General features: G+C 64.1%; 55 protein-coding genes and 3 tRNA genes (1 of these 58 only partly in view). 30 read left to right on the top strand and 28 right to left on the bottom strand.

The genetic code is table 11. The annotated features are described in order from the left end of the window. Positions 1–33: 33 nt before the first annotated feature. Positions 34–990: a TRAP transporter substrate-binding protein gene (locus AC066Y_RS04915; RefSeq protein ID WP_478272989.1), complete on the bottom strand. Its 957-nt coding sequence runs from the start codon at positions 988–990 to the stop codon at positions 34–36. A gap of 256 nt (positions 991–1,246) precedes the next feature. On the opposite strand from AC066Y_RS04915, the gene AC066Y_RS04910 reads away from it, so the two are divergent. The 5 genes from AC066Y_RS04910 to AC066Y_RS04890 all read left to right on the top strand — a co-directional run bounded on the left by AC066Y_RS04910 (position 1,247) and on the right by AC066Y_RS04890 (position 3,724). Continuing rightward, a complete protein-coding gene (locus AC066Y_RS04910) occupies positions 1,247–1,450 on the top strand; it encodes a hypothetical protein (RefSeq protein WP_478272889.1) in 204 nt (67 codons plus the stop codon). Between the two features lie 52 nt (positions 1,451–1,502). Further along, positions 1,503–1,718, top strand: coding sequence for a hypothetical protein (locus AC066Y_RS04905; protein WP_478272888.1), 216 nt, complete (start codon positions 1,503–1,505; stop codon positions 1,716–1,718). Between the two features lie 131 nt (positions 1,719–1,849). Continuing rightward, complete coding sequence (locus AC066Y_RS04900; RefSeq protein ID WP_478272887.1) at positions 1,850–2,050, top strand: hypothetical protein; 201 nt, start codon at positions 1,850–1,852, stop codon at positions 2,048–2,050. 38 nt (positions 2,051–2,088) lie between these two features. Then, complete coding sequence (locus AC066Y_RS04895) at positions 2,089–2,256, top strand: hypothetical protein (RefSeq protein ID WP_244549469.1); 168 nt, start codon at positions 2,089–2,091, stop codon at positions 2,254–2,256. Between the two features lie 166 nt (positions 2,257–2,422). Continuing rightward, positions 2,423–3,724 (top strand): hypothetical protein, encoded by a 1,302-nt coding sequence (locus AC066Y_RS04890; protein WP_478272886.1) that lies wholly within the window; start codon positions 2,423–2,425, stop codon positions 3,722–3,724. Between the two features lie 86 nt (positions 3,725–3,810). Here the strand turns inward: AC066Y_RS04890 and AC066Y_RS04885 are convergent, their stop codons facing one another. Further along, positions 3,811–4,689, bottom strand: a complete 879-nt coding sequence (locus tag AC066Y_RS04885) for a class I SAM-dependent methyltransferase (protein WP_478272885.1) — start codon at positions 4,687–4,689, stop codon at positions 3,811–3,813. Positions 4,690–5,052: 363 nt separating this feature from the next. On the opposite strand from AC066Y_RS04885, the gene AC066Y_RS04880 reads away from it, so the two are divergent. Beyond that, entirely contained in the window at positions 5,053–5,307 is a 255-nt protein-coding gene (locus AC066Y_RS04880) for a hypothetical protein (protein WP_478272884.1), read from the top strand. 30 nt (positions 5,308–5,337) lie between these two features. Here AC066Y_RS04880 and AC066Y_RS04875 read toward each other — a convergent pair. After that, positions 5,338–5,414: transfer RNA gene (locus AC066Y_RS04875), tRNA-Asp, on the bottom strand. Between the two features lie 308 nt (positions 5,415–5,722). On the opposite strand from AC066Y_RS04875, the gene AC066Y_RS04870 reads away from it, so the two are divergent. Next, complete coding sequence (locus AC066Y_RS04870) at positions 5,723–6,046, top strand: HU family DNA-binding protein (RefSeq protein WP_224924859.1); 324 nt, start codon at positions 5,723–5,725, stop codon at positions 6,044–6,046. 164 nt (positions 6,047–6,210) lie between these two features. Then, positions 6,211–7,467 carry a peptidase T gene (pepT, locus tag AC066Y_RS04865; protein WP_478272883.1) on the top strand — a complete coding sequence of 419 codons (1,257 nt, stop codon included), beginning with the start codon at positions 6,211–6,213 and terminating at the stop codon, positions 7,465–7,467. On the opposite strand, the gene AC066Y_RS04860 is transcribed toward pepT, so the two are convergent. From AC066Y_RS04860 to AC066Y_RS04850, 3 genes are read right to left on the bottom strand one after another with little or no spacing between them, the layout of a single operon-like run. Beyond that, entirely contained in the window at positions 7,468–8,319 is an 852-nt protein-coding gene (locus AC066Y_RS04860; RefSeq protein ID WP_478272882.1) for a class I SAM-dependent methyltransferase, read from the bottom strand. It abuts the gene before it with no gap. A 33-nt stretch (positions 8,320–8,352) separates the two neighbouring features. Then, entirely contained in the window at positions 8,353–8,658 is a 306-nt protein-coding gene (locus tag AC066Y_RS04855) for a YciI family protein (protein ID WP_456722872.1), read from the bottom strand. 22 nt (positions 8,659–8,680) lie between these two features. After that, complete coding sequence (locus AC066Y_RS04850; RefSeq protein ID WP_092114663.1) at positions 8,681–8,977, bottom strand: hypothetical protein; 297 nt, start codon at positions 8,975–8,977, stop codon at positions 8,681–8,683. 248 nt (positions 8,978–9,225) lie between these two features. On the opposite strand from AC066Y_RS04850, the gene AC066Y_RS04845 reads away from it, so the two are divergent. Then, a complete protein-coding gene (locus tag AC066Y_RS04845; RefSeq protein ID WP_425304801.1) occupies positions 9,226–9,474 on the top strand; it encodes a PRC-barrel domain containing protein in 249 nt (82 codons plus the stop codon). Positions 9,475–9,586: 112 nt separating this feature from the next. Here AC066Y_RS04845 and AC066Y_RS04840 read toward each other — a convergent pair. Both AC066Y_RS04840 and AC066Y_RS04835 read right to left on the bottom strand, forming a co-directional pair. After that, a tRNA-Val gene (locus AC066Y_RS04840) sits at positions 9,587–9,661 on the bottom strand. A 55-nt stretch (positions 9,662–9,716) separates the two neighbouring features. Beyond that, a complete protein-coding gene (locus AC066Y_RS04835) occupies positions 9,717–10,121 on the bottom strand; it encodes a GFA family protein (protein ID WP_478272881.1) in 405 nt (134 codons plus the stop codon). 208 nt (positions 10,122–10,329) lie between these two features. Between AC066Y_RS04835 and AC066Y_RS04830 the strand changes: the two genes are divergently transcribed. Together AC066Y_RS04830 and AC066Y_RS04825 are read left to right on the top strand one after the other, a co-directional pair. Continuing rightward, positions 10,330–10,998: a GntR family transcriptional regulator gene (locus tag AC066Y_RS04830; protein WP_478272880.1), complete on the top strand. Its 669-nt coding sequence runs from the start codon at positions 10,330–10,332 to the stop codon at positions 10,996–10,998. 1 nt (position 10,999) lies between these two features. Continuing rightward, positions 11,000–12,223: an MFS transporter gene (locus tag AC066Y_RS04825; protein WP_478272879.1), complete on the top strand. Its 1,224-nt coding sequence runs from the start codon at positions 11,000–11,002 to the stop codon at positions 12,221–12,223. A gap of 69 nt (positions 12,224–12,292) precedes the next feature. Here AC066Y_RS04825 and lon read toward each other — a convergent pair whose 3' ends face one another. The 5 genes from lon to AC066Y_RS04800 all read right to left on the bottom strand — a co-directional run bounded on the left by lon (position 12,293) and on the right by AC066Y_RS04800 (position 19,219). After that, entirely contained in the window at positions 12,293–14,722 is a 2,430-nt protein-coding gene (gene lon / locus AC066Y_RS04820) for an endopeptidase La (protein WP_478272878.1), read from the bottom strand. Between the two features lie 319 nt (positions 14,723–15,041). After that, a complete protein-coding gene (clpX, locus tag AC066Y_RS04815) occupies positions 15,042–16,316 on the bottom strand; it encodes an ATP-dependent Clp protease ATP-binding subunit ClpX (RefSeq protein ID WP_024583449.1) in 1,275 nt (424 codons plus the stop codon). A gap of 454 nt (positions 16,317–16,770) precedes the next feature. Next, on the bottom strand, positions 16,771–17,406 hold the full coding sequence (locus AC066Y_RS04810; protein WP_092114669.1) for an ATP-dependent Clp protease proteolytic subunit: 636 nt from the start codon (positions 17,404–17,406) through the stop codon (positions 16,771–16,773). 205 nt (positions 17,407–17,611) lie between these two features. Beyond that, positions 17,612–18,970: a trigger factor gene (tig, locus tag AC066Y_RS04805; RefSeq protein ID WP_478272877.1), complete on the bottom strand. Its 1,359-nt coding sequence runs from the start codon at positions 18,968–18,970 to the stop codon at positions 17,612–17,614. Positions 18,971–19,134: 164 nt separating this feature from the next. Next, a tRNA-Leu gene (locus AC066Y_RS04800) sits at positions 19,135–19,219 on the bottom strand. A gap of 135 nt (positions 19,220–19,354) precedes the next feature. On the opposite strand from AC066Y_RS04800, the gene AC066Y_RS04795 reads away from it, so the two are divergent. From AC066Y_RS04795 to AC066Y_RS04780, 4 genes are all read left to right on the top strand, one after another. After that, positions 19,355–20,686 (top strand): multicopper oxidase family protein, encoded by a 1,332-nt coding sequence (locus AC066Y_RS04795; RefSeq protein ID WP_478272988.1) that lies wholly within the window; start codon positions 19,355–19,357, stop codon positions 20,684–20,686. Between the two features lie 32 nt (positions 20,687–20,718). Continuing rightward, positions 20,719–21,804 carry an enolase C-terminal domain-like protein gene (locus AC066Y_RS04790; RefSeq protein WP_478272876.1) on the top strand — a complete coding sequence of 362 codons (1,086 nt, stop codon included), beginning with the start codon at positions 20,719–20,721 and terminating at the stop codon, positions 21,802–21,804. A gap of 232 nt (positions 21,805–22,036) precedes the next feature. Then, a complete protein-coding gene (locus AC066Y_RS04785; protein ID WP_478272875.1) occupies positions 22,037–22,780 on the top strand; it encodes a hypothetical protein in 744 nt (247 codons plus the stop codon). A gap of 103 nt (positions 22,781–22,883) precedes the next feature. Next, positions 22,884–23,594, top strand: a complete 711-nt coding sequence (locus tag AC066Y_RS04780; RefSeq protein WP_478272874.1) for a hypothetical protein — start codon at positions 22,884–22,886, stop codon at positions 23,592–23,594. A gap of 33 nt (positions 23,595–23,627) precedes the next feature. On the opposite strand, the gene AC066Y_RS04775 is transcribed toward AC066Y_RS04780, so the two are convergent. Further along, a complete protein-coding gene (locus tag AC066Y_RS04775; protein WP_478272873.1) occupies positions 23,628–24,455 on the bottom strand; it encodes a tetratricopeptide repeat protein in 828 nt (275 codons plus the stop codon). A gap of 105 nt (positions 24,456–24,560) precedes the next feature. On the opposite strand from AC066Y_RS04775, the gene AC066Y_RS04770 reads away from it, so the two are divergent. Then, positions 24,561–24,824, top strand: coding sequence for a hypothetical protein (locus AC066Y_RS04770; RefSeq protein WP_478272872.1), 264 nt, complete (start codon positions 24,561–24,563; stop codon positions 24,822–24,824). Between the two features lie 20 nt (positions 24,825–24,844). Here the strand turns inward: AC066Y_RS04770 and AC066Y_RS04765 are convergent, their stop codons facing one another. Continuing rightward, complete coding sequence (locus AC066Y_RS04765; protein ID WP_478272871.1) at positions 24,845–25,810, bottom strand: LysR family transcriptional regulator; 966 nt, start codon at positions 25,808–25,810, stop codon at positions 24,845–24,847. A 101-nt stretch (positions 25,811–25,911) separates the two neighbouring features. Here AC066Y_RS04765 and AC066Y_RS04760 point away from each other — a divergent pair, with 101 nt between their 5' ends. Beyond that, positions 25,912–26,739, top strand: a complete 828-nt coding sequence (locus tag AC066Y_RS04760; protein WP_478272870.1) for an oxidoreductase — start codon at positions 25,912–25,914, stop codon at positions 26,737–26,739. Positions 26,740–26,844: 105 nt separating this feature from the next. Here AC066Y_RS04760 and AC066Y_RS04755 read toward each other — a convergent pair whose 3' ends face one another. The 3 genes from AC066Y_RS04755 to AC066Y_RS04745 form a co-directional block, all read right to left on the bottom strand. Further along, entirely contained in the window at positions 26,845–28,440 is a 1,596-nt protein-coding gene (locus AC066Y_RS04755) for a B12-binding domain-containing radical SAM protein (RefSeq protein ID WP_478272869.1), read from the bottom strand. A 168-nt stretch (positions 28,441–28,608) separates the two neighbouring features. Beyond that, on the bottom strand, positions 28,609–29,073 hold the full coding sequence (locus AC066Y_RS04750; protein WP_478272868.1) for a GNAT family N-acetyltransferase: 465 nt from the start codon (positions 29,071–29,073) through the stop codon (positions 28,609–28,611). Continuing rightward, on the bottom strand, positions 29,048–30,547 hold the full coding sequence (locus AC066Y_RS04745; protein ID WP_478272867.1) for an NAD(P)H-hydrate dehydratase: 1,500 nt from the start codon (positions 30,545–30,547) through the stop codon (positions 29,048–29,050). The genes AC066Y_RS04750 and AC066Y_RS04745 overlap by 26 nt, the downstream gene beginning before the upstream one ends. A gap of 354 nt (positions 30,548–30,901) precedes the next feature. Between AC066Y_RS04745 and AC066Y_RS04740 the strand changes: the two genes are divergently transcribed. Both AC066Y_RS04740 and glnA read left to right on the top strand, forming a co-directional pair. Further along, the gene (locus AC066Y_RS04740; RefSeq protein ID WP_011441447.1) at positions 30,902–31,240 is read left to right on the top strand and encodes a P-II family nitrogen regulator; all 339 of its coding nucleotides are present in this window, start codon (positions 30,902–30,904) and stop codon (positions 31,238–31,240) included. 151 nt (positions 31,241–31,391) lie between these two features. Beyond that, the gene (gene glnA, locus AC066Y_RS04735) at positions 31,392–32,801 is read left to right on the top strand and encodes a type I glutamate--ammonia ligase (RefSeq protein WP_478272866.1); all 1,410 of its coding nucleotides are present in this window, start codon (positions 31,392–31,394) and stop codon (positions 32,799–32,801) included. Positions 32,802–33,188: 387 nt separating this feature from the next. On the opposite strand, the gene AC066Y_RS04730 is transcribed toward glnA, so the two are convergent. Next, positions 33,189–33,830 (bottom strand): TetR/AcrR family transcriptional regulator, encoded by a 642-nt coding sequence (locus tag AC066Y_RS04730; RefSeq protein ID WP_478272865.1) that lies wholly within the window; start codon positions 33,828–33,830, stop codon positions 33,189–33,191. Positions 33,831–33,989: 159 nt separating this feature from the next. On the opposite strand from AC066Y_RS04730, the gene AC066Y_RS04725 reads away from it, so the two are divergent. From AC066Y_RS04725 to AC066Y_RS04690, 8 genes are all read left to right on the top strand, one after another. Then, entirely contained in the window at positions 33,990–35,357 is a 1,368-nt protein-coding gene (locus AC066Y_RS04725; RefSeq protein ID WP_478272864.1) for an aminotransferase class III-fold pyridoxal phosphate-dependent enzyme, read from the top strand. Between the two features lie 41 nt (positions 35,358–35,398). Continuing rightward, positions 35,399–36,508 (top strand): class II histone deacetylase, encoded by a 1,110-nt coding sequence (locus tag AC066Y_RS04720; RefSeq protein ID WP_478272863.1) that lies wholly within the window; start codon positions 35,399–35,401, stop codon positions 36,506–36,508. A gap of 140 nt (positions 36,509–36,648) precedes the next feature. After that, the gene (locus tag AC066Y_RS04715) at positions 36,649–37,944 is read left to right on the top strand and encodes an ABC transporter substrate-binding protein (RefSeq protein WP_478272862.1); all 1,296 of its coding nucleotides are present in this window, start codon (positions 36,649–36,651) and stop codon (positions 37,942–37,944) included. A gap of 11 nt (positions 37,945–37,955) precedes the next feature. Next, positions 37,956–38,771 carry an ABC transporter ATP-binding protein gene (locus AC066Y_RS04710; RefSeq protein ID WP_478272861.1) on the top strand — a complete coding sequence of 272 codons (816 nt, stop codon included), beginning with the start codon at positions 37,956–37,958 and terminating at the stop codon, positions 38,769–38,771. After that, positions 38,764–39,492 (top strand): ABC transporter ATP-binding protein, encoded by a 729-nt coding sequence (locus AC066Y_RS04705; RefSeq protein ID WP_478272860.1) that lies wholly within the window; start codon positions 38,764–38,766, stop codon positions 39,490–39,492. Before AC066Y_RS04710 ends, AC066Y_RS04705 begins: the two co-directional genes overlap by 8 nt. 4 nt (positions 39,493–39,496) lie before the next feature. After that, positions 39,497–40,381: a branched-chain amino acid ABC transporter permease gene (locus tag AC066Y_RS04700; RefSeq protein ID WP_478272859.1), complete on the top strand. Its 885-nt coding sequence runs from the start codon at positions 39,497–39,499 to the stop codon at positions 40,379–40,381. A 7-nt stretch (positions 40,382–40,388) separates the two neighbouring features. Then, a complete protein-coding gene (locus AC066Y_RS04695; protein ID WP_478272858.1) occupies positions 40,389–41,426 on the top strand; it encodes a branched-chain amino acid ABC transporter permease in 1,038 nt (345 codons plus the stop codon). 15 nt (positions 41,427–41,441) lie between these two features. Beyond that, a complete protein-coding gene (locus AC066Y_RS04690) occupies positions 41,442–43,037 on the top strand; it encodes a GMC family oxidoreductase (protein WP_478272857.1) in 1,596 nt (531 codons plus the stop codon). Between the two features lie 74 nt (positions 43,038–43,111). Here the strand turns inward: AC066Y_RS04690 and AC066Y_RS04685 are convergent, their stop codons facing one another. Continuing rightward, positions 43,112–43,375: a tautomerase family protein gene (locus tag AC066Y_RS04685; protein WP_478272856.1), complete on the bottom strand. Its 264-nt coding sequence runs from the start codon at positions 43,373–43,375 to the stop codon at positions 43,112–43,114. A 152-nt stretch (positions 43,376–43,527) separates the two neighbouring features. Here AC066Y_RS04685 and AC066Y_RS04680 point away from each other — a divergent pair, with 152 nt between their 5' ends. After that, entirely contained in the window at positions 43,528–44,505 is a 978-nt protein-coding gene (locus AC066Y_RS04680) for a GlxA family transcriptional regulator (protein WP_478272855.1), read from the top strand. A 185-nt stretch (positions 44,506–44,690) separates the two neighbouring features. Then, positions 44,691–45,920 carry an ABC transporter substrate-binding protein gene (locus AC066Y_RS04675; RefSeq protein WP_478272854.1) on the top strand — a complete coding sequence of 410 codons (1,230 nt, stop codon included), beginning with the start codon at positions 44,691–44,693 and terminating at the stop codon, positions 45,918–45,920. Between the two features lie 43 nt (positions 45,921–45,963). On the opposite strand, the gene AC066Y_RS04670 is transcribed toward AC066Y_RS04675, so the two are convergent. The 5 genes from AC066Y_RS04670 to AC066Y_RS04650 all read right to left on the bottom strand — a co-directional run bounded on the left by AC066Y_RS04670 (position 45,964) and on the right by AC066Y_RS04650 (position 52,742). Next, positions 45,964–46,860: a haloalkane dehalogenase gene (locus tag AC066Y_RS04670; RefSeq protein ID WP_478272853.1), complete on the bottom strand. Its 897-nt coding sequence runs from the start codon at positions 46,858–46,860 to the stop codon at positions 45,964–45,966. Between the two features lie 57 nt (positions 46,861–46,917). Continuing rightward, complete coding sequence (locus AC066Y_RS04665; protein WP_478272852.1) at positions 46,918–47,985, bottom strand: ABC transporter substrate-binding protein; 1,068 nt, start codon at positions 47,983–47,985, stop codon at positions 46,918–46,920. A 90-nt stretch (positions 47,986–48,075) separates the two neighbouring features. Beyond that, positions 48,076–49,134, bottom strand: coding sequence for a dipeptidase (locus AC066Y_RS04660; RefSeq protein ID WP_478272851.1), 1,059 nt, complete (start codon positions 49,132–49,134; stop codon positions 48,076–48,078). 150 nt (positions 49,135–49,284) lie between these two features. Further along, positions 49,285–51,558 carry a hybrid sensor histidine kinase/response regulator gene (locus AC066Y_RS04655; RefSeq protein WP_478272850.1) on the bottom strand — a complete coding sequence of 758 codons (2,274 nt, stop codon included), beginning with the start codon at positions 51,556–51,558 and terminating at the stop codon, positions 49,285–49,287. A 413-nt stretch (positions 51,559–51,971) separates the two neighbouring features. Beyond that, the gene (locus AC066Y_RS04650) at positions 51,972–52,742 is read right to left on the bottom strand and encodes a gamma-glutamyl-gamma-aminobutyrate hydrolase family protein (RefSeq protein ID WP_456722848.1); all 771 of its coding nucleotides are present in this window, start codon (positions 52,740–52,742) and stop codon (positions 51,972–51,974) included. A 276-nt stretch (positions 52,743–53,018) separates the two neighbouring features. Between AC066Y_RS04650 and AC066Y_RS04645 the strand changes: the two genes are divergently transcribed. Further along, positions 53,019–54,188 carry an AI-2E family transporter gene (locus AC066Y_RS04645; RefSeq protein WP_478272849.1) on the top strand — a complete coding sequence of 390 codons (1,170 nt, stop codon included), beginning with the start codon at positions 53,019–53,021 and terminating at the stop codon, positions 54,186–54,188. Here AC066Y_RS04645 and AC066Y_RS04640 read toward each other — a convergent pair. From AC066Y_RS04640 to rpsI, 3 genes are all read right to left on the bottom strand, one after another. After that, positions 54,181–54,417, bottom strand: coding sequence for a hypothetical protein (locus AC066Y_RS04640; protein WP_478272848.1), 237 nt, complete (start codon positions 54,415–54,417; stop codon positions 54,181–54,183). The genes AC066Y_RS04645 and AC066Y_RS04640 overlap by 8 nt on opposite strands. Before the next feature lie 44 nt (positions 54,418–54,461). After that, positions 54,462–55,679 carry a GGDEF domain-containing protein gene (locus tag AC066Y_RS04635; RefSeq protein ID WP_478272847.1) on the bottom strand — a complete coding sequence of 406 codons (1,218 nt, stop codon included), beginning with the start codon at positions 55,677–55,679 and terminating at the stop codon, positions 54,462–54,464. 246 nt (positions 55,680–55,925) lie between these two features. After that, a protein-coding gene (gene rpsI / locus AC066Y_RS04630) for a 30S ribosomal protein S9 (RefSeq protein ID WP_092114692.1) crosses the window boundary here: on the bottom strand, positions 55,926–55,932 show its final stretch. It continues 470 nt past the right edge of the window; the window shows 7 of its 477 coding nt (coding positions 471–477); its start codon lies beyond the right edge, outside the window; the stop codon is at positions 55,926–55,928.

Raw genomic sequence — 55,932 nt, 5'->3', positions numbered from 1 at the left:
GCCGCTGCGTTACTGGTGGCGATCTGCGCGGCGTCAGGTCAGCTCGCCGGTGTATTTCTCCAGCGCCGCCCAGGCGTCCGCGCCATAGGTCTTCTGCCATTGTGTGTAGAAGCCGGCCTTCACCAGCGCGGCTCTGAACTGCACGGGATCGGGCGTGTTGAAGGTCATGCCCTTCCCGGTCAGCTCGGCCTGCAACGAGCGGTCCATCTCGACCAGATCGGCGCGCTCCCTCACTGCCGCCGCATCGAATGCCGCATTGACGAGTTCGAGCAGATCGGGCGGCAGGGCCGCCATCGCGCGCCGGTTGCCGAGGATCCAGTAGCCGCTCCAGCAATGGTTCGACAGCGCGCAGTATTTCTGCACCTCGTACAACTTTCCGGTCGAGACCTGCGCCAGCGGATTCTCCTGCCCTTCGACGATGTGGGTCTGCAGCGCCGAATAGAGTTCACTGTAGGAGATGCTCGACGGCAGCGCGCCAAGTCCTGAGAACAGCGACGTCAGCAATGCCGTCACCGGCACGCGAATTTTGAAACCCTTGAGATCGTCGACGCTGTTGAGCTGCCGGCTCGACGACGAGGTGATCTGGCGGAAGCCGTTGTCCCAGACCTTCTTCAGCGGCACGACGCCGGTCCTGGCGATCGCATCGCGGACGATATCGCCGACCCCGCCGTCCATCGCCGCCCAGACCTGATCGTAGGACTGGAACGCAAAACCGATGCTGGGAAGGCCCGACAGCGGCACCAGCGTCGACAAGGTCATGCTCGGTGCCGCCAATAGCTCGATACCGCCGGCGCGGACCTGCGACAGCATCTCCGGATCACCGCCGAGCTGGCTGTTGGCGAACACCGAGATGTTGACCCGGCCGGACGATTGCGTGCCGACCAGCCTCGCCGCCTCGGCCAAACGGATTGTTAGCGGATGGGTTTCCGGAGTGTTGACGCCGAGCTTGAAGTCGAACTCGACCGCGGCAAGAGACGGCTTACCAAACATCGCGGCGGCAAGTGCCACGGCGCCAGTTCCCAGCATCCGGCGGCGGGTCATATTCCCTGTTTTCATTATTGTTTTTCTCCCAAGCGCAGTCCGCGCCTATGGCCAGTTTCAGCCCTCTCCCTGTGTGACGCAAGGCACGGTGAAACCAATCCGTCCGTGGCACGAAACCATTTCCGGGAACTCACGAAACGATCCGGAAACAGATGGGGCTTACCAGTAGCTGCCATAGACGGCGCATAGACGCCCGGAGGCGACCATGAACCACTCGATCCATTCAGCCGATCGCGCGACCCACCTCAAGATTGTGGTGGTTGCTCTCGTTGCGGCCATCGGGGTTGCGGCTTTCGGCATTTCGGCCCGGAACAACGCGGAATTCACCCAGACCGCCCAGACCAACCAGGTCATCAAGGCCGGCAAGCCCGTCGCGATCACCTCCTCGGGCGCCTCAACGGTCCGCTAAGACGAATTCAGGCTTCGACAGACAAAGCGGCCGCCTTCGGGCGGCTTTTTTGTTGGGTTTGATCGTCTCGCACTCCGATCAGAGCGGTGTGGCCTTCACCACGTTCGGTTACAGCGATTGCAGGACCACACAGATCGCGCACGCGAGATCGCTGGTGCTGGTGCTCGACCTCGACGGCACCCTGATCAAGGACGAGCTGTTCGATCTGAGCTTGTTCGCGATCCTGCGCCGCAATCCGCTGCTGATTGTGCATGCGCGGTCTGGCTGACGCGCGACCGCGCAGCCGCGGCGAAATCTTAACCGCCTCCTAACGCGGTCGTTCGATTGCAATCCGCTCCGCGACCCCAGTTTTAAAAATTGTTCCGTTAGGGTCGGCGTCAACAGAGGCGCAGGCCCACAATGAATTTGCAGCAGCAAGTAATTTCGACCGGCTTCAAGATCATCTGCACGGATTGCGGCAGCCTGGCGATCAAGGTCGCCGATCCCGCGCATGCGACCGGCGACACCATCATCGAATGCCGCCGCTGCAACGCCGTGCGCGGCACGGTGGCGGATCTGCACACCCTGGCGCGGCGCGGCCGCGACCTGTTCGAATTCTAACCCCGGCGCCGCCGATGCTGTCAGACCCGAACGCGACCATGCAGAGCGACATTCCCCTGGACACGGTCTGGTCGATCCTCGAGGCCGCCAACGAACTGGGCGATACCCACACGGTTGACGCCTGCCGCCGTATCATCGACGCGAATTTGCGCGGCGAGGCCCCGGGACAATCCGACCTCAACGCGGTCGCCGCATTCTTTGCCTGATCAAGGCGGCGCGTTCCGCGTTTGTGAATTCAATGCGGCGCCGCGGTGACAGATCGCCCGGCGGAAACAGAACAATACAGACCGAGACGTCGCTTAACCTTGCTTGACTTGATTGGCCCGAGGTCGATCGGCTAGCTGTCGCCCAGCTTTCGATTCGGACGGGCCGATGCAATTGACGCGCGACGACCTGACTGTCGGGGTCACGATCCCTGGATTCCTCGTCCTCAGCACCGCCTCGATGATCGCCTGCGGGCACGCGTTCCCGGCGATGCACGTCTGGCGCTCCGGCATCACTGCCGAGGCGATCCTCGGCACCGCCGTCATGGCCGTCTTCATCCCGGCGTTCGTCGCGGGCCGCTTCAGCTTCGGTTATCTGGTGAGCTTCGCGCTGCTGTCAGCGGTGTTCGGCTTCGTCTGGCTCAGCTTCTTCACCGCGTTCGATTATCCGCATGCCATCGCCCGCTGGGCCATGATCGCCGCGCTAGCGGCCGCGATGATCCCCCTGATGTTCCAGAATATGCCGGTTTGGCGGCCCGGCCTGTCCGAAACGGCGATCAAACGCATTACGCTGCTGCTGCTGGCGTCGTCCCTGGCCGTGCTGGTCGCCGACATCTCGTACGGCGCCAATCTCGGCAATCCCTATGGCGCAGCCCGCAACGCCGTCACGCGGCCGGCGCTGTTGAATTATCTCACCGGGATCATGATCGGCGCGGTCCTGCCTTATCTGTTCGCGCATTTCGCGTCGCGCAGGCAATGGGTGCAGGCCGCTTGCGTGTTGCTGTTTGCGCTTTGCTTCTATCCGGTCGTCAACAACAAGACCGTGCTGCTGTTGCCGATCTGGCTGCCGTTTCTGTTCTGGCTGTTCGGCTGGTTCACCCCGCGGCTGGCCACGGTGCTCGCATTCCTCATTCCCATGATCATTGGGCTCACGGCGTTCGCCGTGCTCGGCGCCGACAGGGACTACGTCGTGTTCAGCGCCATCAATCTGCGTTTCCTCGCAATCCCGTCGCTCGCCCTTGATCAATATGCCGACTTCTTCGCGCACCGCGACCTGACCCGCTTCTGCCAGATATCGATCGTGCGACAGGTGACCACCTGCCCGTACGGCGAGCTCGGCCCGGCGCTCGGAGCGATCTATCGGGACGGCAACTTCAACGCCTCCTTCCTCGCCACCGAGGGCATCGCGTCGGTCGGTCTTGCGCTCGCGCCGATTTCGGCACTCGTATGCGGCCTGATCCTGTCGGTGGGGTCGACGGTCTCGCGGCACCTGTCGCCGCGCTTCATCGCAGTGTCGTCGGGCATCGCGGTTCAGGCCATCATGAACGTGCCGCTCACGACAAGCCTGATGTCGAACGGGATCGCGCTGCTGTTCCTGCTGTGGTGGCTGACGCCCGAATGGCGAGCGGAAGCTTCGCAGCATCAGCAACAGTCAACGCGACCCGTCGATGCCGTCGGTGTCGCGGCCTGATTTTTCTACGCCCTGCCCGCGGCACGACGCTGCGGCCTGAGCGATCGGCAGCCGCGACCAAGCGACGCCGATGCGCCCCTGTGGCCTCACTTCTTTCGGAGAACGATGATGCTCTGATACGGTGAGATCCCGTTCATGCCGACGTCAACGAGATCAAACCGGTCGGTCCAGTGCGTCTCGATGTACCGCTTGCTGATGATCGTCTCGCCGTAGGTCATTTCGCCATCGACCGGATAGCTTTGCGGATAGAAGTAGAATCCCTCCCGCGCCACAGTCTCGGCGATCTTTTGCTGATCCCAGCCGGGCAATTTGGCAATCGGCTCATAGAATGCGTATGCCGGCGGCCGAACGGTCAGAAGAAAGAGACCGCGATTCTCCAGAGAATCGTGAACCGCGGTCAGGCATGTGTCGCTTGCGGCAGGCGAGAGGTGCGTCCAGATCGATAGTGCGTAAGCGACATCGAATTTCTGGTTGAACGGGAGACGTCTCGGCAGGCTGTCCGACAACACGATGTCGGCGTGCGGGTTGGAGCGTTGCGCGACCTGGATGATGCCCTTGTGCGGATCGCACCCATGCAGATTGCGCAGTGGCACATCCTTCATGAAGTACCGGAGCACACTGCCCCAGCCGCAGCCATAGTCCAGCACTTCGCATTCATCAAACGGCTTATCCAGATGCCGCCTGAGCTTATCGTGCAAAAGACGATAGGTTTCGATGACGGCGGCGCCGAGCTCCATCCCGGAACGACCGCTCCAGTTTTTCTGGGTCCCGGCATCAGGCGGATCGGGAATGGCGGCCTTGATCGCCTTGAAGCCATCATACTCCTTCCAGAGCAGCACATTCCACAGATACGGATCGTCGATCCATTTGAGTGCGTCGTATACGGACCCTCCCCTTCGGCAGGCAGCGTCAGCTCTTTCCAGTTCGTCGTTGTAGTATTCGTTCAGCCACGAACTCCAGTTCATCGGCACGCCTCCGTGTTAGGTTCGCTGGATCAGCCCTCGCCCACGCTCGCGTCGTTTGAATGTCCTGAACTGTCTTCGCTTACTCCGGCAACTTTAAGACCCATCGAACGCGTGCGAGTTCCGCAAGCTGGTGGAACCGCTGATGTCGTTCCTGCGCCATGGACGAGCGATCGCCGTTCACCAGGAGTGATAGCGACAGACCTCAACCGCAGAACTTGGATCTGTTCCGTCAGCTTCCATCGCGCCGCCAGCGACAAGACGCTGAAACGAAGCCGACGCAAACCGTCGCAGAACCCGTGTCGGCAACGTCGACCGCAATGTGGTCACATCGGATGACACACGCGCAGGCGCGGGAAACAGTTGATGACCACTGTCGAGGGTGACGCCGGCGGCGGTTCCGTCGAGGACCAGTCCAACAAAATGGCCAACACGGTGGACACCAACAAGCGGCTGCGGCGCACCTATAATCCGGTCAATGTCGTCAGCGTGCGACGCTTCGACGAAGCGCGCGTGGTCGGCGCGAAGAAGCTCGAGGCAGCCGAACAAAGGGCGGCCGAAAGTGTCACACTGGCGTCCCTTGTGACACTTTTGAAAAGCGGCACCGGTCAGGGGAACTGAGGTAAGGCTTTGATTTTGCGCTTGAATTGATGGCGCGAGAGACGGGACTCGAACCCGCGGCCTCCGCCGTGACAGGGCGGCGCTCTAACCAACTGAGCTACTCCCGCGGATGCCGATCATCGGATTGATCCGCGCAGGACCGAGGGCATAAAGGCCCGCATCCGGATAGTCAAGCACGTTGCAGAGCCCTGCACAGCGCGGGCATTTTCGCGCTGGAGGCGCGAGTTGTCGCCTGTTTTCAGGGGAAACGGCGTAGTCAGCAAAGCCCCGAATCAAATAAGGCCTGATACGTCTGGGTTTCCTGTGGCCGGGCCCGGCGCTGCCCGTTCCCCAGAACCGGCGGTTTCAGGACTTTTCCGGACGCACTTTCCCGACGCGAACGGCGCGCCATTCGCGTGAAAGCAGCAATCCAGCCATTCAGCAACGAGGAGGGCCACACATGGCGAAGAAAGCAGCGACCCCGGCGACGATCACGCTGAAGCACCTGGCGGCGGCCATCGCCGAAGAGCAGGAGCTGTCCAAGAAGCAGGCCGAGGCGATCCTGACCGACATGGTCACCCGGATCACCAAGCACCTCAAAAAGGGCGAGCGGATTCGCATCGTCGGCCTCGGCATCCTCCAGGTTCGCAAGCGCGCCGCCCGCATGGGCCGCAACCCGGCGACCGGCGAGCAGATCCACATCAAGGCAAGCAAGAAGGTCGCCTTCCGCGCCGCCAAGGAGCTGAAGGAAGCCGTCTAAGGCTTTGACCTTCCCGGTTTGATACCAAGGCGCCATTCCGGCTCGTGACGCGGCCCCGGAGTGGCGCTTTTCTGTTGTAGAGTTGTCTCTCGATGCGCTTTGCTTGCGCGAACCAACTTCGCCTGAGCGTCTTATTCCCGTTCTCCTACCCTCGCGCGGTCTTCATGCTGGCACCGGCTCTCGACTTCAAGCACACCGTCACCGAGCGCTTCTTGCGCTATGTCGTGATCGACACCCAGTCCGATCCGGATTCACCGACCACGCCCTCCACCGAGAAGCAGAAGAACCTCGGCCGCCTGCTGGTCGCCGAGCTGCAGGCGATGGGCATATCCGATGCGCACCTCGATCCACACGGATACGTCTATGCGACGATTCCGGCCAACACCGACAAGACGGTGCCGGTGATCTGCTTCTGCTCGCACATGGACACCTCACCCGACTGCACCGGCAAGAACGTCAAGCCGCAGGTCGTGAAGAATTACCGCGGCGGCGACATCGTGCTCCCGGCCGATGCCTCGCAGGTGATCCGCGCCGCCGAGCACGAAGCGCTGGCCGACCAGATCGGCAACGACATCATCACGACCGACGGCACCACCCTGCTCGGCGCCGACAACAAGGCCGGCCTCGCCGAGATCATGGACGCCGCGCATTTCCTGGTCACCAATCCGCAGGTGAAGCACGGCACCATCAAGATCCTGTTCACGCCGGACGAGGAGATCGGCCGCGGCGTCGACAAGGTCGACATCAAGAAGCTCGGGGCCGATTTCGGCTACACCATGGACGGTGAGACCGCGGGCCACATCGAGGACGAGACCTTCTCCGCCGACGGCGCCAGCATCATCATCGAAGGCGTCGCGACCCATCCGGGCTTCGCCAAGGGCAAGATGGAGCATGCGATCAAGATCGCGGCCGCGATCGTCGATCGGCTGCCGAAGGACACCTGCTCGCCCGAGACCACCGAAGGCAAGGAAGGCTTTCTGCATCCGGTCGCAATCTCTGGGGCGCTGGAGAATGCGCGGATCGACTTCATCGTCCGCGATTTCACCGAGCAAGGCCTGAAGCAGAAGGAAGCGCTGCTCGAGAAGATCGTGCAGGACGTCATGAAGGGATATCCGCGCTCGACCTACCGCATGGAGGTCAAGCAGCAATACCGCAACATGAAGGAGGTGATCGATCGTCACCCCCAGATCGTCGCCTATGCGATCGAGGCGATCGAGCGCGCGGGGCTATCGCCGGTGAAGACCTCGATCCGCGGCGGCACGGATGGCTCGCGGCTTTCGTTCATGGGCCTGCCCTGCCCGAACATCTTCGCTGGCGAGCACGCATTCCATTCGCGGCTCGAATGGGTGAGCCGCCAGGACATGGAGAAGGCCGTGCAGACCATCGTGCACCTGGCGATGATCTGGGAAGAGCGGGCCTAATCAGGCCCGCGCGGTCACGATCCAGATCGCGCCGGGCAGCAGCACCGCATCGCCCTTCGCAAACGGCGTCAACGCCTCGCGGATCGAGGTGACGGCGGCGGCCCGTAGGTCATCCGGTTGTCCTTCCAGTGCGCGGCTGGCGGGCCCGATCTCGAGCGCGCTCTGGACAGCGGCGTCGATTCCGCGCCCGATCGCGACGTCGAACTCAAGCCGGCAGGGCTCCATCGCGATACCGGAAAAGCCGGCCTCGCCGAGGATCCGGTTCACGCGCGCTTCGGACGCAAACGAAAACGGACCGGGGTCTTCGGGACTAAGCTGCGGCAGCTTCGGCACGTGCTTGTAGACGGCCTGCAACGGCGCCATGAAGAACGGATTCTCGCGCGGCTCCTGCCAGCAGGCGAAGGCGAGCCGGCCCGACGGCTTCAGCGCCTTGTGCAGATTGGCGAACGACACCACCGGATCGGCAAAGAACATCACGCCGAAGCGCGACGCCAACAGATCGAAGCTTGCGGGATCGAACGGATAGACCGTGGCGTCGGCAAGCGCATAGGTGACCGGCGGATCCTTCGGCGTGCTTTGCCGTGCCCGCTCCAGCATCGGTCCGGAGACGTCGACGCCGAACACATGGCCTGACGGCCCCACCTTGGTCGCAAACCCATTCGTCGAGGCGCCGCTGCCGCAGCCGACATCGACGATGCGCTCGCCGGCCTTCGGCGCGGCGCGATCGATCAAGAGGTCGAGCACCGGCTGCAGCACGATATCCTGCGCGGCCTGCCTCGAGGCCCAGCGCTGACCGCCCGGCCCGTTCCAATATGCAATCTGATCGGCGTTTTGTGGATGGCCTGCGTTCATGCGATCCAAACCTGTTGAGGAGTTGCGCCGATCCTAGCAAGTCTCGCGCGTGGCCGCGCGCAACATCGGCGTGACCTGATAGGTGAATCCGGCATTGGCCTTGCTGACGGGATCGTTGGCGACGATCTCCTGCGGATCGGCATCGTCGGGAAGTTGCAGCACGCCCAGTCCCCAGACGCCGGCGGGATCGGCCACCGGCCCGAAGATCAGCGCCTTGCCGGCCTGCAGCAATTCGCCGCAATAGGCGACATGCGCCTGCATGATGGCGGCTTCCTGCTGCGTCATGTCCTGCGGAAAGGTCGGGCGCGGTCCGGTCAATTTGCAGACGTAGTACTTCATCAACCTGCTCCGCGCTCGGGGATTATTTGGCGGCAGCGCTCGTGGGCTTGGCCTGCTTCGGCGCTGGGGTCGTCTTGGCGGCATTGGCCTTCGGCGCGGCCTGCCCGTCATTGCTGCGCGCAATGCCCCAAGGGTCGGTGGGCTTCTGGTCCGGCACGCCGCTGAGCGCGCGCTGGTAGGCGCGCTGCTGCCGCGCCTCGTTGGCCACATCCGATGGCGACTTCTCGATCTCTTCGCGATAGCGCTGAACATGGTCCTGCTGCGCCCATGCCGGTCCGGCAATCATGGTGAGAAGAAAAATCGCGGCGAGTTTGCGCATGCATCAAGTTCCCGGTTAGGCGCAGAGAATAGCATCGCAGCAGCGTCGGTGCCAAACCTGAGCGGTATCGCGCCAACAGGAACCGATCCCGCCCAGCGGCGAGAGCGTGACTTTCGGCACCTTTCGCGCCATCGGATATCGAATGACATTCGGCACACCAGCGCGGAGCAAGCGCGGTCCCGGCCACCCCATAGACTACCCCAAGGCCGGGATCGCGCCCTCTCCGCGCGCTCACGGAGGGCCGAACAATGGCCTCACTACGCAGGGCCCATCAACCAGAGGCCGCTTTGCAACTCGTGAAACACCGCGCCACCGTCATCTTGCGCGAGCATGTGCAAGTGGAGGCTGAGCTTGTCGGAAGGGCTGCGGTTCTCACCGATGGGACGGCAGGGACCGTCGAGAGCGTGGCGCTGGACGAGTCGCACGGGTTACGCATCTCGATCAAAGGGCACATCGGGAAGTGGCCGATCTCGACAATCAGGATGCTCCAACCATAGGGCTGGATCCGGCCCCCTTACCACATCGGGCCAGTGCCGGTGAAAATCTCCCAATCATCGCCCGCTGGTCCCGGCAGCCGGGTCGCTCTGCGGGCTTCAGAGGGCTTGCGAATGGTGGGCGGTGAGAGGATCGAACTCCCGACCAATGGTGTGTAAAACCAGTGCTCTACCGCTGAGCTAACCGCCCTTACCAGCGCGCCTCTTTAGCCTCGCCCGCCCCTCAGGCGCAAGGTCGCAGAGCCTCAATCCATCGGCCGCGCCGGCAATGCCTTGAGATCATTGATCCAGGGCGCGACGGAGCGGCACCAGACCTGGCGTCGCGGGGTCAATTCGGCGCGCTGGCGAATGCTGCCCCAGCGGATACCCCAATCGTCGGGACCGCCGTCCTCGCCGCTCGTGAACAAGGGGGAACCACAGTCGCCGCAAAAATGCTGGAAGCGGATTCGGCCGTTGTCGCCTCGCTTGCCGTATTGTTTCGGCGCACCTGCGGTCAGCCGGACCTGCTCGGCGGCGCAGACCGCTGTGGCGCGATAGGGCGAGCCGGTCAGCATCTGGCAGTCAGTGCAATGGCAGATCGACACCTGTTCGGGATCGATCTCGGCCTCATAGCTCACGGCCCCGCAATGGCATTGCCCGTCAATCCGCATCTGCATTCTCCCAATTCGGCGTTGTCCAATAAAGGCCGTCCCCGAGCTGGCGTTCCCTGCGGGGCGCCGGGTGGCACGGCTCCGCACGCGGCCGGCCCGGTGCCCCGATGGCGCAATGCTGGTATCCCAAAACGGGATTGTTTGGGATACCAATCCGGGATACGTCGATAGGGTCCCGAAAACTCTACGCCCGCACCGGTGGACCGCCATGTCGCAGATGCTTCAGATCCACGACCAGCTCCGGGAGATGATCCTCTCTCTCGACCTTGGCCCCGGCGAGCGGCTGACGGAGCGCTGGCTCGAGAGCCGGTTCGAGGGATCACGCACGCCAATCCGCGCCGCGCTGGTGCGGCTCGAAGGCGAAGAGCTGGTCCGCCGCGACGGTCGCAACTGGATCGTCGCACCAATCGACCTCGGTGAGCTGGAGGCGCTGGCCGAGTTCAGGATTCCCCTGGAGACGACGGCTGTCCGCCTCGCCTGCACGCGGGCGAGCCCGGCCGACATCGCCGGCGTCGAAGCGATGCTGGATGCCTGCCAGTCCGGCGCGCCGCGCGAGGAATGGCACCGTGTCGGCACCGATTTCCATGTCGAGATCGCGCGCCTCTCCGGCAATCCCTTCATCGTCAAGGCGATCGCCGGAGCGATGACGCGGCTGTCGCGGGCGCGCTGGCTCGAAGTGTGGACTGAACCGTCGCGCGAGCAGGCCTGGCGCGAGCATCGGCGCATTCTCGGCTTCATCGAGGCCAACGATCCTGATTCTGCCGTGCGCGAGGCCGCCGCTCACATCACCGACACCCGCGATCGGCTGCTCCGTTCGCTCAACGAGGATCGCCGCGGCCTGCGGGCGCGCGGCTTCGCCGTGATCGGGCTGCGCTGACATGAACATGGAGATCGATCGCGAGGCGGCGCTCGACGCCGGCCCCTGGAAACGCAACCTGATCGTCTGTGTGCTCGGCTCCTTCACCACCATCGTGGGGATGACGCTGCTGCTGCCGTTCCTGCCGCTCTATGTCGAGCAGCTCGGCGTGACCGACCATGCCGCCATCGTGCAATGGTCGGGCGTAGCCTATGGCGCAACCTTCTTCAGCGCGGCGCTGACGGCGCCGCTATGGGGACGGCTCGCCGACCGCTATGGCCGCAAGCTGATGCTGATCCGCGCGAGCCTCGGCATGGCGGTTGCCATGTCGCTGATCGGCATGGCGCACAACGTCTATGAGCTGGTCGGCCTACGGCTGTTGACCGGCCTGCTCGGCGGCTACGCCTCGGGCTCGACCGTGCTGGTCGCGTCGCAGACGCCGAAGGCGCGGTCCGGCTGGGCGATCGGCGTGCTGTCGGCCGGCATCATGGCCGGCAGCCTGGTTGGCCCCTTGATCGGCGGCGTGCTGCCGGGCCTGATCGGCATCCGCGCGACCTTCTTCCTGATCGGCGGCGTCATCTTCATCACCTTCCTCGGCACGACCTTCCTGATCCGCGAGGAGGCGCGTCCGAAGACGGCGAAAGGCGCCAAGGCGCGCGGCGGCTGGTCGCTGGTTCCGGACAAGCGTCCTGTGATCGCGATGTGGGGCACCGGCCTGCTCTTGATGATCGCCAACATGTCGATCGAGCCGATCATCACGGTCTATGTCGCGCAGCTGGTCGAGGCGCCGCAGGTGACGTTCGTCGCAGGCCTCGTGATGTCGGCGGCGGCGTTCGGCAGCCTGCTGTCGTCGTCGCATCTCGGGAAGCTCGCCGATCGCGTCGGCCATTGGCGGATCATCACCATCTGCCTGGCCGCCTCGGCGCTGCTGCTGATCCCGCAGGCCTTCGTGGTCAGCGGCTGGCAGCTGATCCTGCTCCGCTTCCTGATGGGGCTCGCGCTCGGCGGCCTGTTGCCCTGCATCGCAAGCGTGATCCGGCACAACGTGCCTGACACGGCCACCGGCAGCATGCTGGGCTATTCGATTTCGGCGCAATATGCCGGCCAGGTGATCGGCCCGCTCGCCGGCGGATTCATCGGTGGCCATATCGGCATGCGCGCGGTGTTCCTCGGCACCAGCGTACTGATGGCACTCGGGGCGATCGGCAATTTCGTCGTCGAGAAGAAAGAGCAATCCGGACGATAAAGGCGCACGAAGCGCCAAACAAAAACGGCGCCCGAAGGCGCCGTTTCATTATTTCGACCGGAGCTCGCTTCAGTGCGCCGTCAGGCCGCCGGACGCCTCATCCGAAGCGTCGGGCTTGACGTCGACCTTGCTGGTCTCCTCTTCCCAGACGATCGGCACAGGCACCCGGGTCAGCGCCTTGGCGACGACCTCATCCAGCCGCGAGACCGGGATGATCTCCATGCCGCCCTTGATCGCATCGGAAATCTCCGTGAGATCCTTGGCGTTGTCCTCGGGGATCAGCACCGTCTTGATGCCACCGCGCGCGGCAGCCAGCAGCTTCTCCTTCAGACCGCCGATCGGCAGCACGCGGCCGCGCAGCGTGATCTCGCCGGTCATCGCGACATCGTGGCGCACCGGAATGCCGGTCATGACCGAGATGATCGCGGTGGCCATCGCCACGCCGGCGGACGGACCGTCCTTCGGCGTTGCGCCCTCCGGCACGTGAACGTGGATGTCGCGGCGGTCGAACATCGGCGGTTCGATGCCGTAGACGATCGCGCGCGAGCGGACGTAAGACGCCGCCGCCGAGATCGACTCCTTCATCACGTCGCGCAGATTGCCCGTGACGGTCATCTTGCCCTTGCCGGGCATCATGACGCCTTCGATGGTCAACAGCTCGCCGCCGACATCGGTCCACGCCAGACCGGTGACGATACCGACCTGATCCTCGTCGTCGATCTCGCCGAAGCGATACTTCGGCACGCCGAGGAACTCTTCGATGTTCGCCTCGGTGACCTTCACCGACTTCTTCTTGGAGATCATCAGCTCCTTCACCGCCTTGCGGGCGAGTGTGGAGAGCTCGCGCTCCAGGTTACGCACGCCCGCTTCGCGGGTGTAGCGGCGGATCATCAAGAGCAAGGCCGCGTCATCGATCGACCATTCCTTGGAGTCCAGACCGTGCTTGGAGAGCGCGCTCGGGATCAGATGCTTGCGCGCGATCTCGACCTTCTCGTTCTCGGTGTAGCCGGCGATCCGGATGATCTCCATGCGGTCCATCAGCGGGCCCGGAATATTCAGCGTATTCGCGGTCGTGATGAACATCACGTTGGACAGGTCGTAGTCGACCTCCAGGTAATGGTCGTTGAAGGTCGAGTTCTGCTCGGGGTCCAGGACCTCAAGCAGCGCCGACGACGGATCGCCGCGGAAATCGGCGCCCATCTTGTCGATCTCGTCCAGCAGGAACAGCGGGTTCGAGGTCTTCGCCTTCCGCATCGACTGGATGATCTTGCCGGGCATCGAGCCGATATAGGTGCGGCGGTGACCGCGGATCTCGGCCTCGTCACGCACGCCGCCGAGCGACACGCGCACGAACTCACGGCCGGTCGCCTTCGCGATCGACTTGCCGAGCGAGGTCTTGCCGACGCCGGGAGGCCCGACCAGGCACAGAATCGGTCCGGTCAGCTTGTTGGCGCGCGACTGCACCGCGAGATACTCGACGATACGGTCCTTGACCTTCTCGAGCCCGTAGTGATCGGAGTCCAGCACCGCCTGCGCGGCCTCGAGGTCCTTCTTGACCTTGGACTTCTTGCCCCACGGGATCGACAGCAGCCAATCCAGGTAGTTGCGCACGACGGTCGCTTCCGCGGACATCGGCGACATCTGGCGCAGCTTCTTCAGCTCGTGCTGGGCCTTCTCGCGCGCTTCCTTGGAAAGCTTGGTCTTGGAGATCTTCTCCTCCAGATCGGCCAGCTCGTCGCGACCTTCGTCGTCGCCGAGCTCCTTCTGGATCGCCTTCATCTGCTCGTTCAGGTAATACTCGCGCTGGGTCTTCTCCATCTGGCGCTTGACGCGCGAGCGGATGCGCTTCTCGACCTGCAACACCGAGATCTCGCTCTCCATCAGGCCCAGCACCTTCTCCAGGCGCTGGGTGACGGACAACGTCTCCAGGATCGCCTGCCGATCGGCAATCTTGACCGCGAGATGCGAGGCAACGGTGTCGCCGAGCTTGGCGAAATCGTTGATCGCTTGAACCACGCCGACGACTTCGGCGGAGATCTTCTTGTTCAGCTTCACATAGCTTTCGAAGTCGGACACGACCGAACGCGCCAAGGCCTCGGCTTCGACCGAGTTGGCGTCAGTGTCGGCGAGCGCGACCGCGGTCGCCTCGTAGTACTCGCTGCGGTCGGAATACTTCTCGACACGCGCGCGTTCGAGGCCCTCGACCAGTACCTTGACGGTGCCGTCGGGCAGTTTTAGGAGCTGCAGCACGCTGGCGAGCGTACCGGTCTCGTAAATTGAATCGGGAGCCGGATCGTCATCGGACGCGTTCTTCTGCGTCGCGAGCATGATCAACGCGTCGTTCTTCATCACCTCTTCGAGCGCGCGGATCGATTTCTCGCGGCCGACGAAGAGCGGCACAATCATGTGCGGGAAGACGACGATGTCGCGGAGCGGCAGCACCGGATAGGAATGGCTTTCGCCGTGGACGATCGTTGGCCGGGGTTTTGAAGTCATCATGGCCTTATCCTTTTGTTTTGCCCCCTTGCTCGCAGTCCGCCTGCTTGCGCAACCGCCACAAGGTGCCTTGGTGATACGGAATCAGATTGCCGTCAGCAGCCGCATATTCCGCATCGTAAAGCGACGAATCTCAACGCATGAGATCCCTCACCGATAGCATTAGGTGGCTATCAGGCAGGGGGGTGTCAAGTCTGAGAAGTGCCGGGAAATGTAGGCTAAACAGGCATTTACTGCGACGCGAAAATGGCCTGCCGCTGCGCCGCAACGGCCGCCGGATCGCCCGGCAGCCGCATGAATTGCGACGACAGAAAGTTGCGCCTTAGGCGCTCGCGCTGCTCTCGACGGCGCGATCGGAACGATCCGCGTAGATGTAGAGCGGACGCGCCGTGCCCTCGACGACCTCGCGCGAGATTACGACTTCCTCGACACCTTCGAGGCCCGGGAGGTCGAACATGGTCTCGAGCAGGATGCTCTCCAGGATCGACCGCAGGCCGCGTGCGCCGGTCTTGCGTTCGATCGCCTTGCGGGCGACCGCGCCAAGCGCCTCGTCGGCGAAGGTCAGCTCGATGTTCTCCATCTCGAACAGCCGCTGGTACTGTTTCACCAGCGCGTTCTTCGGATCGGTCAGGATCTTCTTCAGCGAGGCCTCGTCGAGGTCCTCCAGCGTCGCCACGACGGGCAGACGGCCGACGAATTCCGGGATCAGGCCATACTTCAGCAGATCCTCCGGCTCGACGTGACGGAAGATCTCGCCGGTACGGCGATCCTCCGGCGCCAGCACCTGCGCCGCGAAGCCGATCGAGGTCGAACGACCGCGCGCGGAGATGATCTTCTCGAGGCCCGAGAACGCACCGCCGCAGATGAACAGGATGTTGGTGGTATCCACCTGCAGGAACTCCTGCTGCGGATGCTTGCGGCCGCCCTGCGGCGGGACCGAGGCCACCGTACCTTCCATGATCTTCAGCAGCGCCTGCTGGACGCCCTCGCCCGACACGTCGCGGGTGATCGAGGGATTGTCCGACTTGCGGCTGATCTTGTCGATTTCGTCGATATAGACGATGCCGCGCTGCGCGCGTTCGACATTGTAGTCTGCGGCCTGCAGCAGCTTCAGGATGATGTTCTCGACGTCCTCGCCGACATAGCCGGCTTCGGTCAGCGTCGTCGCGTCAGCCATGGTGAACGGCACGTCGAGGATGCGGGCCAGCGTCTGCGCGAGCAGCGTCTTGCCCGAACCGGTCGGACCGATCAGCAGGATGTTCGACTTCGCCAGCTCGACGTCGTTGTGCTTGGTCTGATGGTTAAGCCGCTTGTAGTGATTGTGGACGGCGACCGAGAGCACCTTCTTGGCATGGCTCTGACCGATCACGTAGTCGTCCAGTACCTTGCAGATTTCCTTCGGTGTCGGGATGCCGTCGCGCGACTTCACCAGCGAGGACTTGTTCTCCTCGCGAATGATGTCCATGCAGAGTTCGACACACTCGTCACAAATGAAGACAGTCGGTCCGGCAATCAGCTTGCGAACTTCATGCTGGCTCTTGCCGCAGAACGAGCAATATAGCGTGTTCTTGGCGTCGCTCGTGCCGACCTTACTCATTCATTATCTCCGTCCGCCGTTCGACCTCGTTTGCCAGATCGACCCAATCCGGCACAAAACCGGAGTATTGGGTAGATAGAGCAAATTCCGTACCAAAAAAGACCCTACGCAATACTGACCGTGTGGATCACGGTTTATTCGAATCTCCGCGATCATAGCCGATGCATTACAGCCAACCATGCTGGCACCCGACTATCAAGAATTCGCTAATCGGGGGGCAGGCTCAAGACCGTGACAATACCGTGATTTTCCACGATCGCACGTGGAATACGCTTCGAAATCCACGGAACGTTGCGGGATTACCACGCCGAGCCATGAGCACGAAAGCGGAACTTTCTGCCCCCGCATATGCGCTTGCGAGGTACTCCGCCGTCCTGCTTTGCCGACTATGTGAGGCGCCAATGTGGAGATCACACCGACGCCTCGGGTCGCCTGTCCAGATCAGGCAGCCTTGTTAGGCCGCCTTGGCCGCCGACGGGTCTTCCGGCCGCTTGTCGATGACCTTGTCGACGAGACCGAACGCCTTGGCGTCCTCGGCGGTGAGGAACTTGTCGCGCTCGAGCGCGTCCTCGATCGCCTTGTAGGTCTGGCCGGTGTGCTTCACGTAGATCTCGTTGAGGCGCTTCTTGAGATTCAGGATCTCCTGCGCGTGCAGCATGATGTCGGTCGCCTGGCCCTGGAAGCCGCCGGACGGCTGGTGCACCATGATGCGGGAGTTCGGCAGCGTGAAGCGCATGTCCTTCTCGCCGGCTGCGAGCAGCAGCGAGCCCATCGAGGCCGCCTGCCCCGTGCATAGCGTCGACACCGGCGGACGGATGAACTGCATCGTGTCGTAGATCGCAAGGCCCGACGTCACCACGCCACCCGGCGAGTTGATGTACATCGAGATTTCCTTTTTCGGATTCTCGGCCTCGAGGAACAACAGCTGCGCGACGGTCAGCGTCGCCATGCCGTCTTCCACCGGACCGGTGACGAAGATGATGCGCTCTTTCAGCAGGCGCGAGAAAATGTCGTAGGCGCGTTCGCCGCGATTGGTCTGCTCGACGACCATCGGCACGAGGTTCATGTAGGTTTCAACGGGATCGCGCATGAAAGAACCCAAGGGTTAGGGGTGATGCAGAACGTTAAGGCTTAACCCAGATATAGGCCAATTTCCGGCCGACAAGACCGGCACTGGCTGTACTAGCCACCTGGGCAGGACGCAGAAGTTCAAGCCGATTCGCGTCCGCGCGCCTAGCGAGGGGAACCTCGCCAGGCCTGCTTTCGCGGTTCATCATTAACGCGAGGTGCCGCAATTAAGCGGCAGTTTGCTCGGCGTCTTCATCCTTGAACAGCTCATCCTTGGAGACCTTCTTCTCGGTCACGTTGGCGAGCTCCAGGACGAAGTCGACGACCTTGTCCTCGTAGATCGGAGCGCGGAGCTGGGCCAGCGCCTGGGCGTTGCTGCGGTAGTAATCCCAGACTTCCTTCTCGCGGCCCGGCATCTGGCGCGCGCGCTCGATCACGGCGCGCGAGACCTCGTCGTCGGTCACGGTGATCTTGTTCTTCTCGCCGATCTCCGAGAGCACGAGGCCGAGGCGGACGCGGCGGTCGGCGATCTTCTGGTACTCTTCCTTGGCCGCATCCTCGGTGGTGTTCTCGTCGGCGAAGGTCTTGCCGGAGGAATCCATCTCGGCCTTGATCGAGTTCCACATCAGGTTGAACTCTTCGGCGACAAGCGACGGCGGCGCCTCGAATTTGTGGCTCTCGTCGAGCCGGTCGAGCAGCGCGCGCTTGACCTTCTGGCGGGTCGCACCGGCGAACTCGGCGGTCAGGCGCTCGCGCGCGGCTTCCTTCAGCTTGTCGAGCGACTCGAGGCCGAGCGTCTTGGCGAACTCGTCGTCGATCGTAGTCTCACCGGGCGCCTCGATCAGCGTCGCGGTGGTCTCGAACTCGGCCGGCTGTCCGGCGAGCTTGTCGTTGAGGTAGTTCTTCGGGAAACCAACCTTCAGCGTGCGGGTCTCGCCCGTGCCGATGCCGATCAGCTGCTCCTCGAAGCCCGGAATGAACTGGCCGGTGCCGATCACGACCTGGATACCCTCGCCGGTGCCGCCCTCGAAGGCTTCACCGTTGATGGTGCCCTTGAAGCTGATGGTGACGCGGTCGCCCTTCTCCGCCGCACCCTCGGTCTTTGCGCTGTACGGGCGGCTGCCTTCGGCGATGCGCTTGATGGCATCGTCGACGTCGGCGTCGGAAACATCGACCACCGGCTTCTCGACCGAGAACGACTTGAAATCGGCGAGCTGGATCTGCGGCACGACCTCGATCGCGACGGTGTAGGTCAGGTCGGTCTTGCCCGACAGCAATTCCTCGACCTGGTCCTTCTCGGTCGGCATCGTGATCTTCGGCTCGCCGGCGAGGCGGAAGCCGCGATCTTCGAAAATCTGCCGGTTGGTGTCGCTGATGGTCTGGTCGATGGTCTCGGCCATGACAGAGCGGCCGTAGATCTTCTTCAGGTGCGCCACCGGCACCTTGCCGGGACGGAAGCCGTTGAGACGGACCTTGTCCTTGAGGTCGACCAGCCTGGCGCCCGCCTTGGCATCGAGATCGGATGCCGGAACGCTGATCTTGAATTCGTGCTTCAGTCCCTCGTTGAGGGTCTCGGTGACCTGCATGGTATCAATCTTCTTCCGCTTTTGCCGCGGCCCGAGCGGCCGTGGCAGTGTCAATCTGTTCGACGGTGAGCCTTGCGGCCTAACGTCTGTGGGTTCGGCGAACCCTCGTCCCCTTCGGGGCCCAAGGTTCTCCAAGGAATCGTCATGCAAACGCTGTAAGCGCTTGGTGCGGGCGGAGGGACTCGAACCCCCACAACTTTCGTCACTGGAACCTAAATCCAGCGCGTCTACCAGTTCCGCCACGCCCGCGCGAAAAGCATCCAGTCCGGCCGCGATGCCGCGGGCGGCCGGGCTTATAACATGCGCCCACCGGTTCGCAGCAAAAAAATGGCCGCTGGAGAGCCCGCCCTGCGACCGATCGCGACTGGACAGGTACACTTGAAAATGGTCCGCATCGGCCGGATGGCAAGCCCCCTAGCAAGTCCCGAATTTTCCCTCACCCGGCGCGACCTGATCGCCGGCCTGGGCGCCGCAGCGCTTTGCCCCGCTTGGCCGACCGCCGGCTCGGCGCAGGGCCGGACGGCGGTTGCGCTGCAGGCCAAGATTGACCGCATCTTGCTCCGTCCCGACGGACCGGAGACCCCGGTCTGGTCGCTCGGCAGCAGCGATCTCCGCTTCAAGCGGGGCGAGGTCCTCGACGTGACGTTCGGCAACGAGCTGCCGGTTGCGGCCGCGCTCGATTGCCGCGGGCTCGATGGCGTCCCGGCCGCGGAGCCGCTGGCCTCGCGGGCGCCCCTTGCCACGGGGGCAAAGGATACGTTTCAGCTGCCGCTTCGGCATGCCGGCACCTTCCTGTGCGAGCCGCTGTTCGGGGACAGCACGGCGCCGGCACGGCCGCGCCCGCTGATCGTGACCGGCACCTCGCCGGTCGCGGTCGATCGCGACGAGGTCTTGCTGATCGAGGAGTGGCGTCTGCAGCCCGATGGAACCGCGATCCCGCCTGGGAACGATCCCAAAGATTCGATACAAATTCATACAATTAACGGCAAAACCTCATACGACATCTCGGCACCGGCCAATGCCCGCCTCAGACTCCGCTTTATCAATGGCAGCCAACGCAGTGTGCTGGCGGTCAAGCTGGACAACCTCGACGTCCGGGTGATGGCGATCGACGGCCAGCCGGCCGAACCGTTCCCGGCCCGCAACGGCGCGCTGGTCCTGGCTCCCGGAAGCCGCACGGACGTCTTCGTCGATGCGGCCGGTTCGGGCGGAACGAGCTTCCCGATCCTGCTGCACGACGGCAAGCAAGCCCGTCCCGTCGGCAAGCTCGCCGTCTCGAACGAGCCGCCGATCCGAACGGCGCCGTTCCCGCCGGCGCCACCGCTGCCGGGCAACGACATGCCGGCCCAGCTCGACCTCAAGAGCGCGATGCGATTCGATCTGGCGCTCGGCGCGCCCACCGAGTGGGTCCGCCCGGCCGATTTCAAGCCGTCAGCGGCTCCGGCCTTTCAGGCCAGGGCAGGCCGAACCGTCGCGCTGGCCCTGACCAACCAGGCCACGATCGCCAGCGTCTTTCACCTGCACGGCCATCACTTCCGTCTGCTCGACCGGCTCGACGACGGCTGGAAGCCGTTCTGGCTCGACACGCTCGCGGTCGAACCGGGCCAGACCCAGCGCATCGCCTTCCTCGCCGAATATCCGGGCCGCTATCTGATCGAGCAGGTCGCGACCGATTGGGCCGCGCCGCGGCTCTTGCGATGGTACAGTGTCCAATAACAAGAAGTGGAAACCGCCTTAAGGAAACACCGATGAGCCAGACAGTTGCAGCGATTCGCGGAGTGAAGGCACGAAGCGTCGTGGTGCCGCTCAAGCGTCCTGTGAAGACGGCGTTTGGCGTGATCGATACCGGTCCGCTGGTGCTGATCGATGTCGAAACCGATCAAGGCGTTACCGGCCGAACCTACATCTTCGCCTACAGCAAGCTCACACTTAACCCTCTCTGCTATCTGATCGAAGAGATCGGTCGCGAGCTGATCGGCAGGCCGATCGCCCCGTTCGATCTGATGAAGGCGATGGACGCCAAGTTCCGGCTGCTCGGCGCGCAGGGTCTGGTCGGGATGGCCGTGTCCGGTCTCGACATGGCCTATTGGGATGTGCTCGGCCAACTCACCGGTCGGCCGCTGGTCGAGCTGCTCGGCGGCTCGGCGAAGCCGATCAAGGCCTATGACAGCTACGGCGCGGTCGATCCCGTTGCGGACGAGCGCACGCTGCGCCGCTCGCTCGACCAAGGCTTCAAGGGCATCAAGATCAAGGGCGGCGACGGCGATGCCGCCAATGACGAGCGCGTCGTGAAGGGCGTGCGCGCCCTGCTCGGCCCCAACGTCGCGCTGATGATCGATTTCAACCAGTCGCTCGATCCGGCGGAAGCCACCCGTCGCATCGCCCGGCTTGCGCCCTACGACCTGCACTGGATCGAGGAGCCGGTGCCGCAGGAGAGCCTGTCCGGCCACGCCAAGGTCCGCGAGACCTCGCCGACACCGATCCAGGCCGGCGAGAACTGGTGGTTCCCGCGCGGCTTCGCCGAGGCGATCGCGGCCGGCGCATCCGACTTCATCATGCCCGACGTGATGAAGGTGGGTGGCGTCACCGGCTGGATGCAGGTCGCGGGACAGGCCGATGCGGCGTCGATCCCGATGTCGAGCCATCTGTTCGCGGAAGTCAGCGCGCATCTGCTCGCGGTGACGCCGACCGCGCACTGGCTCGAGTTCCTCGACTTCGCAGGCGCGATCCTCGCAAGGCCCGCCGAGATCATAGACGGCGCGGTGACCGCCCGCGGTCCCGGGCTCGGCATCGAATGGAACGAGCCGGCGGTGGCGAAGTATCTCGTGAGCTAGCGGCTCGCCGGGTCAAGAGAGGAGCCTAAAGGTCGTGCCAGTTTCTCCGCGCATTCTGACAACCTCTTTTGGCGATTTTCCGTCGTTACCGGGCCTTGTGCTGGCCTGTTTCATCGGCTCATGCTTGGCCGGACCAGCGTTCGGTAAAGATCGCGACGACGACAGCGGCGCTCCGAACCCAGCAGGGGCTCCGCCAAATATCTATCTCGATTTGCGGACAAGCTACGCAACGGTGCCGGCCGGCGCTCTGCCGGTCGGTTTCGGCAGCCCGGCTCTGTTTAGCGCGCTGCAGTCGCTTGCGCTCGCGAACGGCAGCTCGCTTCCGACCAGCGTCTCCTTGCCGTCCCGGCAATCCCTCGCCGTCGATCTTCCATTGACGGTAGATGTCACCGAGGCGGTCTCGCTGTATGCCGGCATTTCCGGCACCACGACCTATGGCCCCGCGCAGGGGTGGACGCCCTTCGACGTCACCAGCTGGAACGTCGGCTTTCAGGCGGACCTCTACAGCCAGAACGGCGGCTCAATCCCGACCATCACCTGGCAATCGACAATCACCCAGGCGATCCCGAACGGGCCGACTGGGACGACGACCTTCAACAACATTCTCGAGTTCGACTATGCCTTCGACAAGGACGGAACGCGCGGAATGCTGGCGGGCATCCAGGACACCCGCGTCGAGGTAGCGACCGATCTCGCACGGATCCATCCAAATATCATCGGCTATGTCGGCGGCTATTATCAGTGGCCGAGCAACTGGAAATTCACCGGCCGGGTCGGAGTACAGCATTTCGGCGGCGCGCAGCTCCTGAATTTCACGCCAATCCAGTCCTTCACCGAGCCCATCCTCCGACTTGACCTCGACCGGATGGATGACAACGACAATCGACTGTTCGGGGTCACGGCCCAAATCATCTGGGTGCCGAAGCCATCCTATCAGCTGACGCTGAGAACGCCGCTCTATCTTGTGCGCAATTGATGGAGCCTGCCGACCGCTCTTGCAATCTGCCGATCTTGCGCCTGATCGTGAGCTTCACCTTTGCAACGCATTCATGTAGGTCATCACGACATCGGAGCGCCCAATGTCCACCAACAGCAAACTGACGCTCAAATTTCGCTGTCCGAAGGAGCTTGAGGGACTAATTCCGGCCCCCATCCCGGCGGCGCAGGGCGTTCCCGATTGGCTCAAGACAATGCCTGCGACGGCCTTCTCTTCGATCAACCTGCACGATGAGGACACCATCAAGCGCTGCCCGCCCTTCGTGGACGCGATGACCTGCGGGTTCCTGCTGCCACTGGTCTGCGATCTCAGAGTCGAGAACGGCGAAATCTCCTGGGATCACGACCTGCCGCCGGGAGGCACACCCGAATTTCCGCGTTCGCCGATCGGCTTTCACGATCCGGGTCAGGTCAGCGGCACGCCATTGTTCGAAGCGGGCCGCTTCTTTCTCAAATTCCACAATCTGTGGACCGTCGAGGCGCCCGAAGGCTACGCGACCTACTTCACCCATCCCGTCAACCGCTTCGACCTGCCGTTCACCACGCTCAGCGGCCTGGTCAATTCGGACCTCTATACCGACAATTGGGTGCATTTCCCGGCATACTGGCACGACCGGAATTTCAGAGGCGTCCTCCCCAAGGGGACTCCGATCGCGCAATGCATTCCGGTCAAGCGAGACGACTGGACTGCGCAGGCATCCTCCTTCACCGCGGAAGAAGCCAAGCGCGTCGGCCAGTTCCGGAATGAGCTCAGGCGGCAGCCCAACCTCTACCGGAGAAACTTCAGGGCGTGAGGCGCGACGAGATCTCGTCCAGTGCGTCCGGCCTCACTCCCCGCCGAGGAATTTCGCAACGTCGCGCTGGGAGAAGAAGAAGCGACCATGCGATGCCGCGGCCATGACGAATGCCGCGCGACCCAGCAGCTGGGGCTGACCACGAATGATGGAGCGCAGCGCCGCTTCGGCGGCGTCGCGCTCACCCTGCTCGAACAAGGATGTGGCGAGGTAGGCGCGGGTCGAGCGATCGTCCGGATAGAGCGCGAGTACGCGGCGGAAAGCGTCCGCGGCTGCGGCGTAGTCGCCATGAAGGATCAGGACCCGCCCGAGCTGGTTAAGAATGTCCGGGCGTCCCGGCGCAGCATCACGTGCGGCGGTCAGGACACTCGCAGCCCGCGCGAAGTCATTGGTATCATGCAACAGCCGCCCGAGATCGAGCCTCAGATCGACGCTGCCGGGGGCAAGCGCGAGGCCGGCCTCGACCGTGCTGATCGCCTCGTCGTATTGACCGGCCTTGGCAAGCTGCCCGGCGAGTTCCTGAAAGGAAGGGAGATATGGTGGGCGGCGTGCCGCCGTGCGCCGAAGCTGTGCGAGGCCGTCCGTGGTGCGCCCTGCACCGCACAACAATGCGCCAAGCAAGGTCTCGACCTCGCCATCGTCGCCGCGGCGTGCAAGCCGCTCGAGCGGTGCAATCGCCTCGCCTCCCCGCTTTTGCCCCATCAGGGCATGCGCCAGGAGAAGCGCCGCGTGTCTGTCCTTGCGGTTTGATTTCAGGATGCTTGTCGCGATCTGCTCTGCCTCAGCAAACTGCCGCGCCCGCAACGCGGATGCGCCTTGTTGCAGCGCCTGAGCGAGGAAACTGTTCTGCCTGTCACTCACGAGGGAGATTCACGGGATGCAAAGGGATGTCATGCGGCTTTAACCCGCCTCTTCCCACGCGTCTACCAAAAGTCTCGTGACGCAGGCACAGTGGATCGCGCTCGGATGGGATGGGTCGCCGTCGTGCTGCAAGATCACGTGTGCCGGATCAACTATGGTTCGCCGGGGCCGATGCGCCCTCAGAAGATGCTCATCAGCCCCAACCGTGGCAAGTATTGGGCTGATAATGAGACCAGCACCGCCTACAGCCCGAACAAGGGCTTTCCCGGTGGCGACTATTTCGAGACGCGATTTTCCTCCGAGCTGATGAACAGCTCGCCGGCTTCAGCGCTCCTCAAGGCAAGCGTCGAGGTGGTGCCGCATCTGTAGATGGCCGATGTGGAGACGGCTCACGTGCGCTTGCGATGACTACCCGATCGCTTGGCGGGGGGTGAGTGGACCTCCCTGCCCCTGGCGGTCACCTTGGTCTCCTCCCGCACCATGTCGACGAAAGCACGAAGCCCGGCTGTCATGTGCCGGTGCCTCGGATAGTAGAGACGCAAGCCGGGAAATGGCGGCGTCCAGTCGTCCAGCACGGCGCGCAGGGCTCCAGCGGCGAGATGCCCTGTTACCCAAAAATCGCTGACGAACGCCAGTCCAAGGCCGTCGAGCGCGGCTTCAACCATCAGACTGTCATTGTCGAGGGTCAGCCTGCCCCGGACATCCACCACCATCTGCTCGCCGCCGCGCTTCTCGAACTCCCAGTGATACCGCTTGCCGCTGGGCATCCGCCTGCGAATGCATTCATGGGCGAGCAGATCGAGCGGAGACCGCGGCACCGAACAGCGCGCGAAATAATCGGGCGCGCCGACGACAATGAAGCGCGTGTCCGGGCCGCAGGGGATCGCGACCATATCCTGCGGCACGGCTTCGGCGAGCCGGATGCCGGCGTCGAAACCTTCCGCGACGATATCGATGGGACGTCCCTCCAGGGTCAGCTCGACGTTCATGTCGGGATAGCGCCGCAGAAACTTTGCGACGACCGGGCGGAGGATCTGGTGCGCGGCGCGCTCCTTCAGGTTGATACGCAGCGTTCCCGCGGGCGTGTCGCGAAACTCGTTCACATCCTCCATCGCGCCGGCAATCTCGCGCAGCGCGGGACTGACCCTGGCAAGGAAACGCTCTCCCGCCTCCGAAAGCGCGACGCTGCGCGTCGTCCGATTGATGAGGCGCACGCCCAACCGCTTTTCCAGCGCGGCGATCGCATGGCTCAACGCCGAGGGCGAAATGCCGAGTTCAGTCGCGGCCGCGCGAAAGCTGCGATGCGTTGAAATCGCGACGACGGCGTTCAGCTCGAAAAGGCCAGCATGCTGCATTGTTCGATTATCTGCATCAGGTCATGCCACTCTATGCCGATTATTGCAGCAATCAAGTCGCCTATATCGAGTCCGCAATCTCGATCTGAAGGACATCTCCTATGGCAAAGACTTTCCTCATCACGGGCGTTTCGTCCGGCTTCGGCCGCGCGTTGGCCGAGGCAGCGTTGGGCGACGGCCACACCGTCGCCGGCACCGTGCGCAACGAGAATGACAAGCGGACATTCGAAGCGCTCGGCGCCAGCGTGCACGCCATGGTTCTTGACGTCACCGACACCGAGGCCATCGCGCCCGCGGTCGCCGACGTCGAGCGCAGGATCGGCGCGATCGACGTTCTCGTGAACAATGCCGGCTACGGCCACGAGGGCATTCTGGAGGAATCATCGATCGACGATCTGCGACGCCAGTTCGAGGTCAACGTCTTCGGCGCGGTGGCGATGATCCAGGCGGTGCTGCCCTTCATGCGCAAGCGGCGCGCCGGGCACATCCTCAACATCACGTCGATGGGCGGGATCATCACGATGCCCGGCCTCAGCTACTACCACGGCAGCAAGTTCGCGCTGGAAGGGATATCGGAATCCCTCGGCAAGGAGGTCAAGGATTTGGGCATCAAGGTCACCGCGGTCGAGCCGGGCGGCTTTCGCACCGACTGGGCCGGACGATCGATGGTACGGGCGGAGCGGTCGATCGGAGATTATGACGCTGTCATCAATCCAATCCGCAAACGTCGCATGGAACTGAGTGGCTGGCAGGTCGGCGATCCCCAAAAGGCCGCGCAGGCGATGTTGAAACTCGCCCTGTCGGCCGATCCGCCGACGCATCTCCTGCTCGGCAGCGATGCCGTGCAGCTGGTCGATGAAAAAATGAAACTGCTGCAGGCCGAATTCGATGCCTGGAAGAGCGTTTCGCTCTCCACCGACGTTGCCTGAGCCGCGCCAGCCGCTCAAACAAGAAGCCAGAGCTTCGGTCCAGATTCAATCAGAACCGAAGCCCTGGCAGACTTTGCCGTCCATCAAACTGCAGACTTGATGAACTCATTGCACAAGCGCCGTGGCCCTCACCGGAGGCGTACCGTCCAATTCTGCAATCCGGCGGTCAATCTCACCGATCACGTGCTTCGAGAACGGCCCGAAATGCAGGTACAGCGCCATCAGCATCACGATGTAGCGCAGTGCGCCTGGGTTGGACTTGGCGACCTCGACGAAGGTCTTCCAGAACGGCTCGCGAACCTCCGGCAGGGTCCGCATGATCCTGTGCACGCCCTCGATGCCGCCAAGCTTCGTACGCACGTCGCCATCGGGCAGATCGCGGCGCCGGTGGGACCGGTCGAGCATGACGGAAAGCCGCGACAGCCGTCCTGCGTATGCTGTCGGGCTGTAGACGTGCCCGAGCACAGCCTTGTAATCCGTAAGGATGTCACGAAGCGGACGCTTGGTGTCGAAATTGCAGCCGAGCGTGCATTGGTCGCCCGCCTGTTCGACCTTCATGAGATCATGGCCTTCGTGCAGGCGGCCTTCCTGGGCTAGCCGCCGCGTCAGCTGTGTGCCAGGCAGCGCATAGAGCAGTCCGACCATGCAGACTGGAATGCTCGCCTCCTCGATGAAGTCGATCATCGCCTGCGCCATCGAGAGTTTCTCGGTATCGAACCCGACGATGAAACCCGCGGTGACGAACATGCCATAGTCGTAAATCTTGTGAACGCTCTCGGCGATGTTGCGCCTGGTGTTCTGCTTTTTCTTCATCTGCACGAGGGTCTCTGGATCCGGGCTCTCAATGCCGACGAAAATTCCGAAGAAGTTCGCGTCCTTCATCGCCTGCAACAGCTCGCTGTCATCAGCGATATTGATCGAGGCTTCGGTCGAGAACTCGAACGGATAGTCTCGCTCTTCCAGCCAGGCCTTGAGCCGCGGCAGCAAGATGCGGAGGTTTTTCTTGTTGCCGATGAAATTGTCGTCGACGAAATCGACATGCCCACGATAACCATGATCGTAGAGCGCTTGCAGCTCAGCGAGAATCTGATCGGGAGTCTTGGTGCGCGGCACGCGCCCGTACAGCTCGATAATATCGCAGAACTCGCAGGTGAACGGGCAGCCGCGCGAATATTGCACGCCAATAAAGAGATAATGATCGAACTTGATCAGATCGTAGCGGGGCATCGGGCTTAGCGTGACGTCGATCTTGAATTTCTCGGCGACGAACACGCCCTTGCGCTCGCCGCGTTCCCAGGCGGCGATGAATTCCTCGATGATGTGTTCGGCCTCGCCGATCACCTGGAAGTCCGCATCCGCGTAAAGGTGCGGGCTCGAGGAGACGTCAGGCCCACCGACACATACCGGCTTGCCGTGCCGGTGGGCGAGATCGATCAGGTGGAGAAAATCAGGCTGCTGGTTGAGCATACCGCCGATCATGACGAGATCGGCCCAGTCAAGGTCCGCGTCGGTCGAAGGCTCGGTGTTACGGTTGACGAGCCGAATCTCCCAATGCTTCGGCAGCATGGCGGCGACGGTGATCAGTCCGAGCGGCGCCGCCGGATACTTCGCGCCGACGAGTTCGCAAGCTTCCGTATAGTTCCAGAACGAGTCTGGAACGAACTTCGGATAGATCATTAGAACGCGGCAGGGACTCGTCATGGTGCTCCGGTCCGTACCACGCGGCTTCGAGGCTCGAGGGTACTTTCGCTCGTCGATACAGGCATTAAGTGCTCAAATGGTGGCCGATTGCCACACGATCTTTCGCCCAGCCGTGAACCCCGTCCTGTTCCCCGGATCCGCCTGGGGTCAGTCAATCCGATCAATATGTCATCCGCCGGCCCTGCGCGCCCAGAGATAGCACACGTCCGGCTCCCTCTCCTCGTTGCGGCTGCCGTCGGTTTCCTGGACCGCGGCAAAACCGCGCGCCTCGTAGAAGCGGCGCGCCCGCGCATTGCGCCGGAACGTCCAGAGTTGCAGCCGGTCCGCACCCTGCTGCGCGATCTCGAGCAGCGCGCCGCCAATGCCGCGGCCCTGTGCGGCCGGCAGCACATAGAGCTGCTCGATCCAGTCGTCGTGGAATGCGATGACGCCGCTCATCGCCTCGCCGTCGAACGCACCCCACAGCTTGCAGGTCACAAACATTCGCTCGCGATAGAACCAGCGATCTTCATCCGGCGTGTGCAGGCCCGCGAGCCACGGCAACGCTTCGTCGAACGCCGCGCGGTGCACGCGGGCGGCGGCATCCATGTCGGCAAGCTGGAGCCGCCTAATATTCAATCCCGAACTCGTCATAGAGCCGGCGGAACACGGAAGGCAGCACTTCGGTGAGATCCTCCGCGATCAGGCCGGGCCCCGCCTCGCTGGCGCCTTCGCCGTGCAACCACACGCCGATGCTGGCGGCCTCGAATGCCGCGACGCCCTGCGCCAGGAAGCCGGCGATGATGCCGGCCAGCACGTCGCCGGCGCCGGCGGTGGCAAGCCAAGGCGGCGCGTTGGCTGCGATGGTCGCGCGCCCATCGGGAGATGCGACCACCGTGTCGGCGCCCTTCAGCAGCACCACCGCGCCAGAACGCTCGGCCGCCGCGCGGACGCGCTCGAGCTTCGAGCGGCCGGGATGCTTGTTGGAGATGTCGCTGAACAGCCGCGGAAACTCGCCCTCATGCGGGGTGAGCACCACCCCAAGACCGTCGGAGGCCCTGATCGCCTCGAACAGCCGGTCCGGCGAACCGGCAAAGCTGGTCAGCGCGTCAGCGTCGAGCACCAGATGCCGCTGCGCCGACAGCGCGGTGTGAACGAAGTCGCGGGTGCGCGCGCTGACGCCCGCACCAGGGCCGATCACGCAGGCATTGAGGCGCTTGTCGTCGAGCAGTTCGGCGAACTGGATCGGATTGTCGACCGCGCGCACCATCACCGCAGTCAGCGCCGCCGCGTTGACGGCGAGCGCATCGCGCGGCGAGACCAGGGTGACGAGGCCGGCGCCTGCGCGCAGCGCCGCGCGCGCGGCGAGCCGCGCCGCCCCGGTCGAGGCGATATCGCCGGAGACCACGACGGCGTGGCCCCTCGCGTATTTGTGGCCGTCGATCCGGGGCACCGGGAACGACCAGCGCCAAGCCTGCGGCAGATTCTCGGTGGTCAGCGGCTTGATCTCGTCGAGCACCTGCGCCGCGATGCCGATGTCGGCGACGCGCACCCGGCCGCAATACATCCGGCCCGGCAGCAACAGGTGCGCAGGCTTCTTGCGGAAGAAGGTGACGGTCTCGGTCGCCTGCACGGCCGCGCCCATGACGGCGCCCGACGTGCCGTTGATGCCGCTCGGCAGGTCGACCGCCAGCACCCGCGCACCGTTGGCGTTGATGGCCGCGATCATCTCCAGCGGGTCACCCTTGACCGGGCGATTGAGCCCGGCGCCGAACAGCGCGTCGATGATCAGCGCCGGCTTGCCGAGTGCCTGCGGGTTGAACGGCAGCACCGGATATTTCCAGCCCCTTGCCGCCAGCGCCGCGTCGCCCTGCAAGCTGTCGCGCTCGCAGAGCAGGATCACCGACACCTCCCGTCCGCGCGCGGCGAGCTCGGCGGCGGCGACAAAGCCGTCGCCGCCATTGTTGCCGCGGCCGGCGACCACGACGATCGGCCCCTCCTCGACCAGGTCCATCGCGGCTTCAGCGACGGCCTGGCCGGCGCTCATCATCAGCGCGAAGCCCGGCGTACCGGCTGCGATGGTCAGCCGGTCGGCGCGCTCCATCTCGGTGGTGGTCAGAACGTCCATGCCGAATCCTCAATCGCTTCGCCTTTTCGAGAGGCAATTCCTGTGACGTTCGCAGGGTTTCTACTGGCCGACTGCATACGGATTGATCTATTTGCCTATTTGTTGGGCTTGGATATCATAGACCATGTGGTTCGATATCAGCCGACTGCCTGTTAAAAGGCTGATAACATTCCGAAATCGGGGACCTTAACAACTTGGCATAGACCCTGCTTTTGAGGAAGCCGCGCACAATGCCGCTCGATGCGACCATTGCGCGTGTTTCCGGCCACCCGCCGGAAGGCTTAAGACCAACCAGACTGCGCCCCACGCGCATCGAACTCGACCCTGCAATCTGCAATGCCCGGGAGGCGCTCAGTGAAGAAGATTGAAGCCATCATCAAGCCCTTCAAGCTCGACGAGGTGAAGGAAGCGCTCCAGGAAGTCGGACTGCAAGGCATCACCGTGACCGAGGCCAAGGGATTTGGCCGCCAGAAGGGCCATGCCGAGCTCTATCGCGGTGCGGAATACATCGTCGACTTCCTGCCCAAGGTGAAGATCGAGATCGTGATCGGCGACGACCTGGTCGAGAAGGCGATTGACGCGATCCGCCGCGCGGCCCAGACCGGGCGGATCGGCGACGGCAAGATCTTCGTCTCCAACATCGAGGAAGCCATCCGCATCCGGACCGGCGAATCCGGGCTGGACGCTATTTGAGCCCGGTGCTATCCGGATTTTCTGACGGCAAAAGAGAAAAAGGGCTGCTTCGGCAGCCTCATTTCGTTTCAGCAGTCACACGAACTCGCCAAAAGCGGGAATAACGTCGCTCACCGCTGGAAACCGACCCGCACATCCATAAGGGGTATTCATGAAGACCGCCAAAGACGTCCTGAAATCGATCAAGGACAACGACGTCAAATACGTCGACCTGCGCTTCACCGATCCGCGCGGCAAGTGGCAGCACGTGACCTTCGACGTCGGTATGATCGAAGAGGACACCTTTTCCGAAGGCCAGATGTTCGACGGCTCCTCGATTGCCGGCTGGAAGGCGATCAATGAATCCGACATGTGCCTGATGCCGGACCCGGTCACCGCGACGATCGACCCGTTCTTCGCCGAGACCACCATGGTCATTACCTGCGACGTGCTCGAGCCGACCACCGGCGAGCCCTACAACCGCGATCCCCGCGGCATCGCCAAGAAGGCCGAGGCCATGGTGAAGTCGATGGGCGTGGGCGACACCGTGTTCGTCGGCCCCGAGGCCGAGTTCTTCGTGTTCGACGACGTGCGCTATTCGGCCGAACCCTACAATACCGGCTTCCGCCTCGATTCCTCCGAGCTGCCGATCAACTCGGCCACTGAATATGAAGGCGGCAACCTCGGCCACCGCATCCGCACCAAGGCCGGCTACTTCCCGGTGCCGCCGCAGGACTCGGTGCAGGACATGCGCTCCGAGATGCTCGGCGCGATGGCCAAGATGGGCGTCAAGGTCGAGAAGCACCACCATGAAGTGGCGTCCGCCCAGCACGAGCTCGGCATGAAGTTCGACACGCTGACCCTGATGGCCGATCAGATGCAGATCTACAAATACTGCATCCACCAGGTCGCACACATCTACGGCAAGACCGCCACCTTCATGCCGAAGCCGGTCTATGGCGACAACGGCTCGGGCATGCACGTCCACCAGTCGATCTGGAAGGACGGCAAGCCGACCTTCGCCGGCAACAAATATGCCGATTTGTCGGAGAACTGCCTTCACTACATCGGTGGCATCATCAAGCACGCCAAGGCGATCAACGCCTTCACCAACCCGTCGACCAACTCCTACAAGCGTCTGGTCCCGGGCTATGAGGCGCCGGTGCTGCTCGCCTACTCCGCGCGCAACCGTTCGGCGTCCTGCCGCATCCCCTATACGGCGAACCCGAAGGCCAAGCGCGTCGAGGTGCGTTTCCCCGACCCGATGGCCAATCCCTATCTCGGCTTCGCCGCGATGCTGATGGCCGGCCTCGACGGCATCAAGAACAAGATCGATCCGGGTCCGGCGATGGACAAGGACCTCTACGACCTGCCGAAGGAAGAGCTGAAGCAGATCCCGACCGTGTGCGGCTCGCTGCGCGAGGCGCTCGAGTGCCTCGACAAGGATCGCGCGTTCCTCAAGAACGGCGGCGTGTTCGACGACGACTTCATCGACGCCTATATCGAGCTGAAAATGACGGAGGTCGCCCGTTTCGAAATGACCCCGCACCCGGTCGAGTTCGAGATGTACTACTCGCTGTAAGCCTTGCGGCACCTCACGAATGCGAAGGGCGCTTCCATCGGAAGCGCCTTTTGTTTTGGGTGAACGCTGTGTGGATGGGTCGAGAAGTGCGCAGGATGGGTAGAGCGAAGCGAAACCCATCGCGCCTTGCGCAAGCGTCGACATGATGGGTTTCGCTTCGCTCTACCCATCCCACGGCCTGCCTCCGCAGGGGCGCACTGCCAAAACATCGAAAACAACCCCATGCAAAGGAGCCGGCGGCGTACCGGCATTCGACACGGCAACTTGACATGTCGGGCAAATCAGCTGCATAATTCTATTATTCGGAAATCGGGCAGGCGCACGTCGCCCTGTGCTACGAGGCGTGCCCGTAGCCATATGCGATGCCGATCCCGCGCGCCTCCACACTTATCTTCGCGCCTTGCGATCATTCGACACCCTGCTCGCGAATCCCTGGGCTGCGGCGATCAGCGTCTCGATCGCCCGTGACGACCGCGCCTTGTTCGGCTTCGCCAGCTCCTGCAACAGCAAGCCGTCGATACTGGCCAGCATGAAGCGGGCAACGTCGGCGCATCCCGCCGCATCGAGCTCACCGGTTCGAACCGCAACGCCTTGCAGGATGTCCTGATAGACCCTGACGTAGGCGTCATACTGATAGGCTGCGAGCCCGGCCGCGTCGTCGCGGCGAAGCGCGTACAGCGTCAGTTCATACTGCACGATCTGCAGCTCGAGCGTTCGCGTGAGATAGCGCCAGCCGGCGCGCAGGGATTCGCGGATACAGTTCGCGACGTCGGCGGTATCGCTGGTTTCCTCGCGCAACGCCGCGGTCGTCTCGTCGATCAGATATTCGAGCACCGCCAGCAGCAACGCGCTCTTGCTCTCGAAGTGATAGTGCAGCGTGGCGAGGCGGACGCCGGCAGCAGCCGCAATGTCGCGCGTCGTCGTCGCCGCGACACCGCCGGTGCCGAGTGCCTGCAAGGCGCCCTCAATGATCTGGCGCCGCGTCCGTTCGCCTTTGGCACCGACCGCCTCACGTCCTGCAGTTGCCATCCGCTTCTCCAATGCGCTCAACGATTGTTTATCCCGTGCCGCACAAATTTGCATGTTGCACAAAATTGGTCATTTGACCAATTTTGACTCCTGTGTTTATCCTTGCGGCAATGAGCACCGGATTAACCGGGGAAAACAATCGTCGAGAGGAACGGGAACATGACCGCAGCAGCCGCTCGCAACAACGACACGCTGACCCGTCACGTCGTCTACCCCTTCGCCAATGCCAACTTCCTCGCCGAGAACCCGCCAATCTGCATCGAGGGAGGCGAAGGGGTCTATGTCTCGGACGGCCATGGCGGCCGCTATCTCGACGGACAGGCCGGACTGTGGAACGTCAATGTCGGGCATGGTCGCCCCGAGATCAAACAGGCGATCATGGAGCAGCTCGATCGTCTCAGCTTCTATTCAACCTTCGGCAACACCACCAACAGCCCGTCGGTAGCCCTTGCCGAGGAACTGTGCCGGCTGGCCGCGCCGGAAGGCATGGTCCGCGCATTCTTCTCGTCCGGCGGATCGGAGGCCAACGAGGCGGCGATCAAGCTCGCCAAGCAGTATTGGCGGCTCGCCGGCGAGCCGCTGCGCACCAAGATCATCTCACTGCGCGGCGCCTATCACGGCGTCACGCTGGGCGCGCTGTCCGCGGGCGGCGTCAATGTCTACAAGGAGCAGTTCACGCCGCTGCTGCCTGGCTTCTTCCAGGTCGAGACGCCGCACGTCTACCGCAACCCGTTTACATCGGATCCGGAGGCGCTCGGCCGGCTCTGCGCCGAATTGCTCGAGCGCGAGATCGTCTATCAGGGACCGGGCAGCGTCGCCGCCTTCATGGCCGAGCCGGTACAGGGCGCCGGCGGCGTGATCGTGCCGCCGGCGAATTTCTGGCCGCTGCTGCGCGAGGTCTGCGACCGCCACGGCGTGCTCCTGATCGCCGACGAGGTCGTCACCGGCTTCGGCCGCTCGGGCAGCATGTTCGGCAGCCGCGCCTGGGGCGTCAAACCCGACATCATGGTGTTCGCCAAGGGCATCAACAGCGGCTACATCCCGCTCGGTGCGACCCTGATCAATGCGAAGGTGGATGCGGCCTTCCAGTCCGACGACAAGTCGCAGTTCACGCCCCGCGCCTTCATGCACGGCAACACCTATGCCGGCCATCCACTCGCCTGCGCGGCCGCGATCGCCAATCTACGGATCGTCGAGCGGGAGGAACTGCCGGCCAATGCCGGCAAGGTCGGCGCCTATCTGCTGGCGCGGCTGAAGGACATCCAGAAGGGCCACCCCAACATGGGCGACGTGCGCGGCAAGGGGCTGATGATCGGCATCGAGCTGGTCGCCGATCCCGAGACCAAGCGGCCGTTCGACCTCGCGGAGAATTTTGGTCAGCGGATCTGGGAGCGCTGTGTCGCCAAGGGCATCCTGATCCGCAACCTCGCCGACACCTTCATCATATCCCCGCCGCTGACCTTCACGACCGAACACGCCGACAGGATCGCGGACACCTTCGACGAGGCGATCAGCGCGGTCGAATAGATCAACACGAGTTCGGGCCGCCAGGACAAGGGATTGCTCGCATGGCTACTGGGTTCGTCTGCCATGAACTTTACATGTGGCACAACACCGGCAACTGGGCTCAGGTATTTCCGCCCGGCCTGACGATCCAACCCGGAACGCATGCGGAGAACCCGGAGACCAAGCGCCGTTTCCGCAACCTGGTCGAGGTCAGCGGCCTGCTCGATCATCTCGTGCAGATCAAGCCGCGCGCGGCGACGGTGGGCGAGCTCGCCCGCGTCCACACCTCAGATCATATCGCCCATATCAAGCGCCTCAGCGACGCAGGCGGCGGCGACGCCAGCACCCTGACGCCGCTCGGCGCCGGCAGCTATGAGATCGCGCTGCTCGCGGCCGGCGGCGCCATCGCTGCTGCCGAAGCGGTCGCATCGGGCTCGGTCGAGACAGCCTACGCGCTGATCCGCCCGCCGGGGCATCATGCCCGGCCCGACCTCGGCATGGGCTTCTGCCTGTTCGCCAATGCAAGCATTGCGATCCGTCATCTGCAGGCCACGGGGCAGGTCTCGCGCGTCGCCGTCGTCGATTGGGACGTGCATCACGGCAACGGCACCCAGGCGGTATTCTATGAAGACCCGAGCGTGCTCACGATCTCTCTGCATCAGGACAATCTGTTTCCGCCCGACTCCGGTTCACTTGCCGAGAACGGCGCCGGTGCAGGCGACGGCTACAACATCAACGTGCCGCTACCGCCCGGCTCCGGCATCGGCGCCTATCGCACAGCGTTCGAACGCGTCGTGCTGCCGGCACTGCATCGTTTCACACCTGACATGATCGTGGTGGCGTCCGGCTTCGATGCGTCGGGCGTCGATCCGCTCGGCCGCATGATGCTGTCGTCAACGGCGTATCGCGAGATGACGCGCATGCTGCGCGCTGCTGCCGAGACGTTGTGCAACGGCCGCATCCTGATGACGCATGAGGGCGGCTACTCGGAAATGTACGCGCCCTATTGCGGGCTCGCGGTGCTCGAAGAACTATCCGGCATCAAGACCGATATCGCGGATCCCTGGGAGCCGTTGATGGCCGCGTGGGGCGGCAATGAATTGCAGCCGCATCAGGCCGCGGTGATCGACGCGGCTGCCGCGCTCGTCACTCGGCTGCCTGCTGCGCGTTGACGGTGGGATTGCTGAAAGCGATTGCCGGATGCCATGGCACGGTTCGTGCAGCAGCCGCTGCAACAGCCGCGGCCGTGCATCTCCTGCTTTAAATGGAGGCGTCGGATAGTCCGCGCCGGAGACGAAGGGTACTGACGATCATGCTCGACCGACGTTCACTTCTCGGCGGCGTCGCCGCCGGCGCAGGTTCAATTGCAATGCTGGCGAGCTTGAACAGCGGCGCGCGCGCCGCGGGCAGCCCGGTCAAGGTGGGCTCGGCCTTGCCGATGTCCGGCTTTGCCGCCGCTGACGGCATCGAGTTCAAGAACGGCCTCACGCTCGCCGCCGAAGAGATCAACGCCGCCGGCGGCATTTTGGGACGTCCGATCCAGATCGCGATCGAGGATACCAAGGAGATGGGCGCCGATATCGTGACCCAGGCGATGCAGCGCCTGATCGATCGTCACTCGGCGAGCGCGATCATCAACGGCTACAACGTCGGCACCAACATGGTGGAGATGGACGTCGCCGCCGACAACGACGTGATCTTCGTGCACTACAACACGCTGATCTCGCACAACACCAAGTTCCTCAGCGATCCGCAGCGCTATTATTCCTGCTTCCAGGGTGATCCGCCCGAGTTCTACTACGGCCCCGGCTTTCTGCTGTTCCTGAAATCGCTGATCGACAATAAGCAATGGTCGCCGCCGAACCGCAAGATTGCGATCATCCCCTCAGCGAACGAATACTCGATCGTGATCGCCAACGCGATCCGGGACCGCGTCAAGGAATTCGGTTTCGAGCTCGGGCTCTATGAGACGGTGCCGTTCCCGACCAATCAATGGGGCCCGACGCTCGCCAAGCTGCGCCAGGACCCGCCGGCCGCAATCGCGGTGACGCACTTCCTGCCGCAGGATCTGGCGCAGTTCATGACCCAGTTCCTGCCCGAGCCGACCCAGAGCCTCGTCTACATGCAATACGGGCCGTCGCTTCCCGCCTTCCGCGAGATCGGCAAGGAAGCCGTCAACGGCGTGATCTATTCCACCGTGATCGGCTGCCTGCCCGACGAGTTCTCCGCGGCCTATCGCAAGACCTATCGCGAGAAGTTCGGCGCCAATGCCGCCTTCATCACCGGCTCGCAGACCTATGACGGGCTCTGGCACTACGCGCTTTCGGCTGCGATCGCTGGCGGCGCCAGCGAGCCCAGCAACAAGGAGCAGACCCGCAAGATTTCGGAGGCGATGAAGCGGCTGATTTATCGCGGCGTCAACGGCATCTACCACGCCGATCCGAAGGGCCAGTCCGCGTTTTGCTATCCGACCCAGATCAAGGATCCGTCGCTGGGCATGGCGCACCAGTTCCTGCAACATCAGGACTACCGCACCGATCCCAAGCTGATCGCGCCCGCGCTCTATGCAACCGACGCGATGAAGCTGCCGCCGTGGATCAAGGCGTAAGGGCTGACGCGGTGACCTCCCCTGACCAGGCGAACGGCCCGCTGCTCGTCTGCGAGGACGTGACCAAGACCTTCGGGTCGCTCCGCGCGGTGGATGGCCTGTCCTTGACCGTCCGCCCCGGCGAGGTGGTCGGCCTCGGCGGCCCGAACGGTGCCGGCAAGACGACATTCTTCGACGTCGTCACCGCCGTCACGGAGATCACCGCCGGCCGCATCCTGTTTGCGGGGCGCGAGATCACCGGACTTGCCGCGCATGAGGTGTGCCGCGCCGGCATCGCCCGCACGTTTCAGCTCAACGCGGCGTTCGACAGCCTTTCGGTGCAGGAGAATATCGAGGTCGCCGCGCATTTCGGCGACACCAACCGCCGCTTCCCGGGCTTTGCGGTCAGCCGGGCCGCGCGGCAACGCGCCGCCGCCGCGCTCGATCTCGTCGGCCTCTCCGGCCGGCAGCGCATCGCGCGCGACCTGCCGGTGCTCGACCGCAAGCTTCTGATGATCGCGGGCGCCGTCGCGACCTCGCCGCAACTGCTGCTGCTCGACGAGCCGGTCGGCGGCCTCAGCCCGTCGGAGGTCGATCGCATCGCCGACGTCGTCAGGCGGCTGTCGGCATCGGGCATCGCGATCCTGCTGATCGAGCACGTCATGCGCTTCCTGCTCTCGCTGTCGACGCGCGTGGTGATCATGCACCACGGCAAAGCGATCTTCGAAGGCGCACCCTCGGCGGTCGCTGACGACCAGACGGTGGTCGAGACCTATCTGGGCAAGGCGGCCACCAGCCGGCTCAAGGCCTTCTTCGTCAAACAGCCGGAGCTGAGCGCGCATGGCTGAACCGCCGGGCTCTGCCTGCCTCGTCGTCAACGGGCTCGTCACCGGCTATGACGGCCGCAACGTCCTGACCGGCGTATCGCTGTCGCTCAATTCAGGCGAGCTCGTCACCGTGGTCGGCCCGAACGGACACGGCAAGACCACGCTGCTGCGCGCGATCTCCGGCCTGCTCCCGGTGCGCAAGGGATCGATCTCGTTGAACGGCCGGGTGATCTCCGGCCAGCCGGCGCATCGTGTCGCGGCAAGCGGCGTGATTCATGTGCCGCAGGGCGATCTGCTGTTTGCCGCCATGAGCGTGCTCGAGAATCTCCTGATGGGCGCTTATCTCGATTCCGACCAGGCGGCAGTGACCCGGCGTCTCGACGAAGTGTTCACGCTGCTGCCAAAACTTGCCGAGCGGCAGCACCAGATCGCCGCCAGCCTGTCCGGCGGCGAGCGACGCATGGTCGGCATCGGCCGCGGGCTGATGATGAAGGGCACCGTGATGCTGATCGACGAACCGTCGCTCGGCCTCGCCCCGATCATCATCGAGCAGATCTACGAGGTGATCGCGCGGTTGAAAGCCAGCGGCCGCACCATCCTGCTGGTCGAGGAGAACCCGGCCCGCGTCGCCGACATTGCCGACCGCATTCACCTGCTCGACAACGGTGCATTCGTCTGGTCGGGCGAACCGTCCGTCCTGCTGCAGCGCGACGAGTTGCTCGCAACCTATCTCGGAGGCTGATCGCGTGGAGATCATAGGACCCGTCATCGTCTCCGGGATCACCACCGGCGCACTGTACGCGCTGGCAACGCTCGGCCTGTCGCTGGTCTGGGGCTCGCTCGGCATGCTCAACATGGCGCACGGCACGCTGTTGACACTCGGCGGCTATGCGGCATTCACCGCCGCCAGCCAGCTCGGCCTGCCGGTGCCGCTTGCCGTGCTGGCCGCCGCCGCAGTCGGTGGCGTGATCGGCGCGCTGATCTTCATGCTGGTCGCCTACCCGCTGTCGCGGCGCAGCCCGGAGACCTTCGAGACCACCATCATGATCGCGACCTTCGGCGTCGCGCTCACGCTCGAGAATGTCGTGCTGCGGCTCTATGGCGGCCAGCCGCTGGGGCAACCGCTCTCGGTGGGCGGCTCGATCAATCTCGGCGGCTTCGTGCTGCCCTGGCAGAACCTCGTCATCATCGTCAGCGCCATCGCGCTGATGGGGGCCACCGCCTTGTTTCTCAGCCGGAGCAAGGCTGGCCGCGCCATTCGCGCGACAGCCCAGAACCCCGACGCCGCGAAGCTGATGGGCGTGCCGGTGGCGCGGGTCTATCTGCAGGTCCTGATCCTCTCCGGCATGCTCGCCGGCGTTTGCGGCGTGCTGGTGTCGTCGATCACCCAGCTTTCGCCGGCGCTCGGCGCCGATCCGATGCTGAAGGCCTTCATCATGTGCGTGGTGGCCGGGCTTGGCAACCTGCCCGGCGCGATCATCACCTCGTTCGGCCTCGCCATCGTCGAGGCGCTGGTCCAGTTCCTGGCCGGTGCGCGCTGGGGCTTCCCGGCTCTCTTGGCCATCGTGATCCTGGTGCTCATTCGCCGGCCCGGCGGGCTGTTCGGCCGGGTCGAAGTGCGGCGTCTGTGAGGTCGATGTGAAACGCGAAGATCTCGCTCATCTCCTGATCGGCCTCGTCGTGCTCGCCGCGGCGGTCGCGCTGCCGTTCTATGTCGACAGCCGCTACGTGATCGGCCAGGTCACGCTCGGCCTGTTCTATGCCATCGTCGCCTCGCAGTGGAACCTGCTGTTCGGTTTTTCGGGCGTGTTCTCGCTGGCGCAGATGGCGCTGTTCGGATTCGGCGGCTACGCCACCGCGATGCTGTGCTTCTATTTCGGCCTCAACGTCTGGGCCGCCATGCCGCTCGCGGCCATTGCGACCGTGCTGTTCAGCCTGGTGATAGGTGCGGCGTGCCTGCGCCTCAGCGGCGCCTATACCGCGCTGCTGACGCTCGCGGTCGCGCAGGTGATGTATCTGTTGATCGTCACCGACACTGACTGCTTCGTCATGGTTGGCACGCAGTGCCGGCAACTGACCGGCGGCGCCGTCGGCTTTGCCCGGTTCGGCGATCTCGGCACGCGCGCGATGTTCAAGGCCAAATATCTGGTGGCGGACTACGCGCTGGTGGTGGCCCTGTTCGCGGTGACGATGCTGTTCACCTGGGCCATCATCCGCGGCCCGATCGGGCTCGCCTTCCGCGCGCTGCGCGACAATCCCGGCTGCGCCATGGCCCGCGGCATCAGCCGCTTCCAGATGCAGCTGCTGGTATTCGGCCTCTCGGCATTCTTCACCGGGCTCGCCGGCGGGCTCTATGCCGCGCATTTCAATGCGATCGGACCGGGCGTGCTGTCGTTCTCGCAGCTGTTCTTCATCATCGCGATGGTGGTGGTGGGCGGCATTGGCCGGCTCTGGGGGCCGCTGGTCGGCGCCATCGTGCTGGTCGCCGCCGATGAAGCGATGCGCGAGATCGGCGAATTTCGCTCGCTCGGGCTCGGCATCATCATCGCGGCCGTGATGGTGCTGATGCCGACCGGCCTGATCGGCCTGTTTGAGGGCATTTTCGACCGACTGCGCCGGCTGCGCACGCGCAGTCCCGGGATCACGGCGGAAATTTCCGGCGACACGCCGGCCTAAGCAGTGGAGTAACAGATGTACGATACGATCATCGTCGGCGCGGGCTCGGCCGGCTGCGTGCTGGCCAACCGGCTCTCGGCCGATCCCGCCCGCAAGGTGCTGGTGCTGGAGGCCGGCCGCGCCGCGCCACTGGCATCCGACATTCCCTCGGACTGGCCGACGATGTTCAACACCGCGGTCGACTGGGGCTACTACACCGAACCGCAGGCCGGCTGCCGCGGCCGCCGGGTGTTCTGGCCGCGCGGCAAGATGGTCGGCGGCTCCGGCGCGATGAACGCGATGATCTACATTCGCGGCCTGCCCTCCGACTATGACGGCTGGGAAAAGGCCGGCTGCGCCGGCTGGGGCTGGCGCGACGTGCTGCCGGACTTTATCGCGTTCGAGAATAATGCCGATTTTACCGACAGTCCGCTGCACGGCATCGGCGGCCCGCTCCATGTCGCTCACGTTCCCTTCGTCGATCCCAACGAGCTGCGCTGGCTGGAAGCCGCGAAGGCCGCCGGCCTCGCGCACAATCTCGACTTCAACGGCGAAAATCAGGAGGGCGCCGGATTCTTCCAGTTCGTGATCAAGCAGGGCGAGCGGTTCGGAACCGGCAAGGCCTATCTGCGTCCCGCGCTGGCGCGCGCCAACCTCACGGTCAAGACTGGCGTTCGCGTGATCCGCGTGATCGTCGAGAAGGGCCGCGCAACCGGCGTCGAGTATCTCGAAAACGGCCGGCTCAATACGGCAAGCGCGGCCGGCGACATCGTGATGTCGTCCGGGGCGATCGGCTCCGCACAGCAATTGCTGCTTTCGGGCATCGGTCCCGCCGACGAGCTCAAGGCCGTCGGCGTGACGCCGCTGCATGACCTGCCCGGCGTGGGAAAGGATCTCCAGGACCACATCAACATTCCGATTACCTTCTACACCAGAGAAAATATCGGCGTCGGCGCCTGGACCGACGAGAGCCTCGCAGCCAGCCTGAAACAATGGCAGGAGAGCCGCAGCGGTCCGCGCTCCTCCCCCTGGGTCGCAGCCGGCGCTCATGTTCGCAGCCGCCCGGACGTCGAGCCCGATCTGCAGCTCTATGGCGCCATCAGTCCGCACCGCGACTATGTGCGCTTCCTGTCCTCGAAGCCGGGCATCACGCTGCATTCGACGTTGCAGCGGCCGAACAGCCGCGGCGAGCTGACCTTGCGCTCGGCCGATCCGCTCGAGTACCCGGCGATCGATCCGCGCTATTTCTCATCCGATCCCACGGGGCAGGACATCAAAACTCTGGTGCAGGGTGTACGGATCAACCGTCATATCGCGGCCCAGCCGCCGCTGCGCGAGCTGATCGAAGGAGAAGTCACGCCGAGCGCCGAAGCAAGCAGCGACGCCGAGATCGCCGACTACGTGCGAGGCCATTGCACGACGTTGTATCACGCCGCCTCGACCTGCCGGATGGGCAACGACAGGATGGCCGTGGTCGATCCCGCGAGCTTCAAGGTCCGTGGTCTCGAGGGCCTTCGCGTGGCGGACGCCTCCGTGATCCCGATCATGATCTCGGGCAACATCCAGACGCCAACCCTTCTGATCGCCGAGCGTGCCGCTGCCGCCATCGCCTCGACCGGGATTCCTGCGTAGCTTTCGCATCGAACTCCCGATGACGCGTGCGAAAGGCGCTTCCACCGGAAGCGCCTTTCGTTTTGGCCCGGCGGTTACGCCTTCACCTTGGCGACCCGCCGTCCAGCGGCGTCGAGCGCCCCGAAATTGCCCGCGATCATGTCGGGCGTCGGGATCATGCCGCCGAGCGACCAGCTCGCCGGTTCGCCCTCCTCGATCTTGACCCAGACGTTGCGGCGGAAGTCGGGGTTACCCTGCCCCTCGACCTCGACCATGAGATCGGTGACGCGCTGCAGCAGCGCCTGCTTCTGCGCGACATCGAAGATGCCGCGGACGGTGGAAATGGTGACGTAAGGCATAGACTCTCTCCATTGCTGAGGTTGTGACAACGCAACGAAGATGGACCGGTGCTGTGCGATCAGGCAGTGGCCGATCGGACAGAGATCGGGCAATATCTGCCACCGCCTGCCTGCGCCGATCGGGTAGGATGGCGGCAAATTCCGGAGGTCCCATGAAGCTCGCGATCCTCGCGCTGGAAGGCTGCATGCAATCGGCGGTCGCCGGCATCGCCGACATCCTCACGCTCGGCAACCATGTGATGCGGCTGCGCGGCGGCAAGGCGCGCTTCGCCTGGCAAACGCTCTCGCTTGATGGCAAGGCGGTGCGCGCCGGCGGCGGCAAGCTGCTCGCTGTCGACGGCGCGGTCAGCAAGCGGACGGCGTTCGACGCGATCATCGTGCCGGGCAGCCTGGTCGACCATCTGACCGCCGAGCGCCTGCAACCGCAATATGACCGGGCCGGCGCCTGGCTGCGCCAGCAACATGCTAGTGGACGATTGATCGGCGCCTTCTGCAGCGGCGTGCTGCTGCTCGCCAATGCCGGCCTGCTCGATGGCCGCCGCGCCACCATCACCTGGTGGCTGCAGAGCGAACTCCGCCGCCGCCATCCCAGGATCGACCTCGCCAGCGATGCCGTGCTCACCCAGGCCGACCGCCTGGTCTGCGCTGCCGGCCCGATGTCGTGGGTTGATCTGTTGTTGCGGCTGATCGAGCTCGTCGAAGGCCCGGAGGTCGCAAAGGTCTGCGCCGACTATGCGGTGATCGACACCGCGCAACGCACGCAGGCGATCTTCATGCCGCTTGGCTACATGCTCGCCCAGGATCCGCTGCTGATGAAGGCGGACATGCTGGTGCGCCGCACCGGCAAGGCGCCGATCACGGTGCGCAGCCTCGCGCAGGCGCTGGGCTTGAGCGAGCGCACGCTGAACCGCCGCTTCCGCGAACTGACCCACGAGCCGCCGCAGGCCTTCATCATGCGCCGCCGCGTCGAGCACGCGCGCACGCTGCTGGAGACGACGGCGCAACCGATCAAGGCCATCGCCCGCGCCACCGGCTATGAGGACGAGAGCAGCTTTCGCAAGGCCTTCCGCAAGCTGACGCTGCTGTCGCCTCAGGCCTACCGCGCACAGCGCACCATGCGCGCGGCGTAGTTGCAAGCTGCCCGCAAGACTACGGTCAGCAATACTGACGAACCCAATGACGTGACGCGAGCCGACACGCAAAGCGCGATGTTCGGAATCGACAACGTGTGGAGTCGGGTGTTCACTTCCGGCAAGGACTCAAAAGCAGTCTCCGATAAAACAGGCACATTTATTTTCGCATGGGGAGAAACGAGATGTCTTTCGTCGCACGACGAATGGCGGCGCTTTCGACCGCCATCATCATCCTCGCTGTCGGTGCAGGCAGCGCATTGGCCCAAAAGAAATACGACACCGGCGCCAGCGACACCGAAATCAAGATCGGCAACATCATGCCCTACAGCGGGCCGGCATCCGCCTATGGCACCAGCGGCCGGGCTCAGGCGGCGTATTTCCGCAAGGTCAACGCCGAGGGAGGCATTAATGGCCGCAAGATCACATTCATTTCCTATGATGACGGCTACAGTCCGCCGAAGACGGTCGAGCAGGCACGCAAGCTGGTCGAAAGCGACGAGGTCTTGCTGATTTTCGCCGCACTCGGCACAGCATCCAACGGCGCCATTCAGAAGTACATGAACGCGAAGAAGGTACCGCAGCTGTTCATCCAGACCGGCGCGACCAAGTGGAACGATCCGCAGAACTTCCCGTGGACCATGGGCTGGCAGCCCAGCTACCAGAGCGAGGGACGGATCTATGCCAAGCACATCCTGAAGGAAAAGCCGGGCGGCCGGATCGCCGTCCTCTACCAGAACGACGATTATGGAAAGGACTATCTCAAGGGCCTGAAGGACGGCCTCGGCGACAAGGCGGCGGCGATGATCGTTATCGAGGATGCCTATGAGGTGGCCGAGCCGACGATCGACACGCACATCGTCAAGATGAAGTCGATGAATGCCGACGTATTCGTCAACATTGCCACACCGAAATTCGCAGCGCAGGCCATCAAGAAGGCGGCCGAGATCGGCTGGAAGCCGTTGCACATCCTCAACTCGGTTGGCTCCTCGCTCGGCGCCGTGATCCAGCCTGCCGGCTTCCAGAACGCGCAGGGTATCGTTTCGGTGGCCTATCTAATGGATCCGCTTGATCCGCAATGGAAAGACGACCCCGGCATGAAGGCATTCGACGAATATCTCTCCAAATACTTCCCCGAGGGTAATCGGGCCGACGGCCTGGTGGTGACAGGGTACAATGCGGCGCAGACGCTGGCTCAGGTGTTGAAACAGTGCGGCGACGATCTCACGCGCGCCAACGTGATGAAGCAGGCTGCGAGTCTGAAGGACTTCAGGACCACCAACCTGTTGCCGGGCATCAGCATGAACACCAGTGCGATCGACTTTGCTCCGATCAAGCAGATGCAGCTCAGACGATTCAAGGGCGAGAGATGGGAGCTGTTCGGGCCCATGCTCAGCGCAGAAGTGGGAGGTTGACGCGATCCGTAGGATGGGTGGAGCGACTTGCCAACCTCCGCGTTCAGGACAGGAGCGGCAGCGCGCCCCTCAGGACATCCTCGCCCCATTCCTGCACGAAGTGTCCGGCTGCGGTGAGCGTGACCGGCTCGGGGCAATTGCGGACCGTTTGCCGCAGCTCCGCCATCACGGCCGGCCCGAGCACCGGGTCGGTCATGCCGATCACCATCGCGGTCTTGCCGGAGTATTCGCTTCGCCACCATTCGCGCGCCTTGCGTGATAGGGCCGCGCCGCCGGCATTGGGCTGGTCCGGCACAAGATTTGGGAATCTGCGCACACCGGACTTGTAGCTGGCATCAGGGAAAGGTGCGTCGTAGGCGGCTGCCTCCGCGGGTGAGAGCTGCGGGCAGGCGCGCGCCATCAGTTTGCCGACCGCCATGTCGGGATTCGCGTTGCTCCACGCGTGCCAATCCATGAAGCCCTTCGTCAGCGGGCGGTCCCCGGTCGCGAGCATGGTATTCATGACCAGCAGCGCTTCGAAGCGATCGGCCATCTCCATCGGGATGGTGAGACCGAGCAAGCCGCCCCAGTCCTGGCAAACCAACGTCATGCGACCGAGATCGAGCGCACGGATCAGGGCGATCAGGCTCTCGCGATGGAAGTCAAAGGTGTAGGCGGATTCCTCGACAGGCTTGTCGGAGCGACCGAACCCGAACATATCAGGCGCGATCACCCGATAGCCGGAGGCGACGAGGCCGGGAATCATCTTGCGGTAAAGATAGCTCCAGGTCGGCTGGCCATGAAGGCACAGCGCAACACGGGCATTGCCCCTTCCCTCGTCGAGATAATGCATGCGCAAGCCGGCATAGCCGGGAAGATCGTCACGATAGTTGGGCGCGAACGCATAGCCGGGAAGGCCATCAAAGCGTGCATCCGCGGTCCGCAAAGCCCCGATCGCCATTGTCCAATGCTCCTCGTTGTTGACGTCGCTCGCAGGATGGGGGGCGAGGACTGGCGGTCACACGCGAAACAGCTTCGCGTAACGCGCCTTGATCTCCTCGCTCTGCGCCTGCACCTGGACCGGGTCGGCCTTGAGCATCTTCAGCTTGTCGAGCGGCACGTGCCCGGCCTTTTCCTTCACCTTGGCGTGGAACGAACGGTGCGCGAACTCGTCGGCCAGCATCTGCTGGGTTTCGGCGCTGAAGAAGTAGCTCTGGAACAGCCGTGCCGCGTTCGGGTTCGGCGCGCTTTTGAACACGCCGCTCGGCACGATGATCAGAGGCGCGCCCTCCGTCGGATAGACCACCTCGACCGGCTTGCCCTGATCCTTGGCCAGCACGAGATTGTAGTCGTTGCCGTCGGCCATGACCGCGCGCTCGCCGAGCAGGATCTTCTTCGGCGGATCGGCAGCCGACTGCACCTGCATCACGCGCTGCTGCGCCAGCTTTTCCAGATACGGCCAACCGAGATCGCGCGCCAGCACGAAGGTCGCGGTCAAGATCGCGCCGGAGTAGCCCGGGTGGCCCTTGACGATCTTGCCGCGCCATTTCGGATCGAGCAGATCGGCGTAGCTCTTCGGCGCCTCCTCGCGCTTCACCTGCTCGATGTTGTAGCCGATCACTTCGAACCAGGCGCAGGATGTCGCCGACGTGCCGTCGGGATCGATCTGATCGGCCGGAAAATGCCTGGCGACGTCTTCGGGCAGATAGGCCGCGAGCCAGTCGTTCTTCTTCCAGTCGAGGTAATGCGCGGGATCGGTCGAGTTGGCGACGTCGACGGCATGGATGCCGCTGCCCTGCTCCTGCGCGATGCGCTGGAAGATTCGTTCGGCGCCGGAGCGCTCGACCCGAACGCTGATCCCCGGATATTTCTTCTCGAAGTCGCGCGCGAGACGCTCCGCGGTGTTCAGTTCGAGCGCGCTGTAGAACGAGATCTTGCCTTCCTTCTTGGCGGCTGCGATCAGCTCCGGCGTCACGGCCTCGGCCGGCGGCGCCGCCGCACGCAGCGGTTCGGCGAACACCATGCCCGCGGCCGTCGCCGCCGTGACCTTGAGCCAGTCGCGTCTCGACCATTTGCGGTCCTGCATTCCATGCTCCCTGAATCGGGCCGTTGACCGGCCGCGCCGTGGTTGTGCGCCGATAATAGATCACGATCGACGGAAAGAGTGCAGCGGTTTTCACCGCCAACTTTGGCGGAACACACGCATCCAGTTGTCGAAGGCGATCTTGCGCAAGGTGGCGTCATCGAAGCCGTGTGCCCGCAGCGCATCGATCAGGTTCGGGAGGTGGCTTGCATCCCGGAGCGGAAGGGGCATGAGCGCGCCGTCGAAATCGGATCCCAGCGCAACGTGGTCGTCACCCATCCGCTCGACCAGGTAGCTGAGGTGGTCGACGACGGTCTCGATCGAGATGTCCGGATCGCGGTGCCCGTCCGGGCGCACTTCGGACACACTGAAATTGAAGCCGACGACGCCGCCTGATGCTCTGACCGCGTCGAGCTGCCGGTCGGTCAGGTTGCGGGTCGCGGGGCAGACCGCATGCGCGCAGGCATGGGTCGCCACGATCGGCGCGGTGCTGACCGCCGCCAGATCCCAGAACCCGCGCTCGTTGAGATGAGCTGCGTCGAGCATAATTCCGAGCTCATTGCAGGCCTTCACCAGCGCCTTCCCCGCGTCGGTCAGACCGGGGCCGGTATCCGGGGAGCGCGGATAGGCGAACGGCACGCCATGGCCGAAGATGTTCGGACGGCTCCAGACCAGGCCGAGCGAACGCAGGCCGCGGGCGTAGAGCCTCGCCAGCGCGTCCAGATCGGCGTCGATCGCTTCGGCGCCTTCGAGGTGCAGCACGATTGAGAATGCGGAGTCGCGGCGTGCTCCCTCGATCTCATCCACGGTCGTCGCGCAGCGGATTTTCCCGCCTGCGCGGGCCACCATGGTCTCGAGCGCGCTCAGCTGGGCATCGATGGTCCGGCGCGCGTAGGCCGCGTCGAGCGGCTCGGCAAGGCGCACCTCGTACCCGTCGGCGGTTCGGGTGAAATCGCCTTGACGCGGATGTCCTGCCTTGGCGTACATCGCGAACAGGCCGCCAACCATGCCGCCTTCCCGGGCACGCGGCAGATCGAGATGACCATCCTCGGAGCGCACGAGAAAATCCCGCCCGCCTTCCCGGTATTCAGCGAGGTGCTGAGCCGCGTCGTTATGGCCGTCGAAGATCGCAATCCTGCCGCTTTCCTGCACCGGACCGTTCTCCTTCGCCTTGCCCGCGTCGAGCAGCGTAGCGCGCAGGATGGGTTGAGCCAACGGGTCCGCGCGGCGCGCGGCCCGATGGCAAACTCCGCGATATCCGTCGTGTCGGGGCTTGCGAAAGTGATGGATCCACCCTGTGGACTAATTCTTCTCGGGCGGGTTCTCGCGCAGGAAGCGTTCGAGATCGGGCTGCACGGAGTAAGGCTGCGGAACCGGATCGCCCTGAAAGTCGACCTGAAGATCGAGGCAGCGCCGCAGCATCCGCGCCAGTTCGCTGCGCCGATAGGGCTTGGTCAGCAGCGGAATGCCGTGGCCACCGCGGCCCTGTTGCGCCGGCAGCGCGCCATCGCTGTAGCCCGAGGTGAACAGCACCCGCAGCGCCGGTCGCCCGGCCATCAGCGTCTCCGCCAATTGCCGGCCGTTCATGCTGCCGGGCATCACGATGTCGGTGAACAGGAGATCGAACGCGGTGCCGCGGTTGACGATCTCGAGCGCGGCATCTGCGTTTGCCGCGACCAGCACCTTGTAGCCGAGGCTTTCGAGCTGGCCCATCACATAGTCGCGGATCGTGGGATCATCCTCGACGCACAGGATGGCCTCGTTGCCGCCCCTGACCGGCAGATCGTCTTCCTCGGCCGCGCGCTGCGCGGTGCCGTCCGCCTTGGGCAGATAGATCCTGAAGATGGTGCCGCGCCCCTGCTCGCTCTTGACCTCGATCCCGCCGCCGCTCTGCTTGACGAATCCGAACACCATGCTGAGCCCGAGCCCGGTGCCCTGTCCGACCTCCTTGGTGGAGAAGAACGGATCGAAGATCTTCTCCAGATGCGACGGCGAAATTCCGGTACCGGTATCGGTCACCTCGATCACGAGATGGTCGCCGGCACGCTCGACGCCGTGCGCGACGGCATCGGGAATCCCGAGCTGCATGTTGCGGGTCGCAAAGGTCAGCGTGCCGCCCTCGGGCATCGCATCGCGCGCATTGATGGCGAGATTGACCAGCGCGGCGCCGAGCTGGCTGCGGTCGACAAAGGCGAACCAAGCGTCGCGCCCGAGCTCCGTCCTGATCTCGGTCTGCGACCCCAGCGTCTGCGACAGCAGCCGGACCACTTCGTCGATCAGGTCGTTGACGTCGGTCTCGGCGGGCTGCAACGGCTGCTTGCGCGCGAATGCCAGCAGGCTTGAGGTGAGTTGCGCGCCGCGATCGGCGGCATCGCCGATCAGCTTGGCGATCGCGGCAAGCTGCGGGTTATCCCTGACGCCGTCGGCGAGGATCTCGATCGTGCCGGTGATCACGGTCAGCATATTGTTGAAGTCGTGCGCGATGCCGCCGGTCAACCGCCCGAGCGATTCCGTCTTCTGCGCCTGGATCAACTGCTCTTCGGCGCGCCGACGCTGGGTGACGTCCCTGACGAAGGAATTGATGATCCAGCCATCGCCGCGGCGCAGCGCATTGAGCGACACCTCGACATAGAACCGGTGGCCGTCGCGGTGCACGGATGCGGTTTCATAACGCATGCCCATGCCGCCGGCCGCGGTCTCCTGCAGGAAGCGGGTGATGCGCTGCCGGTGTGCAACCCGCAGCTCTTCCGGGAACACCAGTTCGACCACGCGCTGGCCGACCGCCTCGGAGCGCGTCCAGCCGGTCAGCGCCTCGGACTGCGGGCTCCAGTCGAGCACGATGCCGTCCTGGTCGGTCTGGACGAAGGCGTCGAGCGCGGTCCTGACGATGGCCTGCGCCATCTGCTCGCTCTCTACCAGCGCCTGATGCGCCTGACGCTCCGCGGTGACATCGCGCAGCACAATGACCGCGCCGCGCAAATTGCCGGCATCATCGCGCAGCGGCCTGGCGTTGGCGACAAGACAGACAGCCGGTTCCGGCCGCAGCGGTTTGACGATCAGCTCGCAATCGTCGACGTCATCGCCGCGCAGCGCACGCGCCATCGGCGTCTCCGCGATCGGCATCACAGTCGTGCCGTCGGCACAATAGTTCTGGAACGTGCGAACGCCGGTCAGGGTGTCAAAACCGGGTTCGACACGGTACAGCCGCCGCGCCGCGGCGTTGACGATCACGATCATCGCATGCTCGTCGGCGACCACCACCGGATCGCGGATGCTCTCGACGGTCTTCTCCAGCAGGTGCTGCCTGCTGCCCAATTGCGCGGACAGTTCGGCAAGCGTCGCAGCGAGCTGAGCGGCCTCGTCGTCGCCGCTCGGGCGTATCGAGACCGGCTCGCCGCGCGACAGCGCCTCCGCCGCCCGCACCAACTGGGCGGGCGTTCTGGACTGCGACCTCGCAATCATCTCAGCCGTCATCAACACCACCGAAACCACACCACCGGCGAGCAGAATGCCCGGCCAGGCGACGCCATGGATGAAGCCCAACGCGAGCAGGAGTGTGACGACGGGAAGCATCATCCCGGCCGCCAGTCGGCCCGACAAATTCATCCCGACCAACTCATCGTGAGCAGTTGCACCGGAAAATGGAAAAGCAAAACAATATCGAAAAGGATCGTCGGCGCCGGGGCAATATCGGGTGGCTTGCGCCTTCTTGCTTAGCCGAGTCCGGCCCTGCAATCCGCCACTTTCGTATCCGTATAAGTACGGAGAAGGGTCGGTTAGGCGCGAAGGCCGGCGGGGTCGCGTCTCAGATTGAATTTCGTGGCATCAACGCACCGATCCGGGCCAGCAAAGCCCTAAGTCGCTCCGGCCGAACGCCAGCAGAGTTCGGACGGTTCATGTCGCGAGAATGCGGAAGTGTGACTCATGAACGGTGCCGCGCATTCAGCGTCGTCCCTGTGAAAGCAGGGACGACAGCGGTGCGGAGGTGCCTACGCTGCCCGCCGCCGCTCGCGCAGCGCGTCGCCGAATGCCTCGAACAGCGCGCGGTTGATCGGGTTACGTTGCGGATCGTATTCGGCGTGCCATTGCACGCCGAGCGCAAAGCCCGGCGCATCGGCGATGCGGATCGCCTCGATGGTGCCGTCCTCGGCGATGCCCTCGATCACGACGCGCCTGCCGGGTTCGAGGATGCCCTGGCCGTGCAGCGAATTGACCCGAATGGTCTCGCAGCCGAGGATCCTTGCGAAGGCGCCCCCCGGCGTCAGCGCGACATCGTGACGGTCGGCGAACACCACGGTGGGATCGGGATGGATCTCGCCGTTCTCCAGCCGCGGCATCCGGTGGTTCATGCGGCCCGGGATCTCGCGGATCTCCGGATGCAGCGAGCCACCGAACGCGACGTTCATCTCCTGCAGGCCGCGGCAGATGCCAAAGATCGGCACGCCGCGCGCGACGCAGGCTTCCGACAGCGCCAGCGCGACGTCGTCGCGGTGGATGTCGTAAGGCTCATGAGCCGCGCAAGGTTCAGTGTTGAAGCGGGTCGGATGAACGTTGGCGCGAGCCCCGGTCAGCACCACGCCGTCGACCACGTCAAGCAAGGCGCCGACATCGGTGATTTCGGGGCTGCCCGCGAACATCAAGGGCACGGCACCCGACACCTCGGCAACCGCGCGAAGGTTGCGCTCTCCGACCATCTGGACTGTGAAACGATTTTCAATGCGATGGGCGTTTCCGATCACGCCGACCACGGGCCGTCTCATTATTGAAGTCTCGCGCAATGATTATTCTAAGTTTGCGACTTGGCGGAGACGATCATGCCTTCGAGTTCCCCCCGGATCAACTGCCTATATCTGCACAGGGGGGCTTGCAGTCCTGCACAGATTCGCATCCCTCGGGGCCCCTAATCCGGTCTGGCGCCCTACGGTCGCGCCCGGACCACGGCGCGTCAGCGGCAAACCGGCACGGTCCGCCCAGCTTGATCCCGGCGGGATTTTCGCCAAAGACTGCCGGACACCGTCGCGAAGGGGGAATCACCCGTGACAGACCCGACTGACAATCGCCTGCAGACCCGCACTGACATGGCGTGGGCGATCGCCGTCGGCGGCATCGGCATCGTGCTGTTCGCCGCCCTGTTGACCTTCGCCTGGCAGTTCGCCGCGACCCTGTTCCTGCTGTTCGCGGGCATGCTGCTCGGGGTCGCCCTCAATGCCATGACCACCCTGCTCGGCCGGCTGACCGCGCTGCCTCACGCGTTGCGGCTTGCGATCGTCTGCCTGGCGATGGCCGGGCTATTGTCCGGCATCGTGTTCCTCGGCGGCACCACGATCGCGCAGCAGGCCACGGTGCTGAGCAACACGATCAAATCGCAGCTCGGCAGCGTCAAGGAGTTCCTCGAGCAGCATGGTGTCGACACCAGCTATCTCGATTTCACCAACGCCGCCGGCGAGACAAAGCCGGAAGGCACCGCCGTGACGACGACAACAACGACGCCGGCAGCGCCCCAATCGCATGGCATCCCCGGCGCCGGCGCGCTGGCCTCGAGCGGCGGCGCGATCATCAGCCAGACGCTGAAGGTGCTGCTCGGCACGGTCAGCGTCGTCGGCAATTTCTTCATCGTGCTGTTCCTCGGGCTCGCCTTCGCGGCCCAGCCGAGCATCTACCGCGCCGGATTGCTGTTCATCGCGCCGGCCAAATACCGCGCCCAGGCGACCGTCATCGTCGACCGCATCGGCGAGACGCTGGAGCGCTGGCTGATCGCGCAGATCATCACCATGACCGCGGTGTTCCTCGTCACCTGGATCGGGCTCGCCATCATCGGCATCCCGAGTTCGTTCATCCTCGGCATCCAGGCCGGCCTGCTCGCCTTCATCCCGACGGTCGGCGCGATCCTGGGCGGGCTGATCGTGGTGCTGGCGAGCCTCGCCACGGGGTGGATCGCGGCGCTATCCGCCTTCATCCTGTTCCTCGGCGTCCACGCGCTGGAAAGCTACGTGCTGACGCCGATCATCCAGCGCCAGGCGCTCGACATCCCGCCGGCAACGCTGTTCGCGTTCCAGATCCTGCTCGGGGTCGTGTTCGGCATCTGGGGGCTCGCGCTGGCGCTGCCGCTGATGGCGATCGCCAAGGTGATGATCGACCACTTCAAGGCGGAGGATCAGGCGCCGGCGCAGACGCCCGCTCCGTCGAACGTGCCGCAGCTCAGTTGAAGAGCAGGACGGTACCGACGACCATCAGCATCACGCCGACCAACATCACGATCGGCCAGCGGCGCCTCGCCGGTTGATATCGTCCCTGCGCGCGGCGTTCGGCGATCAAAGCGGTCTCGTATTCATCGGAGTCCGAGAACAGGCAGGCGAATCCGCTGCGCGCCGAAGCCGCGTCGGCTTCGAGCGACATCAGGGCTGATTGCGGATTGCGGGTGCTGATCGACTCCATGCCCGAAAGCATGGGATCGAATGGTTAATCAGCCGTTACCGCGCTCACGCGCGGGCAGGCGCCGGCTTTTGCCGCGCCGATGCCGGCAGGCCGGCGGTCTTGCGCCGCCAGTTCTCCAGCGACAGCGGCAATTCCTCCGCCGCCTCGACGCGGTTGCGGCCGCCGCGCTTGGCCTGATAGAGCGCGGTGTCGGCCGAGGCCAAGAGCACCTCGAGCTCGGTCCCGGCAGGTCCGCCGGCCACGCCGATGCTGACCGTGGTGTCGACCGCGCCATCCTCGCAGGTGATGTTGCTGTTCTCGAACGCCTCGCGCACGCGCTCGGCGACCAAGACGCCCTCCTCCAGCGAGCACGGCAGCAGCGCCGCGAATTCCTCGCCGCCGATCCGGCCCGACAGATCGCTGATCCTGAGACTGTTGACCACCACGGCGGAGAACAATTTCAGGATCTCGTCACCGGCGGGATGGCCGAACCGGTCGTTGATCGACTTGAAGTGGTCGATGTCGAAGATCATCACGGTGACCGGCCGGCCGGCAACGGCCTCCCGCTCGATCACCCGCGTGCAGGCCTCGGTGAAGCCGCGGCGGTTGAGCATGCCGCTCAATGGATCGATCGACGCGGCCGTCTTGTGCACGGCGACCGCGCGGTCCGACACCATCATGAAGATCACGAACACCGTGCCGATCGCGTACAGCACAAGCTCGATCGAGAACAGCGTGACCCAGAAGCTGCTGACGAAATTCTGGCCGTTCAGTCGTAGCACGTCGCCGACCAGGATCGGCAGCATCAGGACGCAGCCATGTGCGACCGGGATCGCGATCGCAATCCAGCGCCTCTGCATCGCGCGGCGTCGCTCGCTCCAGAGTTCGGAGGCGGTCAGCGCCGCGTAGATCGCGACGATCCCGGCGCCGATCGTCAGGCGCATCGCCGGATCCGCGATTGACGTCGCGGCACCGATCCACACGATCGGGCCGAGCACCAGACCCGGCAGGTTGGCCTTGCGGCCGTGGAAGATACGCGCGGCATTCCAGACCATGCCGCAGGCGGCGAAGCCGATCGCGTTGAGACCCAGCAAGACGAGCGGATCGAGCGTCGAGCTGCCGACTGTCCAGAGCGCGACGGAGGCCGCACCGAGTAGATAGGCGGTGCCCCACCATTTCAGCGCGGCAATGTTCTCCTGCCTGCCGAACAACCAGAGCATGGCGCCGAGCATGCCCGCAACCATGGTGGCGAACAGATAAAGCGTCGATGGATCGAACGACATAGTGTCACCCCAGCCCGGTGATGCAACGTTCGCAGGCGCAAATAATACGGTGATGCAGCGCCAGTACGAGCCCGCAAGCTAAAAGGCCCGAGTTCCAATTTCGTTTGCACGCACACGCAAGTTTTCATGAAAAACTACGCTAATTCGCGCCGAAGCACGCCCGGTCGAGCGCAGCAAAAAGGGCGCCTCGCGGCGCCCTCTGCAACTCGATACACGCGGCAATTGCCGCGAATTTGAGAACTCGAATTAGCGC

Source organism: Bradyrhizobium sp. USDA3010 (assembly GCF_056429065.1).
Note: the sequence above shows the minus strand (reverse complement) of the source record. Positions and strands in the feature narration are given on the sequence as shown.

Excerpts from the sequence above, each read along its gene's own strand:
- AC066Y_RS04795 (WP_478272988.1), top strand. The coding sequence starts at position 19,355 with ATGGTCCGCATCGGCCGGATGGCAAGCCCCCTAGCAAGTCCCGAATTT.
- AC066Y_RS04830 (WP_478272880.1), top strand. The coding sequence starts at position 10,330 with ATGTCGCAGATGCTTCAGATCCACGACCAGCTCCGGGAGATGATCCTC.
- AC066Y_RS04780 (WP_478272874.1), top strand. The coding sequence starts at position 22,884 with ATGTCCACCAACAGCAAACTGACGCTCAAATTTCGCTGTCCGAAGGAG.
- AC066Y_RS04745 (WP_478272867.1), bottom strand. The coding sequence starts at position 30,547 with ATGGACGTTCTGACCACCACCGAGATGGAGCGCGCCGACCGGCTGACC.
- AC066Y_RS04655 (WP_478272850.1), bottom strand. The coding sequence starts at position 51,558 with ATGATGCTTCCCGTCGTCACACTCCTGCTCGCGTTGGGCTTCATCCAT.
- AC066Y_RS04650 (WP_456722848.1), bottom strand. The coding sequence starts at position 52,742 with ATGAGACGGCCCGTGGTCGGCGTGATCGGAAACGCCCATCGCATTGAA.
- AC066Y_RS04845 (WP_425304801.1), top strand. The coding sequence starts at position 9,226 with ATGGCCTCACTACGCAGGGCCCATCAACCAGAGGCCGCTTTGCAACTC.
- AC066Y_RS04685 (WP_478272856.1), bottom strand. The coding sequence starts at position 43,375 with ATGCCTTACGTCACCATTTCCACCGTCCGCGGCATCTTCGATGTCGCG.
- AC066Y_RS04885 (WP_478272885.1), bottom strand. The coding sequence starts at position 4,689 with ATGAACTGGAGTTCGTGGCTGAACGAATACTACAACGACGAACTGGAA.
- AC066Y_RS04895 (WP_244549469.1), top strand. The coding sequence starts at position 2,089 with ATGCAGAGCGACATTCCCCTGGACACGGTCTGGTCGATCCTCGAGGCC.
- pepT (WP_478272883.1), top strand. The coding sequence starts at position 6,211 with ATGCTGGCACCGGCTCTCGACTTCAAGCACACCGTCACCGAGCGCTTC.
- AC066Y_RS04635 (WP_478272847.1), bottom strand. The coding sequence starts at position 55,679 with ATGTCGTTCGATCCATCGACGCTTTATCTGTTCGCCACCATGGTTGCG.
- AC066Y_RS04850 (WP_092114663.1), bottom strand. The coding sequence starts at position 8,977 with ATGCGCAAACTCGCCGCGATTTTTCTTCTCACCATGATTGCCGGACCG.
- AC066Y_RS04680 (WP_478272855.1), top strand. The coding sequence starts at position 43,528 with ATGAAGCTCGCGATCCTCGCGCTGGAAGGCTGCATGCAATCGGCGGTC.
- tig (WP_478272877.1), bottom strand. The coding sequence starts at position 18,970 with ATGCAGGTCACCGAGACCCTCAACGAGGGACTGAAGCACGAATTCAAG.
- clpX (WP_024583449.1), bottom strand. The coding sequence starts at position 16,316 with ATGAGTAAGGTCGGCACGAGCGACGCCAAGAACACGCTATATTGCTCG.
- AC066Y_RS04770 (WP_478272872.1), top strand. The coding sequence starts at position 24,561 with ATGGGATGGGTCGCCGTCGTGCTGCAAGATCACGTGTGCCGGATCAAC.
- AC066Y_RS04860 (WP_478272882.1), bottom strand. The coding sequence starts at position 8,319 with ATGAACGCAGGCCATCCACAAAACGCCGATCAGATTGCATATTGGAAC.
- AC066Y_RS04835 (WP_478272881.1), bottom strand. The coding sequence starts at position 10,121 with ATGCGGATTGACGGGCAATGCCATTGCGGGGCCGTGAGCTATGAGGCC.
- AC066Y_RS04855 (WP_456722872.1), bottom strand. The coding sequence starts at position 8,658 with ATGAAGTACTACGTCTGCAAATTGACCGGACCGCGCCCGACCTTTCCG.
- AC066Y_RS04665 (WP_478272852.1), bottom strand. The coding sequence starts at position 47,985 with ATGCAGGACCGCAAATGGTCGAGACGCGACTGGCTCAAGGTCACGGCG.
- AC066Y_RS04915 (WP_478272989.1), bottom strand. The coding sequence starts at position 990 with ATGTTTGGTAAGCCGTCTCTTGCCGCGGTCGAGTTCGACTTCAAGCTC.
- AC066Y_RS04760 (WP_478272870.1), top strand. The coding sequence starts at position 25,912 with ATGGCAAAGACTTTCCTCATCACGGGCGTTTCGTCCGGCTTCGGCCGC.
- AC066Y_RS04790 (WP_478272876.1), top strand. The coding sequence starts at position 20,719 with ATGAGCCAGACAGTTGCAGCGATTCGCGGAGTGAAGGCACGAAGCGTC.
- AC066Y_RS04690 (WP_478272857.1), top strand. The coding sequence starts at position 41,442 with ATGTACGATACGATCATCGTCGGCGCGGGCTCGGCCGGCTGCGTGCTG.
- AC066Y_RS04730 (WP_478272865.1), bottom strand. The coding sequence starts at position 33,830 with ATGGCAACTGCAGGACGTGAGGCGGTCGGTGCCAAAGGCGAACGGACG.
- AC066Y_RS04720 (WP_478272863.1), top strand. The coding sequence starts at position 35,399 with ATGGCTACTGGGTTCGTCTGCCATGAACTTTACATGTGGCACAACACC.
- AC066Y_RS04640 (WP_478272848.1), bottom strand. The coding sequence starts at position 54,417 with ATGGAGTCGATCAGCACCCGCAATCCGCAATCAGCCCTGATGTCGCTC.
- AC066Y_RS04705 (WP_478272860.1), top strand. The coding sequence starts at position 38,764 with ATGGCTGAACCGCCGGGCTCTGCCTGCCTCGTCGTCAACGGGCTCGTC.
- AC066Y_RS04750 (WP_478272868.1), bottom strand. The coding sequence starts at position 29,073 with ATGACGAGTTCGGGATTGAATATTAGGCGGCTCCAGCTTGCCGACATG.
- AC066Y_RS04670 (WP_478272853.1), bottom strand. The coding sequence starts at position 46,860 with ATGGCGATCGGGGCTTTGCGGACCGCGGATGCACGCTTTGATGGCCTT.
- AC066Y_RS04810 (WP_092114669.1), bottom strand. The coding sequence starts at position 17,406 with ATGCGCGATCCCGTTGAAACCTACATGAACCTCGTGCCGATGGTCGTC.
- AC066Y_RS04715 (WP_478272862.1), top strand. The coding sequence starts at position 36,649 with ATGCTCGACCGACGTTCACTTCTCGGCGGCGTCGCCGCCGGCGCAGGT.
- AC066Y_RS04890 (WP_478272886.1), top strand. The coding sequence starts at position 2,423 with ATGCAATTGACGCGCGACGACCTGACTGTCGGGGTCACGATCCCTGGA.
- AC066Y_RS04900 (WP_478272887.1), top strand. The coding sequence starts at position 1,850 with ATGAATTTGCAGCAGCAAGTAATTTCGACCGGCTTCAAGATCATCTGC.
- AC066Y_RS04825 (WP_478272879.1), top strand. The coding sequence starts at position 11,000 with ATGAACATGGAGATCGATCGCGAGGCGGCGCTCGACGCCGGCCCCTGG.
- AC066Y_RS04675 (WP_478272854.1), top strand. The coding sequence starts at position 44,691 with ATGTCTTTCGTCGCACGACGAATGGCGGCGCTTTCGACCGCCATCATC.
- lon (WP_478272878.1), bottom strand. The coding sequence starts at position 14,722 with ATGATGACTTCAAAACCCCGGCCAACGATCGTCCACGGCGAAAGCCAT.
- AC066Y_RS04910 (WP_478272889.1), top strand. The coding sequence starts at position 1,247 with ATGAACCACTCGATCCATTCAGCCGATCGCGCGACCCACCTCAAGATT.
- AC066Y_RS04765 (WP_478272871.1), bottom strand. The coding sequence starts at position 25,810 with ATGCAGCATGCTGGCCTTTTCGAGCTGAACGCCGTCGTCGCGATTTCA.
- AC066Y_RS04725 (WP_478272864.1), top strand. The coding sequence starts at position 33,990 with ATGACCGCAGCAGCCGCTCGCAACAACGACACGCTGACCCGTCACGTC.
- AC066Y_RS04880 (WP_478272884.1), top strand. The coding sequence starts at position 5,053 with ATGACCACTGTCGAGGGTGACGCCGGCGGCGGTTCCGTCGAGGACCAG.
- glnA (WP_478272866.1), top strand. The coding sequence starts at position 31,392 with ATGAAGACCGCCAAAGACGTCCTGAAATCGATCAAGGACAACGACGTC.
- AC066Y_RS04755 (WP_478272869.1), bottom strand. The coding sequence starts at position 28,440 with ATGACGAGTCCCTGCCGCGTTCTAATGATCTATCCGAAGTTCGTTCCA.